Raw genomic sequence first — 57,671 nt, 5'->3', positions numbered from 1 at the left:
CTCTCCGTGCGATCCCATTGAATCACATGTTTTCCATGTTCTATATTGATAGGGCGAGGACGTCCATCCAGACCTAATCTGCCCCAATCCCAAAGTTTAAAAGTAAAAATATAAGGAGTAGCACTGATTTCCAATACCATACTATTCGAACCGGAACAGTGTATCGTACCAGGTGGAATGAGCACATGATCATGCTTCTTTACCTCATATACACCCACATACTTCTCAACATCAAATACACCACTTTTCTGCGCTTGGCATAATTCATCTACCATGACTTCCGGATTTACTCCCTCTTTCAATCCCAAATAGACTTTTGCATCTTCTTTTGCATCTAAAATATAATAACTCTCCTCCTGAGTATAATGCATCCCGAATTTCTCTTGGATATACTCTACCAACGGATGAACCTGAAGACTTAGATTGCCTCCCTCCATCGTATCCAGAAAGTCAAAACGGATAGGAAATTCATCACCAAAACGTCCATATACATTGGGGCCTAATAATTGTACGGGATGAGTAAACACTAAATCAATAGAAGGTATTTCAAAACACACATCGCCAAACCCCAAAAGAAGACTATTTTCCTCAAGAACACAATCAAAACACCAAGCATAGTTTATTGCCTCTTTATCAAGGTCACATATTTCTTTCATCCATTGTCCGCCCCATGGGCCCTGGTCAAAATAGGGTACGACACGAAATGGACGCGATGCAGCAATATCCAACCCTTTAAAAATAGCTGCAGCAGACGCCATTTTAGGTTCTCCAGTTTTATTAGTATCTATAAAAACATCTATTTGTTTCATGATCTGCTTTTTCCAACGATCACAGATACGCCAATCAACAAAAAATGCCTGTTTATACTGAAGAGAAGCACGTTCTGCCTGATTCTTAAATCCTATGTTTGTAACTTCATTACGACGAAAACGAAGTTGGATTTCCCAACGTGCCATATCAAGATAGGCCAAGATAGCAGGTTCCTGCCAAATATAAGAAGCTCCTACACCATAAATTATGATATATTCTGCAGAAGAAGAGGTTATCAATTTACGCATATGCTCTACTTTGGCATTATCGAAATAAACCTCCATTGTATATCGCGTCATATAGCCAAATATCTCATCATCAGTCACATCATCTTTGATTGTATTATACAAAGCGTCCTGACCTTTCATCGCTGCTACAGATTCAAGAATGCAAGCCTCGGGAAAACCTTCATACAATGCCTTTAATACTTCATCATCATGCACTCCTTGATAACATTCTACTACCAAAATTTTTTTCTGTTGTAACAGAGAACGTAACTCAGCGGTTACGTTCTCCCAGCCTGTTACACAACTATGTTCTTCTCCCGGTACTTGCACTACCGGAAACTTGTCATAATTCGATTTTTTATTATTTAGTAAATACTTGTTCATAGTTTTATTGAATAAAAGAAAAACCTATTTAAAAAAATAATATCCGGCAGCTATCAATGCCGCATCATCACCTAATATAGAAGCCATAATCTCCACTTTCCCATCGGGACACCAAGCTAATGCATTCACTTTTCTACGTATATAAGGTAATATTACATCCTTGCTCTTCATTATACCTCCACCCAAAATTACAACCTGTGGATCATAAGCATGAATATAATTCACGATTGCAGCACTCCATACATCCATACAGTTCTCGATCACCAATTTAGCATCTACTATACCAGCAGCAGCCTGCGCAAACAGTTCCTTAAAATTATAGTTAGCTATATCATTTCGAAAATTCTGGCTGAGAAACTCATTTTCTTGAATTATCTGTGGTAAGAAGAAAGAAGATGCATGAGCTTCTACACATCCCACATTACCACAACTGCATTTTCTTCCCTGGTAATTGACAATCAAATGACCACCTAAAGAACCGGCTCGATAATGTTGCCCATAAAGTAATTTCCCCTCAAGAATCACCCCGGTACCAATTCCTGTACCAATAGTCATCATTACAACATTCTTCTTACCATAAGCTACTCCAAACTGCCATTCACCTACCGTAGCGGCACGAGCATCATTATCAATAGCAAACGGTACATTCCAATGTTCACAGCACCAACACTGTAAATCAATAGAAGGGGCATCATCATATTTAGCATTGGTTGACACTATCCGTTTAGAACGTACATTTACAATACCCGGAAATGCAAGAAACACTCCACCTAACTCATTAGAAGAAATATTATTCTCCAATAACAAATTATCAATAGCATTCGCTATGAAATCCAAACGGGGCATTAAACCATATTTCGATCCTGCATCAAGTTTTTTGACATCTACTACCTTACCGTCTTCCACCAATCCCACTTTTATGATAGTACCACCTAAGTCTATTCCTATATAATGCATATTATCTCTCCACTTAGATTAATTCTGGCTTTCCATTCACTTCTTTCAGACGGCGAGCAAATCCCTCACGAGCTATTATACCATAATTATGCCCAGCATCTGAGGGCCAACTGGCCGCGAAAGTCAATATACTATTACCTACATTAGCCACACGATGAGCAATTCCCCCTGGGATATAATGTAAACTTCCCGGATACATGCGCTCAGCCCAAACATCACGTGCTTCATTCATCAGGATAAGCATACCTTCACCTTCCACACCCCAATAAAATTCAGCACGATCAATATTAGAATGAAAATGTCCTTTCGTCATGAAATATTCATCTCCTACTTTTCCAGGCATCAGATAGGTTATTCCCATAAACAGACCACCAGGCGTTCCCTCTTTCACGGGAAATATACTAGAAACATGGTAAGCGATTAAATTTGGATCCATAACCTCAAATGCCGCCTTATCCTCAAACACATCTCGCAAATCACCCATCCTACGAGTTATTCTTTCTACATTTTCACCTATGAGTTCCTTACCCGTAAAAATTAATTTAGGTAAAAATATTAGTGCATCTTCCATACTGTATGATAATTAATAAGTTAATATTCTATTTTATAACCACATCTGATTTAGAATGACTAAAAAAATTCAAGAAACGCCCTTTCTATATTTTATTTCTTACAGACACTTCTTATTTGTTTTGTATGTATGAACATATATATGATTGTGCAAATATATAAATTACATTTTTATTTCAAAATAAAATTTGGATATTTTTTAAAAAAAAGCTACTTTTGCTATATATTTACTTAATTAACGATTATGGAAATAGATCATACTAGCAGTAAACCACTTCATATTCAAGCAGAAGAGGTATTAAGAAAGTTAATAGACAAAGAAGAGTACAAAAATGGGAAACTACTTCCAAATGAAGTAGAATTGTCTGAACAATTAAACATATCTAGAAACACACTACGACAAGCTATTAATAAATTAGTATTCGAAGGCCTTTTAACCAGAAAAAAAGGATATGGTACAAAAGTGGCTAAAAAAGGAATAGTAGGAGGAGTAAAAAATTGGCTAAGTTTCTCTCAGGAAATGAAGATGTTAGGCATAGAGGTCCGCAATTTTGAACTCCATGTTAGTTTAAAAAAACCCTCTAAAGAAATTGCTAGTTTTTTTGAGATACCTTATGAAAATAATATAAAACGATGTGTAGTGTTAGAAAGGGTTAGAGGAAATAAAGAATTCCCTTTTGTCTACTTCATTTCTTATTTTAACCCAATAATTCCTTTAACAGGTGAAGAGAACTTCACAAAACCACTTTATGAGTTATTGGAAACAAATTACCATATTATAGTAAAAACAAGTAAAGAAGAAATATCCGCCCGCTTAGCAGGTGAAATCATAGCTGATAAATTAGAAATTAAAGCTAATGATCCAATCCTAATTCGCAAAAGATTTGTATATGATATTAACAACATACCTGTAGAGTATAACATTGGTTATTACAGAGCAGAAAGTTTCACATATACAATAGAAGCAGAAAGATAGAGTATGTTCATACATATTATATAAAAGCATATAATATAAAAAAAGAAAAATAAAGAACTATAAACAAATAACAGTTCTGTTATAGTTCTTCGTATTTTATATCCTGCCCGTCTATCCACTCTTTGAAATCAAGCGGATTAAGGCAATCCTCTATGCGGACATCCCCTACGCGGGTGCGCTCCAAAGCCGTAAGATGAGCGCCGCTATTCAACGCCTCACCGATGTCACGCGCCAAAGCACGGATGTACGTACCCTTGCTGCACACTACCCGAACCTTGATTTCCGGCAGATTACATTCCAGCAGTTCAATCTCGTCAATCACCAGCAACTTGGGCTTCAGCTCCACCTCCTCGCCTTTGCGGGCAAGGTCATAGGCGCGTTTACCGTTCACCATGCAGGCCGAGAAAGCGGGAGGCACTTGCTGTATCTCGCCGATGAACCTCTTCAAAGTCTCCTCTACCAGCTCCCTCGTGATATGCTCCGTAGGATAGGTAGCGTCTATCTCATGTTCCAAATCATAGGAAGGAGTGGTAGCGCCCAGCCGGATGGTGGCGATATACTCCTTGGTATGATACTGAAATTCTTCAATCCGTTTTGTAGCCTTGCCCGTACACACTATCATCACTCCCGTAGCGAGAGGATCGAGTGTACCCGCATGGCCTACTTTCAGTTTCTTTACCTTCATCCGCCGGCAGATGTGATAGCGCGCATGGCCTACGACCTTGAACGATGTCCATCCCAACGGTTTATTGAAATACAGAACTTCTCCTTCTTTAAAATTCATCTGCTTCATCCCTGCATTTGTGAAACTACCAGCGTAACGATACCGGCTATTGCACAATAAATAACAAAGTAGATCAACTTACCTTTCTTCACTATATTAATCATCCATTTACATGCAAGACAACCTGAGATAAAAGCCGCCAAAAAACCTATAAGCAACGAGAATCCCGGAATATCTCCCGCAACGGACTCTCCTTTTATCATCTTGACACCGTCCAGCAACGCTTCACCCAAAATAGGCGGTATCACCATGAGGAAAGAAAACTGCGCCAGCTTGGCCTTGTTATCTCCCAAAAGCAAGCCGGTGGCAATGGTACTGCCCGAACGTGAAAGCCCCGGCAACACAGCACAAGCCTGCGCCAAACCTATGATGAACGCATCTTTCATGGAAATCCTGTCTTTCTGTTTCGGCTTGTAATAATAGGAAAAGCTCAGTAACAAAGCGGTCAGCAACAGACAACATCCCACAATAAACAACCCCGAACCAAAAATCATCTCTACTTCCTCCTTAAAGAATACTCCCACAATACCAACGGGTATCATAGATATCAAGATATTGATGATATAACGGGTTTCTTCATTCATTTTCCATTTAAACAATCCGCGGAAAATCCATTCAATCTCTTTCCAAAGCACTACCAATGTACTGAATACGGTAGCTACATGAACTACTATGGTGAAAGCCAGATTATCTTCCCCCTGAATTCCAAATAATGCCGATCCGATAGCCAAATGTCCGCTGCTGCTAACCGGCAAATATTCTGTCAATCCTTGAATAAGCCCAAGAATAAGCGCTTCAAACCAATCCACTTCTTCAAATAAAATTAAAAGTTAAAAACAACCGCTATTCCTTCTCCGTTTTCGGTTTACGCAATACGGCATATATCATAAATACAAATCCCAAAAGGCAAACCAATGGAGCCACCTTAATACGTCTTACACTAAAAATGTCCGGTTCAAAGTGTGTCGGTGTAGATACAGGGCCGGTCATTAGAATAAAACCAAGTATTACCACCGCCATACCGACAGCAAGCAGAATAAAATTGGTCTTGTCAAAAGCGAACTTCTGTTTACTCATCTATTTATTTACTATTTAATGATTTACTATTTCTTACCTCTTATATATAATACAATGTACTCGCCTTCATCCTCAGATACTTGTTGATAGAGAGCAATGCACACAACCAGGTAATGAGCACTCCGAACACCAGTACGGCAACGGAAACCAGCAACATCACCTCAGGCGTAATCACCCTGATTAACTCCGGTTCATAAGAAACCAGCCAATAGGCGGCTCCCCACAGAACGGCATCGGCAATGACAGCCGACAATACTCCTATCCAGAAATTACGCCGCAGGAACGGACGCCTGATAAAGCTCCAACTCGCCCCTACCAGCTTCATTGTATGGATAAGGAAGCGTTTGGAGTAGATAGTCAGACGGATTGTATTGTTAATCAGCGCAAAGGAAATGAAAGTCAGAATGACAGCCAAACCCAACAGCATCAGACTGATATTGCGGATATTATCATTCACCGCATCTATCAGGTCTTTCTGGTAAAGTACTTCCTGAATATTCGTGTTCCTCTTGATTTTCTTCTCTATCTTGGCAATGCTGTCCGAATTGGCATAATCGGAATGCAACTTAATCTCGATGGACGCCGTAAAAGGATTATAGCCGAGGAACTCCTGCGGGTCTGTCCCCATCGCCTCGGTTTGTTCGCGAAGCGCCTGTTTCTTGGAGATATATTCCGTCTCCTTCACAAACGGCTCTTTATCCAGTTTCTTCTGCAGTTTCAGGATATCACTCTCTTTCATATCATCACTGATAAGAATAGAGAAGTTGATATTCTCCTTTACGTATACGGAAAGGTTGTGAGCCCCCAATACAAAGAACACCACCAAGCCCAACAACAGCAATACCAATGTAGTACTTATGCTGGATGTGATGAACTGCATATCAAAATAGGATACCGAATTACGTTTAGCTTTCATTAAATCACCTTTTTTTACGAAACACATAAATCATGGAACTGCTGCGCTCTTTCCTTACCAATGCATGGAACCATGCCAATGTACCGGTAATCATGCCCCGTATGAACGGACATGAACGGCGCATATTTTTCTCTGTCAGCATGGATACGTAGAACGCGTCAAACGGCATGGGATGACGCTCCGCCAAAATAAAGCCATGCCTGGAACCCAGCCGCTGGATAGTGCCGGGAGTAAAATGCCACAAATGCCGGGGCACATCGTAGGCAGCCCAATAAGCTCCGTATTTCCTGGCGTCGTACGAAGAGCAGTTGGGTACGGCTGCAATCAGCACCCCTTTTTCCGTCAGCAACGAGTTCAGCGTTTCCCAAGTCTCATTCAACGGTTCAAGGTGCTCCATTACGTGCCACAGCGTAATGACATCAAAACTATCCGGTTCAAAATCCTTCAAAGCCGTATCGGGCTTTACCTCCAAGCCGAAATGCTCCTTGGCAAAAGCGCGTGCATGGGCGTTCTTTTCAATGGCTTCCACCTGCCAGCCGCAACGCTTCATTGTATCGGCAAAATAACCGGTTCCCGTGCCGATGTCCAGCAGACGTCCTGTTTTACGATGCGCTTCATGCGCCACCAAGCGCGCCTTGCGCTTCAACATATAGCTGCGCACCCAATGGTATACGGAGTTCATCACCCCTTTCTTCGTATCTGAATGGGATATATAATCGGGAGTTTCATAATAGCGTCCGATTTCCGCTTCTGCGGGAAAATCCTGGGTCAATATAAAACCACAGTCCCTGCAACGGCACAAGTGGAATACTTCACCCGAGGCATAATGGTCTATGCAGGTCAGGGTACGCTCCAAATGCGTTCCGCCACATACCGGACAAGCTTTTATAGTGAGTTTATTCATCGAACGTTTACCAATAAGGAAGTGCAGTCTGAACCGAACAGACCGCACTTATCCTAAATTTGGTGCAAAATAACAAATAAAAAGTGATTTACAAGGCTTTCATTAAGGAGATTTAATAAAAGTAATGCTGCGTCGAAAGTGACAAGGAAGGAATTCACCGCAATTAAGAGTCGCGCATTAAGACTACAACCAAGAAACAGGCAGACATTAATCCGTTAAACGGTAGTCATTATTGCGTCAGACAATTGTCGCCCTTTCGTTAGACAGTTGTTTAACGCAAAGTCAACGGCTGTCTAACGAAAGGATAACAACTGTCTGACGAATTAAAATTCGCAAACAAAGAAGATAACAGAGAGCGGGGAGATGCCTGTTATTCCTGCAGAATAAACTAATCACAGCCTTTGTGTTCGGTCTTGAGCGGACAAGTGTCCGATAACGAACAGACGCATAAGCATAATAATAATTGATAATCAACGATTTATATCTTTGGCACAGGATTTGACTTTTATCAGGCGAAGGCGTTCGAAAAAAGATGAACCGAAAAGGCAACTTTTTATATCGGAAACAACGTCTAAAAATAAAACGGAAATAGTAACAATAAAAAAATAAAGATTATGAAAACTACAAATTTATTCAAAGCAATCGCATTCGTAGCAATGATTATCGTAAGCGTAATGAACTCGGAAGTAAAGGCTCAGGACAACTTCATCACCAATGAAGAAGTAAAGAATGACTTGGTAGTAGCAAAAACAATCTTCAAGCAAGACGGCACATACCTCTACAACCACATGCGTTATGAATTTACATACGACAACGAAAACCGCCTGACCGGCAAGACCGCTTCCAAATGGGACAGCCTGCAAAGCCGATGGACACCTTACTTCAAGATGTCTTACCAATACGAAAACAATGAAATCATCATGTCATACGCACGTTGGAACAAGGCTCACAAGGCTTATGACAAGGATATGAAGAAAAGCGTATATGAAATGAACGAAGAGAACATGCCGGTAGCTTACAAAAGCTATGAAAAGAACAGTGAAAAATCCAACTGGACACTGGTAAGCTACAACCGTATAGACCATACGGCAAACTTGCTGGCAATGGCGGAATAACAGAAAAATTAAAGTTAACAATACATTAATAAGGGGAGCATAGACCGCGAGGTTCGTGCTCCCCTGCCTTTTTTATATCAAACTAAACTTCTTCACCTTTCAGCGTCGCCGAACTGCTTTCTGTAATCTTAACCGTCACAAAATCGCCCGTCCGGTGCGTTCCCCGGTCGAAAACAACTACCCGGTTCTGTTCGGTGCGTCCGAAGAGCTGGTCGCGCGAGCGTTTGGAAACACCTTCTACCAGCACCTCATAAGTTTTTCCTACGCAACGGGCGTTGGCCTCTGCAGAAAGACGGTTTTGCAAAGCGATAATCTCATTCAGACGACGAATCTTCACTTCCTCAGGCACATCATCCGGCAAATGCTTGCTGGCATACGTACCCGGACGTTCGGAATACTTAAACATAAAGGCGGCGTCATAACCGCACTCCTCCATCAGGGAGAGGGAAAGCCGGTGGTCTTCTTCCGTTTCCGAATGGAAGCCGGAGAAAATATCCGTAGACAAGCCGCAATCCGGAATGATGCGGCGAATGGCGTCAACACGTTCCAGGTACCACTCACGGGTATATTTACGGTTCATCAACTTCAGGATACGGCTGCTTCCGCTCTGCACGGGCAAGTGTATATGCTTGCATACATTGGGAACTTCCGCGATGACTTGCAGGGTCTCGTCGCTCATATCTTTGGGATGAGAGGTGGTAAAACGGATACGGACGCCCGGAGCCGACTCGGCCACGGTACGCAGCAACGCGGGGAAAGTTATCACTTCCCCATCCGCCTTTTCAAAACGGTAAGAGTTGACATTCTGTCCCAGCAAGGTCACTTCCTTATAACCCTTAGCCACCAAATCGGCAACTTCATTCAGGATGCTTTCCACATCCCGGCTGCGTTCCCGTCCGCGGGTGTAGGGAACGATGCAATAGGTACAAAAGTTATTGCAGCCGCGCATAATGGAAACAAAACCCGAAATATGATTTCCGCAAATGCGCGAAGGTATCACATCACGATAAGTTTCCGTTGTGGAAAGCTCCACGTTGATGGCTTTCTCGCCTGCCTCTACGGCAGCTATCAGGTCGGGCAAAGTAAGGTAAGCATCCGGACCTACCACCAGGTCGACATGATGGTTCGTAATCAGGTCGTCTTTGACACGCTCCGCCATGCATCCCAATACGCCGACAATCAGATTCTTTTTCTTCTTCTTGAGCGAATGAAAAAACTCCAGGCGGTTTAAAATCTTTTGTTCGGCATTATCACGGATAGAGCAGGTATTCATGAATACCGCATCCGCCTCTTCCAGCGTTTCGGCCACCGAATATCCCGCCATCTGCATCACAGAGGCTATCACTTCACTATCGGCCACATTCATCTGGCAGCCATAGGTTTCGATGAACAACTTTTTGTTCTCATCGGCAGTTGCAGATTTAAAGTCTGCTCCCGTCACATTTTCCATAATCAGTTTGTTTAAAATCAAGTTATATTAGTTACATTTTGTCATTCAGAGCGTAGCGAAAAACCTGCTCCCTTTATGTAGTCAGAGGGAAGTGATTCTTCGCCATGCTCTGAATGACAGCGTGCAAAGATACTTCTTCCCTTCCAATAAAGTGATGAAACCATGGAAAAATAACACATAATCCCCTCTATTTGATGCGTTTCTACTAATTTATGTTAAGCAAGTAAACATTTTCCGAGTGTTAATTTGGCATTGTTGGAATAAATTTCCAATTTTGTGGAATGAAAGAAACATTAGATTTTTTCATAGTTAAGGTTTAGGTTAAAAAAACAAGGGGAGCTGTGAAGCTGCCCTTTTTTAATGCCAATTTGTTGGCTACAATCAGATTAAATAATTACCTTTGGCGGTGAAAAAACAAAGAAAGGCTTATGGAAGACATCTTCAAATTTCTGTTAATTGCAGGCATTATTGTTATAAGTTTTGTCAGACAAGCAAAGAAAGAAGCAAAAAAGAAAGCTGGCAACAGCCCCGCCATGCCTGTGTTCGATGAAGAGAATCCCCTTCCTGAAAGCTGGAGCGACGGAACTTACGGCGGTTACATCCCGGAAGACCCCAAACCCGAAGCCGCCGTAATACGCAAGAAAACAGAAAAAAAACATAAGCCCGTCAAGAAACAGCCTTTCATTCAGCAAGATACCGACAATACACTTCCCGAACCTGCCGACGCCTCATCCGAATTTGAAATACACTCGGCAGAGGAAGCGCGCAAGGCTATCATCTGGGGAGAGATATTACAACGAAAATATTAACGCGATTGAAAGTTGAGTTGATTCCTTACACGAAAAATAACTATACATTATGGCATTTAATTACATTTCAGCAGCAGAAGCTGCGAGCCTGATTAAACATGGCTACAATATCGGCCTGAGCGGATTTACTCCCGCAGGAACAGCCAAGGCCGTTACGGCCGAACTGGCAAAAATAGCAGAAGCGGAACATGCCAAAGGAAACCCTTTCCAGATAGGCATTTTTACAGGAGCCTCTACCGGTGACTCCTGCGACGGTATCCTTTCACGCGTCAAAGCTATCCGCTACCGTGCTCCTTACACAACCAATCCCGATTTCCGTAAAGCGGTAAACAACGGCGAGATTGCCTACAACGACATCCATTTGTCGCAAATGGCGCAAGAAGTGCGCTACGGCTTTATGGGAAAAGTAGATGTCGCCATCATCGAAGCCTGCGAAGTGACACCCGACGGTAAAATCTACCTGACCGCCGCCGGCGGTATCGCTCCTACCATCTGCCGCCTCGCCGACCGGATTATCATAGAGCTGAATGCCGCACACAGTAAAAACGCCATGGGACTGCACGATGTCTACGAACCGCTTGACCCGCCTTACCGCCGCGAAATACCTATCTTCAAGCCGAGCGACCGTATCGGACAGCCTTATATCCAGGTTGACCCGAAGAAGATTGTAGGTGTCGTAGAAACCAACTGGCCGGACGAAGCACGCTCATTTGCCGCCGCCGACCCGCTGACTGACAAAATCGGACAGAACGTAGCCGACTTCCTTGCCGCAGATATGAAGCGCGGTATTATTCCCTCCACCTTCCTGCCGTTGCAGTCGGGCGTAGGAAATATCGCCAACGCGGTGTTAGGCGCTTTAGGACGCGACAAGACCATTCCGGCATTCGAGATGTACACAGAGGTTATCCAGAATTCCGTTATCGGACTGATTCGCGAAGGTCGCGTGAAGTTTGGCAGCGCTTGTTCACTGACCGTAACCAACGACTGCCTGAACGGTATATACGAGGATATGGATTTCTTCCGCGACAAGCTGGTTCTCCGTCCGTCGGAAATATCCAACAGTCCCGAGGTAGTACGCCGTTTAGGTATTATCTCTATCAACACAGCCATTGAAGCCGACCTCTACGGAAACGTAAACTCCACCCATATCGGCGGTACGAAGATGATGAACGGTATCGGCGGTTCGGGCGATTTTACGCGCAACGCCTATATCTCTATCTTTACTTGCCCGTCTGTCGCCAAAGAAGGCAAAATCAGCGCTATCGTCCCGATGGTTTCTCATGTAGACCACAGCGAGCATGATGTCAACATCATCGTTACCGAACAAGGTGTTGCCGACCTGCGCGGCAAGAGCCCGAAAGAACGTGCTCAGGCAATCATTGAGAACTGTGTTCATCCGGATTATAAGAATATCCTGTGGGATTATCTGAAACTGACCGATGGTAAGGCACAGACTCCTCATGCCATGCGTGCCGCCCTGGCTATGCACGCCGAACTGGCAAAAAGCGGGGATATGAAGAATATCGACTGGGCACAGTACAAATAAAGGCTAAATACGCCTTTGATAAAAGGCTGACAACGCTCTGATCAACCTATCATTCTGTCATTCGGAGGAGCTTGCGACGAAGAATCTTCTCTCTTAGCTATATAAAGGGAAGAGATTATTCACTCCGTTCCGAATAGCAGAATGATAGGTTAATCAGAGCGTTATTTTAACAGCTCTTTATCAATCCATACCAACCGGTACCGGTCATTCATCGGATAAGTATATCACAGACAGTATCTTGGAATTTACGTGCCTCCCTGCCGGAAAGCACATTCTGATTCATTATGGCAAAAGCGATCTGATGCCCGTTATCTGCCTTTAAATAACCTGCCAGGCAATTTATAGCCGTAAAAGAACCGGTTTTAGCATGCACTTTCTTATAAGAAGGCGTCCCTTTCTTCATACGGTTTTTCAGTGTTCCGTCCACTCCGCCGATAGGCAATGCCTTATATAATTTCTGAAACACATCCGTACGTGAATAAGCGAATTTCAAGAAGGCAACTAAAAGTTCCGACGAGATATAGTTATAGTTGGAAAGTCCGCAACCGTCCGCCAGATTATAACGGTCGGGAACATAGCCCAGCTTTTTTATCAACCGGCGGATAGCCGAAAGTCCGTCTTCGGCAGAGATATGCCTCCCGCCCGTAAACTGCGCACCTAAACGGCATAACATAGCTTCTGCATTCAAGTTATCACTCTCTTTCATTATTTGATTGACTACTGCCTGTACAGAAGTATTATAAGATGCCATTCGCACTGAAACGCTGTCTTTTTGAAACTCGCTGAAAGAATAATCCGGCAGGCAACGGATACCTTTTGCCCGTAAACGCTCCAGGAACGTATGCATAAAGAAGTCCTGCGAAGAATAGATATTCACCGTACCGGTACGCTTCCCGTCCACATTACCCGATACCGTTATGTCATTGCCATTCTCCAGCCAATCGCGGGATACACGAAAACGTCCGGCAGAGGGGGCGCGGGTTTTTGTTGTATTGGTCAACGTATAGTAAGACGAAGCGGGAGTGCATTCCAAACGTGCCGTATCACCCTGCACACCGGGAAAAGCAGTTATCGTAACCACTCCTTTATCGAGCATCAGCGGCGACAGGTATGGCTGAAAAGAATAGGGCGTATCATCCCACAGCCAACCGCTTCCCCAATACAAAGAGTCTTTCATGGAAACATCGCCATATATCTTGCCTTGAACCACAGAGAAAGGCAAACGAGACACCTTACCGACCAAAGAATCCAACGCTTCATCATCAAATTCCGGGTCGAAACCTCCGACAACGTATATATCTCCTTTCAGCGTATCACGCTCAATCACGCCCTTGTACCAAACCTCCGTACAAAAAGGCTCGTCCGCCTCAGGGCGCGCAAGCGCCGTAATCGTAGTCAGCAACTTCATTGTAGAGGCCGGACGGGAAAGCTTATCCGCCTGATAACTATACAGAGCCTTATCAGCAGTCAAGTCATACACTGAAATAGATACATTAGAACCTGCGGGTAACCGATACTTTATCAATGTATCCAACCGCGAAGAAAGAGAGTTTGTTTCAGGTGATACTCCCTGTGCAGACAATATACTGGGAATTAACGTCAAAACCAATACAATCGGGAATAAGATATATTTTCTCATCTTCTTACAAGCTATCATTCAGGTTCGTCAGTTGTCCGGCTGTTTTTGGCAACCGGTTTCTCAAATCTTCCTTTACATTGATTACAAACATACTCCCAATGGTTGGTGCCCGGAGCGGCACTGGCCAACAAAGAGGCAATAACCGCGGCAACAGCCCTCATCCGATGCCCTTTCCTCAATACGAACTTAATATCGGGGGAACCGCAGAAAGGACAGTATTTCAATTGTTCAGGAATCATCTGGTTTTGTTCCAACAGGCTGATTGCCGCTTCATAGTCTTTTTCACCCACCAATATATCCACTCCTGTCAGATCACCTACTTGCAATCCGGCCAGTAGTGTGGACATATTCTCATTCCGCAACATGGAATCAATTCCTTCATTCTGTAACGCTCCCTGAACAATGTGGGCTTGAGTTGCAGAATCGCAAGTCATCAACTTTACGATTTTCATAATATAATGTATTCCATTTAAGTGAGTATTACAAAATATCCGTCATCCGGTTAAAGAGCTTCCTTAAAGATTTCGCCTACCGTAGGATGCGGGAATACTATTTTTTTCCATTCCGCAGCAGTCAGCTTGAGTTCGACAGCCATACCTGCCAACGTGATAATCTCCGAAGCCGGATTACCCAGCACATGTGCTCCCAAAACAGTATCATCTTCTGCCAGCAGTAACTTGCACATACCGTTAACCCCTTCATTCTCCGCGACAAAACGACCGGAATAAGCCATAGGCAGCTTTACCGTACGATAGGGAATACCCTTTTTCTGCAAGGCTTCTTCCGTATCCCCCACACCCGCAATTTCAGGATTGGTATATACCACGCCGGGGATAGCCCTGTAACTCATACAGTCTTTCTTGCCCAAAACGGCATGTACCGCCACTTCCGCCTCGCGTACAGCAGTATGTGCCAGCAAAGAGAATCCGGTTAAATCCCCGCATGCATACACACCCGTAACCGAAGTCCGCATCTGCCCGTCAACCCGTATGTTTCCACGTTCTGTTTTCTCCGGATTCAAATTTTCCAATCCTAAACCTTTCGTTACCGGCCGACGGCCGACGCTCATCAATAACTTCTCCGCAACTGAAAAACCTGTACCTTCGGCATTTTCATAATTTACCCGTACCTGAGTTTCGCCGTTTTCTCCCGCACTTCCGTCCAATGACACCACCTTCGTATTCAGCATGAATTTAATACCGCGCTTGGCATACTCCGCACGAAGCATGGCGGACAGTTCCTTATCCATTCCGCCCAATATTTCATCCAGCATCTCGATAACAGTGACCTCCACCCCCAGACTATTAAAGAATGAGGCAAACTCCATGCCGATGACTCCACCGCCGATGACAACCAGCGATCTCGGAAACTCTTTATTGTCCAACGCATCACGATGCGTCCAGTAAGGCACCGTATCTATTCCGGGAATAGGCGGAATAAAAGTTTCCGAGCCTGTGCAAAGCAATAAATTATCACATTCATACGTTTCGTCACCGCACAGAATATGATTCTTATCTACGATTGAGGCCTCGCCATTTACAATAGTCACATTATTGGCGGTCAGCTTTCCTTTGACACCCAACACCAGTTTACGTACCACTTTCTGTTTACGTGCTATGATTTTGGGCAAGTCGAACGAAACTTCCGATACATTGACCGCATATTTGGACGCGTGACGTGCGCTGTCATACGTTTTTGCCGAATACAATAAAGTCTTGGTAGGAATACACCCTTCATTCAGGCACACCCCGCCAAGGATTCGTTTCTCAAAAAGCACAACACTCAGGCCGGCCTTTCCGGCTGTTTCCGCAGCCGTATATCCCGCCGGACCTCCACCGATAATGGCAATTTGATATTTCATAGTTCTTGCATTTATAGATTTCTGCATGCAAGATACAACAAGAAATTCAGAAAAAAAGCATGATACCTCACATAATTATAATTTATCGTGATATACGCTGCTCGAGCAGACGGATAAACTCTTCCTCTTTAACAGGAAGAAGCGCCACGCACTTACCCTCTCCATACCTTATCAGTACATAGCGCATAACGGCAAATCTGCCTATCCGCATGGAGGAAGCGCGTTCTACCGACGTAATATCCTTCAGCGGGATTTCTTTTCCTCGTGAAAAGCGTCCGAAGAACAATGACAGCTTATTATCGGTAGTAACGGTATAGGTAGTATGAATCAGCTTCTCGATACTGACAACCAGCAGGAGCATAAAAAGAACAGCAACAAGAATATTCTTTTCCCAAAGGCCGTAAACAGCGATTGTGCCTGCCAGAATGACAAACAAATACTGTCCGGCAGCGATACGCGCATGAAAAATTCGATTCATTTTATCCGGTTTTTGCCGCTAAGGTAGGTATTTTTATGAATTAATGCCCGCAAGGGAGACAAGGAACGTACTTATTTTGTAGTTTTGCGGTGTTAAATACACGAAACTATGGTAAGAAAGTTCGATTTCCTCGTTATCGGCTCCGGAATTGCCGGTATGAGCTTTGCGCTTAAAGTGGCGCATAAAGGAACAGTAGCCCTCATCTGCAAGGCCGGTCTGGAAGAAGCAAACACTTATTTCGCACAAGGCGGCATCGCTTCCGTCACCAATCTGGCGGTAGACAATTTCGATAAGCATATTGAAGACACCATGATTGCCGGAGACTGGATAAGCGACCGTGAAGCTGTGGAAAAAGTGGTACGCAACGCTCCCGAGCAAATCAACGAGCTTATCAAATGGGGAGTGAACTTCGACAAGAAAGATAACGGAGAATTCGACCTGCATAAAGAAGGCGGACACTCGGAGTTCCGCATCCTGCATCACAAGGACAATACCGGCGCGGAGATACAAGACAGCCTGATTGAAGCCGTAAAACAACATCCTAACATCACCGTATTCACAAATTTCTTTGCGGTGGAAATCATCACCCAACACCATTTGGGCATTATCGTAACCCGCTATACTCCGGGCATCAAATGCTATGGCGCTTACGTTCTGAACGAGAATACCGGAGAAGTGGATACATTCCTTTCAAAAATGACTATCATGGCAACCGGCGGCTGCGAAGCCGTATACCGTAACACTACCAACCCGTTGGTTGCCACAGGTGACGGCATTGCCATGGTCTATCGCGCCAAAGGCGCCGTAAAAGACATGGAATTCATCCAATTCCATCCCACCGCCCTCTATCATCCGGGCGACCGCCCTTGTTTCCTGATAACGGAAGCCATGCGCGGATATGGCGGCGTGCTCCGTACCATGGACGGAAAGGAATTCATGCAGAAGTATGACCCTCGCCTGTCACTCGCCCCGCGCGACATCGTGGCGCGTGCCATCGACAATGAAATGAAGCAGCGCGGTGACGAGCATGTCTATCTGGACGTTACCCATAAAGACCCTGAAGAAACTAAGAAGCACTTCCCGAATATTTATAAGAAATGCCTCAACATCGGTATCGATATTACCAAAGACTACATCCCCGTAGCCCCTGCCGCACACTACCTCTGCGGCGGTATCAAAGTAGACCTGGACGGGCAATCCAGCATCCGCCGCCTGTATGCCATCGGCGAATGTTCGTGTACCGGCCTGCATGGCGGAAACCGTTTGGCTTCCAACTCGCTGATTGAAGCGGTGGTCTATGCCGACGCAGCCGCCAAGCATGCACTGAGCGTATTGGAACGCTATGATTTCAATGAGGATATTCCCGAATGGAACGATGAAGGAACTATCTCCAACGAAGAACGGGTATTGATTACGCAAAGTATGAAAGAGGTGAACCAGATTATGGAATCTTATGTGGGCATCGTCCGCAGCAATACCCGCCTGACCCGCGCGTGGAATCGCTTGGATATTCTCTATGAGGAGACGGAAAAACTGTTCAAGAGCAGCAAGGCAACCCGTGAGCTTTGCGAACTGCGCAATATGATTAACGTAGGTTATCTGATTACCCGTCAGGCCATGGAACGCAAGGAAAGCCGCGGCCTGCACTATACGATAGACTATCCGCACGCTCAAAACAATACATCACAGAGGGAATAAAAAAGGCACGGATTATACGAATTCAACGGACAAAGCATTCCGCGAGCTTTCGTGTAATCCGTGCCTGATTTTAATATTCAGACAAGTATGCCGAATATTAATAATTTTCTTTCTTTACCTCGAAGTAAGCCTGCGGGTGCAAACAAGCAGGACACAATTCAGGAGCTTCCTTACCTGTGTAGATGAAACCGCAGTTACGGCATTGCCATACTACTTCACCTTCTTTAGCGAAAACAGTAGCATTCTCAATGTTCTGTACGAAAGCGCGGTAACGTTCTTCGTGTCCTTTTTCAGCAATGGCAATGTTACGGTACATAGCAGCGATTGCGGGGAAACCTTCTTGCTCGGCAACATCGGCAAAGTGAGGATAGTCCAAAGACCACTCTTCGTGCTCGCCTGCAGCGGCAGCCTGCAAATTCTCCAATGTAGTACCGATAACGCCTGCAGGATAAGAAGCGGTAATTTCTACCATTCCGCCTTCCAGAAACTTAAACATACGTTTCGCATGCTCTTTCTCCTGATCGGCTGTTTCAGTAAAGATGGCTGAGATTTGTTCGTAACCTTCCTTTTTTGCCACGCTTGCAAAATAAGTGTAACGCATTCTTGCTTGTGATTCACCGGCGAATGAAGTCAACAGATTCTTTTCTGTCTGAGTTCCTTTGATACTCTTGCTCATAAATTCTTTTTTTATTAGTTAATGTAATTACGTATAGATTATTCGTATTTCCTTATGTCAACCGGACAAAAATACGAATTTAGTTTAATAAAACCACACTTTGCCTCATTGGATTTGTCTATCACTTCATAGGTAAAATCTATTTCGTTCCATAAATCCAATGAGGCTATTTTTTAATCTCTAATTAATAACAAGCAGTCTGATGTTAATAACAAGAAACAACCTGTTTATGTTCAAATATTCACAAAAAACAATCGGCTGTCTCCCCCAAAGGATACATAAAAACAAAAAGAATGGAATAGTTATAGCTATTTGCATTATTTTACCTAATTTTGCACTCTCTTTTTAATAACTGAAATTCATTTTGACACAACTTCAGGTAAAATAAAGTTTCTAAAATAAAATGAAAGCGTTCGAATTCAAGCCAAAACTGTACACGGCTTTAAAAAATTACTCAAAAGAACTTTTCATGGCAGACCTGATGGCCGGTATCATTGTGGGTATCGTTGCCTTACCGCTTGCCATTGCGTTCGGTATTGCATCAGGCGTATCGCCCGAAAAAGGTATTATTACGGCCATCATTGCCGGTTTTATCATCTCACTGTTAGGAGGAAGTAAGGTTCAGATTGGCGGCCCTACCGGTGCGTTCATCGTTATTATTTACGGCATTATCCAGCAATATGGAGAAGCGGGGCTGATTGTCGCCACGTTAATGGCGGGCGTCATCCTTATTCTTCTGGGAATATTCAAGCTGGGGGCAGTCATTAAATTTATCCCCTATCCCATTATCGTAGGTTTTACAAGCGGTATCGCCGTTACTATCTTTACCACTCAGATTGCGGATATATTCGGATTGAGCTTCGGCGGGGAAAAAGTCCCGGGAGACTTCGTGGGAAAGTGGATAATCTACTTCCGTCATTTCGACACTGTCAACTGGTGGAATACGGCTGTCAGCATTGCCAGTATTTTTATCATTGCCATTACTCCGAAATTCTCGAAGAAGATTCCCGGCTCGCTCATTGCCATTATCGTAGTGACCGTAGCCGTTTATCTGATGAAGATGTACGGCGGCATCAACTGCATCGACACCATTGGCGACCGTTTCAGCATTAAAGCCGAACTTCCCGACGCTGTGATGCCCGCACTGAACTGGGAAGCGATTAAGAACCTATTCCCCGTTGCCATTACGATTGCTGTATTGGGAGCCATAGAATCCTTGCTTTCGGCTACCGTAGCCGACGGTGTTATCGGTGACAAACACGACTCCAATACCGAATTGATAGCTCAGGGTGTTGCCAACATGGCTACTCCGCTTTTCGGAGGTATTCCCGCCACAGGCGCTATTGCCCGTACAATGGCTAATATCAATAATGGCGGTAAGTCGCCCGTAGCCGGCATAGTGCATGCGGTAGTGCTGCTTTTGATTCTGTTGCTGCTTATGCCGCTGGCTCAATACATTCCGATGGGATGCCTAGCAGGCGTACTGGTAGTCGTATCTTATAATATGAGTGGTTGGCGTGTATTCAGGGCATTGATGAAGAACCCCAAATCGGATGTCACCGTATTATTGATAACTTTCTTCCTGACGGTTATCTTCGATTTGACAATCGCTATCGAAGTAGGTTTAGTCATTGCCTGCGTACTCTTCATGCGCCGTGTCATGGAGACAACCGAAATATCGGTTATCAAAGACGAGATAGATCCGAACGCCGAATCGGATATTACCACAAGCGAAGAGCATCTGATTATACCGAAAGGCGTGGAGGTGTACGAAATCAACGGTCCCTACTTTTTCGGTATCGCCACAAAATTCGAGGAGGTGATGGCGCAACTCGGTGACCGTCCCAAGGTACGTATTATACGTATGCGTAAAGTTCCTTTCATAGACTCTACGGGTATCCATAATCTGGAAAGCCTTTGTAAGATGTCTCAAAAAGAGAAAATTACGATTGTATTGTCCGGCGTTAACGAAAAAGTACATAATGTCCTGGAGAAATCCGGTTTTTATGAATTGCTTGGAAAAGATAATATTTGTCCCAACATCAATGTAGCGCTGGAAAAAGCAAAACAATTGCTATAAAAGTCTGTTCACCACTATCCATTATGGCAAGAAAAGGAAGAAAAGGAAGAAAACAAAAGCAATCCAAAGGATTACTCTATTTGATTATATTAATATGCATCGTTTGCATCTGCTATGAGCCCATAGCGGGAGCCTTGCATATTAATCTTCCTGCTGCCGTAACGGAACTCAGTGAAAAAACACCGGTAAAAGCAACCTCCACCGAAGCAATATCCGTAAAGAACGTACTCTACCCCGCTCCTCTAAAAAACACACCGGAGCAGATATTGTACCGTAAAGGATATACAGTGTCTTATAACAAAGAAACAAAAATACCGAACTGGGTAGCCTGGGAACTTACTCCCGAAAAACTGATAGAACGTGAAAGCCGTACCGACAAATTCATGCCCGATCCCGACCTGCCCGAAAGCCAGACCGTAACCACCGATGACTATAAACGCAGCGGCATGGACAGAGGACATATGTGTCCTGCAGGCGATAATCGCTGGCATTGGAAAGCCATGCAGGAAAGTTTCTACATGACCAATATCTGTCCTCAAAATCACAATCTGAACCGAGGCGACTGGAAAGAGTTGGAAGAAGCCTGTCGCTTATGGGCGAAGAAAGAAGGAAAAATCTATATTGTTTGCGGACCTGTCCTTTATCGGCAAAAGCATCGTACTATCGGTAAGAAGCATAAAATCACCGTGCCTGAAGCCTTTTTCAAAGTAATACTCTGCACAAACAGCAATCCGCCTAAAGCTATCGGGTTTATTTATAAAAATACATCAGGAAATCATCCCTTAGATGCTTATGTTAATAGTGTGGATGAAGTAGAACGTATTACCGGCATGGATTTCTTCCCTGCCCTGCCCGATAATATTGAAAAACGGGCAGAAGCAACCTATAATTTGAATTTATGGGGAAAGCGATAAAACGAAACACTTTTTAACCTTACATATTTATACAAACATATTGTCACACATCCACTTGCTTTTCACACTTTATATCACTTATTTTTTTATCTTTTCGATATACACTCTATAATCATCTGTCCTTTTTCTATTTTTTAATAACATAAGCCCTTTATAAACTTACAATTCGATACATAATTATTTGCTATTTTATTAATGATGCTGTTAGTTTATTTAATACCTTTGCAACGGTTTATATAATAGATTTTATTTTCAGCTAAAAAAATGAAATACAATACTGTACACAGTCTATCTTTTGTTTGGAGAAACGTAAAAAAGCGTGATGAGATTTCACGTTAAGAAGAAGACTATTCCAAAAATTCTACAACAGCATATTTATCAATTTTAATTTTAATCAATAATAATTTAAAGACAAGGATGAGAAAATCAATTCTTTGGTTTGTCTTTCTTACATTATTGACTATTCAATCTGCTTTTGCACAAGGATTCTTTGTAAAAGGTAAGGTCATTTCCCAAGAGGATAATGAACCGTTGATTGGTGTGTCGATTTTGCAAGAGGGAAGCACAAATGGTGTAGTAACCGACGTTGACGGTAACTACAGTCTTGAGATTAAAGGTACGGCAAGAGCCACTTTACTGTTCTCGTACATCGGTATGCAATCGCAAAAACATGAAGTCAGTGCCAAGACCGGTACGCTGAATGTTCGTCTTGCTCCGGATGCCGCGTTAATAGACGAGGTAGTGGTAGTAGCGTATGGAGTCCGCAAAAAGGGGACGATTGCCGGCTCTGTATCAACCGTAAAATCGGAAAAAATGGAAAATGTACCGGCAGCCGGGTTCGACCAGGCATTGCAGGGACAGACGCCGGGTTTGTCAGTTATCTCCAATTCCGGAGAGCCCAGTAAAGCGGCGGTATTCCAGATTCGCGGTACCAACTCTATCAATTCGGGTACATCCCCGTTGTTTATTCTGGACGGTGTGCCTATTTCCAGTTCGGATTTTAACACAATCAGCCCGGGAGATATCGAATCTATCTCCGTGTTGAAGGATGCTTCTTCAACATCTATCTACGGTGCGCGTGCCGCAAACGGTGTGGTTGTAATCACTACCAAACGCGGTCTGGCAATGGATAAGGCTAAAGTAACGCTGCGTGCTCAGTACGGTTTCTCACAGTTGGCGTCTAACGACAACTGGACAATGATGAACACTCCCGAACGTATTCAGTTTGAGAAAGAAATCGGTCTGGATACCGGACAGGATTATGAAATCCTTTCACGTACCAATGTAAACTGGCTGAACGAAGTATTTAACGACCGCGCTCCGCTGCAGAACTACGAACTCTCTGTAAACCGCGCTACCGAACGCTTGAACTATTACGTTTCCGGAGGTTTCTACGACCAGGACGGTATTGCCCAAAGCTCTTCCTTCCGTCGTTACAATATGCGCGCCAACGCAGAAGTAAAAGCCAGCAACTGGTTGAAAATCGGAACCAACACCATGGCCGCTTACGAAGAAGTTCAGCAGGCGGAAGAGGGAGAAATGGCGCTCTATACTCCTATTTCCGGTTCCCGTTTTATGTTGCCTTATTGGAACCCGTACAATGCGGACGGTTCTTTAGCTTCCGAAAACAACGGAACTTGGGCGGGAACAGGTCAGAACCCTATTGAGTGGATGAACAACAATCCGGTTAATTATAAGAAGTATAAAGTACTGTCTACCGTATTTGCAGACATTACTCCGATTAAGAACCTGACCATTCATACGCAATTCGGTGCAGACTACTCTCACTCTACGGCTTTCATGCGGTCATATCCCAGCTATATTATTAATGACGGAAACGGTTCTGCCGGACGTAACTCCTCAGACGCTCTTACATTGAGTGAAACTACTACCGTCAATTACCGTTGGGCATTGAACGATGACCACTCGCTCAACTTCCTGTTGGGACAAGAAGCGGTGGACTATCAGTCAACAGGCTTCCAGGTAATTACCCGCGGGCAAGCCAATGACAAATTAACGAATGTAACTTCCGGTACACGCGCTTCTTCATGGGCGGATTCCAATGACTCTTATTCATACCTGTCATTCTTCTTCCGTGGTGAATACAATTATAAAGATTTGTATTACGCAGAAGTTGCCACCCGTACCGATGCTTCCTCACGTTTCGGTAAAGACCACCGTTGGGGTGTGTTCTGGTCGTTAGGTTTCATGTGGAATGTTAAGAACGAGGCTTTCCTGAAAGACATCGAATGGCTTACCAGCGCACAAGTCGCATTGAGTACCGGTACTTCCGGTAACTCGGAAATACCCAATTACGACCACTTGGCATTGGTTGCCGGCGGTCCTAACTACAATGACGAAGCCGGAATCTATCCGAAACAGAGCGGAAATGAAGATTTAGGCTGGGAACAGACCTGGGCAAACAATGTCGGTCTGCGTCTAGGCTTCTTCAACCGTGCCAACCTGAACATCGACTTCTACCATAAGAAGACAAGCAATATGTTGATGTACGTTCCAGAATCATACGCCGTAACCGGCGAAGGTTCCCGTTGGGAAAACATCGGCGCAATGATAAACCGTGGTGTCGAAATCTCAATAGACGGTGATGTAATCCGTACCAAAGACTTTGCCTGGAATTTGAATGTCAATGTATCTTATAATAAGAACAAGCTCGTAGAACTCTATAACGGTGTACAGGAATATGTGAACTCTACCACCGGATTGAAATACGTAGTAGGCCACCCGGTACACGAATTCTTCCTGAACCGCTATGCCGGAGTAAATCCTGCCAACGGTGATGCCTTGTGGTACACTAAAGACGGTGAAATAACCACCGAGTTCCGCGAAGAAGACAAAGTAATGACCGGAAAGACTTTCGACTCTCCTTGGGCCGGCGGTTTCGGAACAACTTTCAGTTGGAAAGGCTTGTCATTATCTGCCCAATTCAGCTGGATGGCCGACCGTTGGGTAATGAACAACGACCGTTTCTTCGAAGAAAGCAACGGATTGTACAGCGCATACAACCAGTCAAGACGCCTGCTGTACGACCGCTGGAAAAAGCCGGGTGACATTACAGACATTCCCCGTTACGGAGTGGTTGCCCAACTCGATGACCGTTTCCTCGAAAACGCTTCATTCCTTCGCTTGAAGAACCTGACGCTGGCTTACGCACTTCCTCAGCCGTTGCTGAAGAAAACCAACTTCTTCACATCCGCACGTGTCTACCTGCAAGGTCAGAATCTGTTGACCTTTACCGGTTTCAAAGGACTCGACCCGGAAGTTGCAAGCAATATTTACAGAGCACAATATCCGGCATCACGCCAGTTCACATTGGGTATTGAAGTTTCATTCTAATATTATAAGCAGAAAGAAAGATGATTAAAAAATTCAGATTATATATAATGTTGGCTGCCGTGATGTTGTCCGCTACTTCCTGTTTGGACAAACTGCCTGAAGACGAAGTGCCTTTCGACCAGGCCATTCAGACGGTAGACGATGTAAACCTGGCTGTTATCGGTATTTACGACGCTTACAAGAGCAAATACCTGTACTCCGGTAACCTTACATTGTTGCCCGATTTGCAGACCGACCTCGTTTATGGAATAAACGGCAATACGAATATCTACGGCGATATCTGGCGTTGGAAAGACATCCTGGCTACCAATACCGATATTGAAGCCGTATACGGTTCATTGTACGAAGTTATCAACCGTTGTAACTTCCTGCTCGACAGAGTAGACAATGTAAGAAAGAACACAACGGACGATACAGCCCTCGACAAATTGGATCAGTGTTGCGGTGAAGCCTATTTCGCTCGTGCACTGGCCTACTCGGAACTGATTAAACTGTTCTGCAAGGCATACGAAAGCGACGAAGATGCCACCAATCAGCTGGGTGTTATCCTTAGCCAACACTATCGCGGTGATGAGGAAATGAAACGCTCTTCATTAAAAGACTCTTATCAGTTTGTATTGGATGACCTCGACCGTGCAGCCGATTTGCTGGAACTTGAAGAAGATTTCAGCGGTGCATTATACGATACTCCGTACTTCAACGAATATACTGTCTACGCATTACGTGCCCGTGTAGCTCTTTACATGAAGAAGTGGGACGAAGCTATCAAATACTCTACCAAGGTTATTGAAAGCGGCTATTACACATTGTCAAGCTGTACACAGCAGATTTCTTCCGGCATCAGCTATTATAAATATATGTGGACAAACGACCACTCCACCGAGGCTATCTGGAAAGTTGGTTTCACTATCAACTCCTATGGCGGCCGTTTAGGAACTATTTTTGCGAACTACGATTACACCACTCTGCGTCCGGATTATGTTCCTGCAAAGTGGGCTATCAATCTATACGATGCAAATGACTTGCGTGCTTCCACTTTCTTCCAGTCTTTCACTACCGGATACAGCCACGGACTTACCTGGCCGTTATTGATTAAGTATTTCGGTAACGAAGAGTTCACCAATTACAAGATTCTTCACGTTACCATGCCGAAAGTACTCCGTTTGTCGGAACAATATCTGATACGTGCCGAGGCATACGTACAATCAGGAAAGACCGCTGAAGCAGGAAAAGACATTACCGCTATCCGTGCGGCACGTTATGCTACGTATGGTGGTTCTACCCCTATGGGTGACAAAGAAAACGCAATGAAAGTCATTGAGGAAGAACGCGTAAAAGAGCTCTATATGGAAGGTTTCCGCCTGCAAGACCTGAAGCGCTGGCACAAAGGCTTCAAACGTGAACTGCAAGACCAGTCACTTTCCAACGGCAGCAGTCTGAAAGTGGAAGCGGACGATCCTATGTTCGTATGGCCGATACCTCAGCACGAACTGGATGCTCCGGGTTCGGAAGTGGAACCTAATGAAAGTAACAAATAAGACTAAAAACATACGATAATGAAAAAACTATTATTTGGATGTATTACAGCCGTTGCTGCACTGATAGCCCTTGTCGGATGCGAACAGGACAAGGTGGTATACAGCGGGCCTAATTATCTTATGTTTTCCGACACGCTCTACCAATACGGTGTGCAAGAAAGCAATGAGATATTCAATGTCCCCGTTTCAGCCACTGTACCTGCCGATTACGATCGTACTTTCGCTGTCGAGATATTAGACAAGAAGAGCAACGCTGTCGAAGGAAAGCACTATAAACTCCTTTCAAATACAGTGACTATCAAAGCCGGTGAAATGGCAGCCAATGTGGAAGTACAAGGTAACTATGAAAGTATCGAGCCTACCGATTCATTAGGGTTTGCCCTGCACCTCATCATTCCCGAATCTAACGAGTGGGAAATGTACGGCACCGAAACTAAAGTTGTACTGCAGAAAGTTTGTCCGTTCGACATCAACAACTTTACAGGATATTGCACGGTTACTTCTACTTTCTTTGGCGGTAACGACATACCCAATCAAAATGTGGATATGCGTCTGATTACTTCCGACGTTGCGGAAGAAGAAAATACAATTATCCTACACGGCATCTACTACGATGGATATGATACAAAGATAAAGTTCAATACCAAAGACCCGCTTAAACCACTGATTGAAATGAAAGAGCAAGTGTGCGGTAGTACAGGAGAAGCTTTCGGAACTATCTACGGTAATGGCAATTTATTATTGAATCAGCCTACAAGCTATACTTCTTATTATAGAACTTGCGAGAATTACCTTTTACAATTCGTTACAGTAAGTGTCGATAACAAAGATGGTTCAGAATATGGTACAGTAGGTACTTTCATTAATGTAATCGAATGGATTAGTGAAGCAGAGGCCGAAAAATTAAAAGAACAAGGATATTAACATTTAAAATCATACAATTATGAAAGCATTAAATTTAAAAAGTATGAGTTGGATCATGGCATTAGCTATGATGTTTATTGTGTCATTCACAGGTTGTTCAGACGATGATGGAGAAAATACTCCAGGTGAAAAAATTGAATTTCCTACATTACAGGAAGCCACTTGTAATGCAGATGGAACTATAACTATTTCTTTCAAAGCAACTGTAGACTGGAAACTCACAAGTAATGCCGGATGGTGTAAATTTGTTGATGGTGAGTTTACGCAAAGCAGTATAACAGGTAAAGCCGGTGAGCAAACTATCACCGCTAAAATTTCCGGTGACGGACAAAATTATTCGGATGATAATGTGGCAGAAATCACATTAACACTGGGTGAAAAAGAGCAGGTAATTTACAAAATTACTCGCCCTAAAAAAGTATTCAATGGCTTAACCATCAAAGATGAGAATGGTAATGTTTATAATACAGAAAACCCAATCATCATTAAAGGTAGCGGCTATGAAAAAATAGATGTTGTCTATACTACAATCCTTACCGAATCTGAATTCGAAGTAGGTATTTCTACCTCTGAAAATCCGGATTGGATAAAAGTTGAAAATAAAGGAGAAGGTAAATTCAATTTGACTTTCAATAACGATAACACAGAAGGTATTGATCCTAAATATTCAATCTCTACCGAAAAAGGTCACAAGTTAGTATTTGGTGTACAAACTACCAATGAAGGACTTATTAATGTTTCAGTTCCTGTTGCTTATGAAGGATTAAAAGAAAATGTTCTTTTGTTTAAACCTGAATATATCAATGCGCTTACTGTAAATCCTGAGGGAACAGTATTCACTGAAACAAGTAGTGGAAGTATGGAGGGTACTGAAGGAGTTAAGTATGAAAATCAATTGAGTTCAACTATAACTGTTCGTGATGATAAGTTCCATGTATTAAAAATCACAGAAATAAAAACTCCTGCAATGGGTACTTATTTCTATACTTATGATGTAACTCAAGAACCTGATTGGGTAACAGTAGTAGAAGAAGGTACTAAGTTGACTTTAACAGTTGCTGCCCTTCCGGAAGGAGCTGAATTAAGAGGAGCGGCAATATTAGTAATTCCTGAAGTAATCTGGAACAAAATAAAAGATACTGATCTCCAAGCAACTCTATTCACTAGAGATAGTGATAATGGCGCACCGATGGATTATCTGAATGACGAATATACTGATTACATATGGACTCATTTTACTCAAGAACCCAAAAATGAAGAAATAGAAATTATTCTTAAAGGATTTTATACAAATCAAGAAATTATTGATTGGGCTACAGTAAAAGAAGAGGATTTAATTCCCTTTGACAACAGTGACCAAACAATTTCTACATCAGAATACCCCGGTCAAATAGCTTCTATAGCTTGGAATGCAAGTTTCCCAAAATCTCTTTTAGAAAATAATAAATCTGTTTGTATCCAAACAAATTCAATACCAGCAGGACATGATTTTGGAGTTATGTACAATCCATGGGAAGGAGAAATACAAATTACAAATAAGACTATTGATGGAAAAGAATATATGGTATTAACAGGATACCCAAGTAGTATGTCCTTTGAACAAATCATGGCTGGTATTGGAAATTTTGACACTATGGACTTTGCCATAGAATTAAATATTGGAATGTATTAAACATCCGATCATTTTTTATCTTTCTATCTTTTGTTACAAAATTGAAAAGGCAAAAGGATATTAAATAATACTTAAACGAAATACGTATTAAGTAATACTGTAAAAAGACATAATAAATGAATTCAAAAAGAACTATAAATTGGAAACTATTTCTTGTACCGCTCTTCACCATGCTATTTGGCATGGTGATGGGTGGATGTTCTGATGATAAAGACGAATTGCAAGGCAGTCAGTATGGCTACGTACAATTCAAGATTTACAAGTCAGCATCCTATGTACAAGAGGAGGAAAACCAATCGAATACGACAACCCGTGCTACAACTCTGAGTAAATTGGGTGATGTACAAAAGGTTGAAATAGAGATGCAATACAATGGTAAGAGTATCACTCAAACTTTAGTATTGAATGCCTATAATGAAAGCAATGCTGAATATGGCATGCGAAGTGACAAATTACAGTTATTAGTAGGTGACTATAAAATCATTGGTTACAAACTACTGGATAAACTGGATAAGGTTGTTATAAGTATATCTGCCAGTGATAACGAAACATTCTCTGTTATCTCACAAGGACTTACCATAAAAGATTTGACAGCAGATGTACAAGCTCGTGGAAGCGTTACTTTTAAACTTATTAAAGACGGGCTTACCACACGTGCCAGCTTAGATGACGAAAAAGAATATCTATTTAGCAACATTGCTATCATAGATGTAACCGTAACCAATACTTTTACACGTGTCCCTACTACCATCAAAGGATTAAAAGTAAAGTATAAAGAAGAATCCATAGAACACCAAAATCCCGACAATGCCGATGATAAGTATATGGACATCGGTACGGCAAAATGTGACTCTGCGGTATGGTTACCGGTAGGTACTTACCAAGTTACCGAATACATTACTTATTCTAAAAAAGGTGCTATAGTTTCCACTCTTGGAGCAGCTACTAATGTTAAAGGTGATGAGTTTACTATTATAGATAATGAATTCACTGAGGGAGCTATTGTTCCTATTAAACTTTCTGAAACAGCTGAATATATTAAAGACTATTTAGCTCTGAAAGAAATTTGGGAAAATCTGGATGGTAAGAACTGGGGATATCACGGTATCGGCAGTCCTGAAGGTACTAATTGGAACTTCAACAAAGAACTGGATATGTGGGGTGATCAACCGGGCGTATCACTGGATGACGAAGGCCGTGTAACAGGACTTAGTATTGAAGGTTTTGGTGCAAAAGGTAAAGTACCTGATGCTATCGGACAATTGACTGAGCTGAGAGTTCTTGCCCTTGGTTCGCATAGCGAAACTGCAGGTGGCAGACTGTTTACCAACGAAAATATGCAAGAATCACAGAAACAAAAAGTACGCATGAACTACAAAGAAATGTTTCTGGATTATGACCCGCGTATAGAAATGTCTGAATTGTTACAAAACTCAGTTAACCGCAATCCTAAAATGAAAGCTATTAAAAAGGACAATCGCATTCATTTGAAAGATACGCAAATAGGAAACTATACTAACCAGATTACACATATATCAAAAGCTGTAATGCGTCTTACAAAATTACAGCAATTCTATATGGGTAATTCCCCGCTCCTTGCTGAGAATATCTGTACAAACTGGATAGATCCAAATTCTGAATATGCTAAAAAGTATGCAGCAGACGAATTGGATTGGGAAAAGATGACAGAATTAACAGATATCGAATTGTATAACTGCCCCAAGTTAACAACACTACCGGATTTTTTATATGAGATTCCGGAAATGCAAGTACTGAATATAGCTTGTTGTAGAGGTATTGACGGCTTAAATGGAACAAAAGATGGCACTGGTAATCAATTAACTGAAGACTGGAAAAGATTAGCTACTCCTGATAAGTGTAAATCTGCAAAGAAAATCCAAATTCTTTATATGAGCTATAATAACTTGGTAAACTTTCCAACCGGATGTTTACATAATATGGAGAAGTTAGGATTATTGGATTGTATGTCTAATAAAATAGAAACATTACAACCTTTTGGAAAAGATGTTAAATTGACTCAGCTAAATCTGAATTACAATAAAATCACAGAAATTCCAAAAGACTTTTGTGGTTTTACTGACCAAGTAGAAAGTTTAAGTTTCGCTCATAATAAGCTGAAATATATTCCTAATATCTTTAACGCTGGTTCGGTATATGTAATGGGATCAGTAGATTTCTCTTATAATGAAATTGGTAGTGAGAGTGGTGAAAACATAGCTCCTGAAGATAAGAATTCTTATATAGGAATCAACGCCTCTACTGTAACATTGTCGTTCAATAAAATAAGCAAGTTCCCTACAGAGTTGTTCAAAGCAAACTCACCGATTACTACGATTACGCTGAACAATAACTTATTAGAGAAAATCCCTCAATATTCATTATCAAGTAAAGATGGAAATGGTAAGGAATTTAAGAACACATATCTGTTAGGCACTATCGACCTACGTTTTAATAAGCTGACAGAATTGTCCGATGACTTCCGGGCGACAACTTTGCCTTACTTAACCAATATGGACGTAAGTTTCAACCGTTTCTCCGAGTTCCCAACTCAGCCATTGAACAGTAGTGTGCTGCAAGCTTTCGGTATTCGCCATCAGCGTAATGCTGCCGGTGAACGTTGTCTGCGTGATTGGCCGACCGGAATCACAAAATGTCCGAGCCTTCTCCAATTACAGATCGGTTCAAACGATATCCGTAAAGTAAATGAGGAAATGACACCTAAACTTTGGATTCTGGATATCAAAGACAATCCGAATATCTCTATCGACCTCACCAGTATATGTCCTTACATTGAAGCAGGCATGTATATGCTGATTTATGACAAAACACAGGACATTCGCGGTTGTGACGCTTTGGATATTAAACGATAAACAATAAGAAAGATTCGATTAATGAAATATTTAAGTAAAATAACATTAGGACTGATTCTTTGCACGGGGTTTATGACTTCGTGTAAAGATGATGATGAAACAGGAATTTCCGGTGGCATTTCGGTAGACAGAGAGGAAATTACAATCGCTGCCGAAGGAGGAACAGAAAAGATTGCTGTTTCGTCTAATAACAGCTGGGTGGCAAGCTCATCCCAGCCCTGGATATCTATATCTCCTGCTAATGGTTTGGGTTCGGCAGACTGTAGCCTGGCTATTGACTCTACCTTATTGGAAGTATCCCGCGAAGCACAGATACGTTTCTCTGTAGAGGGACAAGAACCTAAATTGATTAAAGTAACTCAATTTGGTTATGGCAAACAAATCTTGTTAAAAGAACCTACAATAGAAATAGAAAATTCCGCCAGATATGACGACCGTTATTTTGATGTAACGATTTCTGCCAACGTCGCTTTCAAAATAGAAAGTGACATAGAGTATTCTTTTGCCGAATCAATGACAGATGAAGAGAAAGAGGAAATGGAATCCGATAGAAAAGATTGGATTACCCTACCTAAAGAATCTGATTTAAAGATTGATTTAGACAGAGGATATCGTCCACGTACCGTTAAAGTACGCTTCAAATGGAAAACGAATATTGCTCCTTACACACGCGTTGCAAAAATCCGTTTAGTTCCTCAAGATGCTGATGAACAGTTGGTAGACAACGAAGGTAATCCTACCGGTGAAGTTATCTTAACCGTAAATCAGAAACCTGCTTTGAGAATTACAGATGACCGCGCAGGTGACTCAATCGCTATCCTTGCCATCAATGAAAAAGTTCAGAGTATGGTAGGATTCGATACCAGTGAAAGCATGTTGAACTGGAGCTACGTAAAACTTTGGGAGGCTACCGATGAACTTCCTAACGGAGATAAGAACGCTATCGGCCGTGTACGTTCTGTACAGTTCATGTTAATCGACCTAAAGGACGGTGAAACATTACCTAAAGAAGTTCGTTATCTGAAGTATCTGGAATCATTCTCTATTCAAAGTAATGCAAACTGGCAAATCCGTAACATTTCTTTAGGTGAAGAAATCTGTGGATTAAAACATCTGAAAGAACTATCTGTATATGCTTTAGGTCTGAATGAATTACCTGAAGACTTCATCAAATTAGGTGGTAAAGTTGACGAAAGTTATGCAGGTTTAGAGGCGTTGAATTTGGCAAGTAATGGTTTCAATAAATTATCGGATGTTACCGATATAGTAAATCAAGAAAACTTCCCTAAATTAACCGCATTAAGCTTAACCGGATGTCGCCGTGTAGATATAATAAAAGAATTAAGCCAAATCAGCGGAACTAATGAATACAATGGTAAGAAAGTCGGTTTACATATTAACCTCAATAATATAGCAGACAAGAATGCATTTATGAAGTTATTGACTTGGGATAGCCTGAGAGAACTGTCACTTTCTTATAATTATATTGAGGGAGAGTTACCTGATGATGATGAAGTGAGCAATGCTTTAACCATTCAACATTACCAAGATGAAGATTTCTTCACAGAAGATCAACTTAAAGCTGAGCCTTCAATCTACCTTACTAAAATATCTACAGATACCTGTGGTTGGTTAAAACCAAGTACAGAAATTAAGGAAGTGACTTATAGCAATGGTGAAACAGTGGTCTTTGAAAATGTAACAAGACAAGATGTTCCACGTGTTCTTCCAAAAGCTCGCGCATTCTCTTTCAATTTAAATTATCTGACAGGAGCATTACCAAAATGGATATTATTCCATCCTTACTTTGTAGAATGGAGTCCGGAAACTTTCATTTTCGCTCAAGAAGATGAAGCAAAAGACTCAAAATCTCAACCTGTAGGATTCAATAATATAGATAACGTAAAATTTGATTATAAATATTATTACGGTACTACAGGTGAAAAGGACGAAGAAGGTGTAGCATATCCATTATACTATAAGAGATATGTAGCCAACTAAAAGCTCCGAAATGAGTATATCATTAACAAGAACAATTTTTAAAAAGAAACAATGAAGAAAAAATTCTTATACGTAGCACTGTTTGCTTTGACACTGGCATCTTGTTCGGATCAGGAAATCATTGAACAACCGTCCACCCCGACCGGGGGGACGGAAGTTCAACTTCCGGCGGATGTCACTTCAGGTGAGTTGCTGATTAAGTTCAAACCTGAAATGACCGACATCCTCGACCAAACAATGACACGTGCCACAAGAAGCGGCGGAGCAATGACCCGCTCAGGAATCCCATCTACCGACGAAGTTCTGGAAATTCTGGGTGGATACCACTTTGAGCGCATCTTCCCTGTAGACCAACAAAACGAAGAACGTACCCGTGCCGCAGGATTACACCTGTGGTATTTGGTGAAATTCGATGAAAATACGGATTTACAGGAAGCAGCCAACCGTCTTTCCAAATTGGGAGAAATTTCTAAAGTACAGGGTAACAGCCGTATCAGACGCACTTACTCCGGTAATTACCGTACTTATACCAGTGAAGCTGTACTGCAAAAAACAGCAGCTACACGTACACTTAGTACAGCGCCCAATGACCCGGGATTTGTAACCCAATGGAATCTCAATAACGTAGGAGACATTGATTTTGGTAATTCAAATGCCAAATCGGTAACAGGATGTGACGTTAACTGTCTGGAAGCATGGAAAAAATGTACAGGTGATCCTTCCATTATCGTTGCCGTATTGGACGAAGGCGTAATGTATACACATCCCGACCTTGCTGCCAACATGTGGGTTAATGAGAAAGAACAGCTTCGTGCCGGAAAAGATGCTGACGGAAACGGATATAAAGACGACAGATACGGTTATAACTTCGTGAAAAACAGCGGGCTGATATCTTGGACTGATGCCAACGATACCGGTCACGGAACTCACGTAGCCGGTATAATCGCCGCTGTCAATAACAATGGCGAAGGTGTTTCCGGCATAGCCGGTGGAGACGGTACACCGAACTCCGGTGTCAAGCTCATGTCTTGCCAGGTATTCGACGGTGAAGGTGGCGTAACATTGGACGGTGAAGCCAAAGCCATAAAATATGCTGCCGACAATGGTGCCGTTATCTTGCAATGCAGTTGGGGTTACAACTCCGGCGATGCCAATCTGGTAGACGGTTATACACCCGGTCCGGCCACTCAGAAAGAATGGGAAGAAACCTATCCGTTGGAAAAAGACGCAATAGATTACTTCCTCAACAATGCCGGCTCTCCTAACGGAGTAATTGACGGTGGTATCGCTGTTTTTGCCTCAGGTAATGAATATGCGGGTATACCGGGTTATCCGGGCGGATATACCAAATGCGTTACTGTAGCTGCCGTAGCTGCTGATTTCACTCCGGCTTCTTATACCAATTATGGTGAGAACGTAGATATCTGTGCCCCCGGCGGTGACACTGAATATCACAATACACCTGCGATGGACGATCCCGAAGAATGGACAGAAATCAATAGGACAAAATCCGGTTCTATCCTTTCTACCTGGATAAAGAACGGTAATGCCACTTACGGCTATATGGACGGTACTTCCATGGCTTGTCCTCACATATCAGGCGTAGCCGCATTAGGCCTGTCGTACGCCGTAAAGCAACGTCGTCATTTCAAAGCACCTGAGTTTATAGAACTGATGAAGGAATCCGTAAAAGATGTGGACGGCTGGTATCAGAATGTAAAAACAAAGAAATATTACCGCAATCATCTTTCTCCGTCAGGCGGTTCTATCGATGAAATGAATTTGCTGAGCTATATAGGTAAAATGGGTACAGGTTTGACAGATGCCGCCTTACTGCTGAACAATATCGAAGGAAGCGGTTCGGACATGAAAGTACCTAATGTTTATGTAGCCGAAGGCAATAAATCCACTATCAACCTTGCCTACTATTTTGTAAACGGTGAAAACCTGACGTATACCTGTACATCGAGTGATGCAGCCATTGCAACAGTAGCCGTTAACGGTACATTCATGGAAGTATCCGGAGTAAAGACCGGTACTGCCCATATCGCAGTGAAAGTAAGCAACGGAAGCGAACAGACTATTGCCGTTACTGTTCGTAAGAATGCTAATGATAACGGATGGATGTAATTTAGATTACCAATGAAACCAATTACTTGGATACAGTTACTGATATTCTGTGCGGGAATCGGACAATCCCGGGCTTTGACAGCCCAGGATTTCCCTTTCCGTTCACAGGAAAAAATCGATTCGCTGATAAACCCGCCTTTAATGAAGCAGGCGGAACAAATCCTGCGTTTCGATAAAACTGTATTGAATATTGGAACTCTGACTGAGGACGATGTTCCGCAAACGTACCGTTTTACATGCAAGAACATAAGTAAAAAAACACTTACCATTACACGTGTAAGAACCACTTGCGGATGTGCAGTAGCAGATGTACGTACCGGAGATATATTACCGGGTGAGACACGGACAATCTCTCTGACTTATCACCCGAAAAATCACCCCGGAACGATAGATACGAATGCTTTCGTTTATCTGTCTTCCTCGGATAAAACTCCGGTGGCACGCCTGACGCTGGTAGGAAACGTCGTTCCCGGAGCAGACGAGTGGGCACGTTATCCGTATGCGATGGGAAAACTGAGATTGAAACAAAACCAAATGAAATTTAGTGAAGTGGGTGGCGGCAGTCAGTCCTCGGAACGGATTTTATGTGGAAACAGCGGAGACAAGCCGCTACGCCTGTCAGCTCTCATCATCCCCAAATTCGCGACTTTCCGTACGGAACCGGAGGTTATTCAGCCGGGCGGTGAAGCCGATATTGTAGTAACAATCAACGCATCACTGATTCCTGCAGAAAAAGGTAAATCGTTTACCTTTCCGATTATCCTTGAAGGAATAGATGCGCGCCCGTCAGACCGGACATTGAATATAAAAGTAAACTGTATTAAGTAACGATAAAAACAAGAAATTCGATATGAAGAATATTTTCAAACTGATGGCTTTATTCGCCTTCCTGTTCTGTCTTACATCCTGTGATGACGACGAACCGGTAATCCCGACTTTGGAAGTTACCCCTGCCAACCTGAACGGTACGTGGGAACTCTCCGAATGGAACGGAGCCCCTTTGGCAGAAGGTACATACTGCTATATAACTTTCAACCGTAAAGAACAAACTTTTGAGATGTATCAGAAGTTCGACAGTATGTATGCCCGTTACATCACCGGAAATTTCAGCATCGAAGTAGACCCTTATCTGGGCTCTATCATCAGCGGTGACTATGATTTCGGTAATGGTGACTGGAACAATAAATATATCGTAACCGACTTATTGGAAAGCGGTTCAATGATTTGGACAGCCAAAGATGACGAAAATGATGTGAACAAATACATTCGTTGCGATAAAGTTCCCGAAGAAATCATTGCGGAAGCAAAGATTGACGAGGACGAAAACTAAAACTCAAATTTTCATTTTTTTTTCATAAAATTACTCTACAAAATTCATAAGGGGGACGTCTGCGAAGGATATCCCCCTTAACTGTTTTTTATAAGGCATAAATCCGATAAGTTTTATCAATAAGAAACGCTTACCGCTATTCCCGCCTCTTTCACTAATGCCGCAATACGATCCAATTCCTCGTGTGTAGCTTTTTGCAGGTCATGGTCGGGAGTTTCCCTGTCAATAGTATAAATCATTACCTGGCGGGGAGAAATCTCTTTTACGGCCTCTAACCAGAGTAAAACATACTTATCGGACGTATTATCCATATCCTTGCCCTGAAAACCGCCTTTCAGGAACATGGTTTGAATAATGCAATTGCCTTTAAAAGCTTTTATCCCCTCGATTATTTCACGCACGGAATAGTGTCCTGCCGGGCGGTCAAGCTCATGGATATAAGCTTCATCCACCGTATCTAATTTCAGAATATTATTATCTATCCTGTTCAAAGCTTCGAACACAGTGGGACGATGAATAAAAGTAGAATTGGTAAGTACGCTCACCTTCGCTTTCGGAAAATATTTATCACGCAGAGCAAGCGTATCCTCTATAATTTCAGGAAAATGCGGATGTGCGGTCGGTTCTCCGTTCCCGGCAAAGGTCAGTACATCGGGAACGGGTCCGTTCTTTTGCATATCCTGCAACCGGGCTTCCAATGCAATACGTACTTCCTCACGCGTAGGCAACGGCTTTTTAGGACGATGATCAGAGTTAAATCCACATTCACAGTAAATACAGTCGAAACTACACACCTTACCGTCTTCCGGTAGCAGATTGATTCCCAAAGATACTCCCAAACGGCGGGAATGGACAGGACCGAATATGGGAGACGGATAAATAACAGTCATCTTATCTATGATTTATATTAATGCGGCAAATATAGAAAATAAACATATAAGTACTTCTAAAAACAGTGCGGTTAAGTAAATATTGAAAATTTTATATCAGATAGTATAAGCTAATTATGCGTATTTACTTATTATTTAAAACTTAATGCGGAACTGCATTTGCAAGTCTGTTTTTTTATTCCCCTCTATCAAATCGTTACCGGAACCGATAGTCTTGCGATTTCGGTAAACAGTTTGCCCGAACTTAACGAGAAACATAAAAGTTTTGTTCATATCATAGCGTACATGAGCCGAATAACGAAAACCTTTGCCATAATAAGAAGGAGTATAAAATGTATAAAGCAACCCTTTTTCGGAAGCGTAGATACGGGAATCATAATCATCCGTATAAAAATAAGTACCTTGTGCAGATACAGCCAAAGGAAAACCGGAAAACGTATAAGCACAAGATTGTGTACATTGCCATCCTTGTTTTCCCTCAAAACTATAACCTTTTCCGTCCTGCTGCCGAAAATGATTATAATCAATTGTAATACGATGCATAAAAGCTCCCGGCATATAAATAAGCCTACATCGGAGTTTATGATGATAAACAGGTAATGTAACCTTTCCTCCTGTTTCCGACACATCCCTCTCCTTTTGTTTGTAACGATAATTAAGATATACGCTCAAATTTCTGCGAGGAGAATAAACCGCCTGAAACATCCCGTCCATTCCTTTTGAGGATTTACTGATACGATATTTCCACCAGGGAAAAGAAAACAAGTCCAACGAAGCGAAAAACGTCCAATGCGCCAAAGGAGTTGCTTCCGCAGCCAGATACCAGCCATTCTCATTCTGAGGCATACTGCCTTCTCCGAATGAACGACCGAAGAAAGACAAATAATCATGTGAATAATAACGGTGAATCAACAATAGTTGATAACCTGTTAATAGTTTATATTTCAATCGGTTCAGCAAAGCATAACCTTGCTTTCCCACCGCCCCCTCTCCTACCCATACCAATTTTCCCGAACGGTATTTATAATCCACACTTAAATTATAAAAATCGTTTCCATGCAAATTATATTTTGCATACTTCTTCAAGTCCGGTTCATAAGGATGATTGAAAAAGTAATAAATACCGGTTATGCCCACCTTCAACTTATTCTTCTCATAAGTCAGATTACCGCCTGTCAATTGCAGGGTAAAAGCATTCATCTTATCCGCTTCTTTCTCCGTACGATGCAGCCCTGTTTTATAAATAGAAGCGATTTCCCCGTCTTTTACCACTCCATCCATAGAACGATGTGAATAGAAAGCGGAAAACTCCAAAAAACGAAGAATTTCCACTGTTGCCGCCGTCCCTCGAAAATAATTGTATTCATCCGTAGAACCGTGCTTCCGGATTCCCCCCGTACGATATTCCGACGCAGACATAGAAAAAGTCTTTCCTAACCCGAAATCAGTACCGAGTACCAACCCCTGGCCGAAACTCAACTTATAATTACCCAACGCCAACGATTTCATTCTACCCAAATTTTTGAACAGACAATAAAAAGAATAGTAATCATACCCTTTTTTATCCTGCAGAGCAAAGAACGGCTCTCCCGCATCCTTCTCCCCCACTATTCCCGCTTGCAAATAATCCCCGTAACGAAAACCATAACGCAACGCATGATAAACGGCAGGTCCCAAATAGTTTTTCTCATATCCTTTACGGGTATAGAAAGGAACATCCATACGTGTCAGCACTTCCTGTTTACCGTATTTCAATATCGTCTTTAAAGAAGGGTAACGGGAAGCGTCTTCAACCACTTTTACGCAAACAAAAGGCAATAGCAATTCAATAGTTTGCTTATCCATTGTTTTCACCATCTGCAGTTCATAAATAGTCTGCATCTGTCCGTGTATATACACATATGCCAGAATATTTTCTATTTGAAGTTCCGTCAGGAAAGGAAATTCTTCCAATTGCCGTTTAGTGGCAACATTGATATTAACCGGTTCTTGCAAGCGGTTGGAAAGTTCTTCCAACTCATCTTCCCAATTTTTCTCTTCTTTATCCATAGAAAGCTGTTCCAGATTTTCTTCCCACAGAGAGACAGTTGCGTTTTGAGCTACAAGCATAGGAGTTATTAACAGCATACTCATAAAAACTCCTACCTTGATTATTGTCATTGATAATAGGATATTCCAAATTTACGGACAGCGAAGTTACCTTAAATTAGTTAATTGAACAAGGAAAAACGGAAGCAATGCAACAACATTACACAGAATGGTGTACTTTTGCGACATGAACATACGGTTTAATATAGTAATACTCATTGTGTTTCTCTCATTGGGAAGCCTGACCTGCCATGCCCAGCGACAACCCGAAACCGATATGTCCGGAAGTATCTACCTCACCCCCATGTGCATTTATAACGGTGATACGATTCCATACGTAAAACTTCCTACCGTCTATATCTTCAAACCGCTTAAGTTCAAAAACAAGCGTGAAATGGCAAAGTACTATAAACTCATCCGTGATGTAAAAAAAGTATTGCCCATTTCCAAAGAAATCAACCGTGCCATCATTGAAACCTACGAATATCTGCAAACCATCCCTACTGAAAAAGAACGGCAAAAACATTTGAAAGCTGTGGAGAAAGGATTGAAAGAACAATATACCCCCCGCATGAAAAAACTGTCTTTTGCTCAGGGAAAGCTGTTGATAAAGTTGGTAGACCGGCAAACCAATTCAACTTCTTATGAACTGGTCAAAGCGTTTATGGGACCTTTCAAAGCCGGGTTCTATCAAACCTTTGCCGCACTGTTCGGAGCCAGCCTGAAAAAACAATATGACCCTACGGGAGATGATGCTCTCACCGAAAGGGTTATCCTGATGGTAGAGAACGGACAACTGTAAACCCTGTTCATATCATGTTGATAACATTGTTAGCAACGTAAACAAGTAAGAGTATAAACTAATAAAAATCAATTAGATAATTCTGTTAATAATCAAAGCATATATCTGTTGATTACAATATACTTTTAGGCACCCTCTTGATTCTTATTTCAGTTTATTGAATAAATCCCAAATAACGATACCTGCCGTAACCGATACATTCAGAGAATGCTTCGTGCCATATTGCGGAATTTCAATACAACCGTGAGAATGGTCGATAACTTCCTGTTGAACACCTTTCACCTCATTTCCCATTACTATGGCATATTTCCCGGTTCTGTCCAAAGTCAACTCATTCAGCATAATACTACCTTCCGCCTGTTCCACGGAATAAACCGTATATCCTCCATTCCTGAGATTATCAACAGCTTCAACAGCGTTATCAACATATTTCCAGTCAACGGTAAATTCGGCTCCCAAAGCCGTTTTATGCATTTCAGGATGGGGTGGAACAGCCGTTATACCGCACAGATAGATACATTCAATACGAAAAGCATCCGAAGTGCGGAATACGGAACCTATATTATGCAAACTGCGAATATTATCCAATACAACTACCAACGGCAACTTCTCCGCTTCCTTAAACTCCTCTGTACTAATACGATTGAGTTCGGTTATTTTCAGTTTTCTATTCATGCTCATATGCTTTATGTCAATCTGTGTAATATGTAATAACTCACACTGCGCAAAGATACTTCTTTCCGTTCACATCCCTGTTAATAACCGTTGAAAAGGTGTCAATAGTGTATGGAAAGATTTTTAGAAATAATACTTGCATTATTCAAAGTAACGCATATCAGATAGGCATAACGAACAAACCAAAAAAGTTAAGCTGAATTTTCAAAGGCTGTATAAACACATTTTTAAGTCCTATTTCACTGATTAATCTCTCTAAAGTTATTAACTTTGCAGTTTATCAACAAGATGTTAATGAAGTGAAGTTATGAGAGAGTAGGGGGCTTATTATCAATAGATATAACTTTGATTTCTTACGTTAATAACCTTAGGATAAAATTTTATCTGATACTAATAACTTCATGGGCAAGAAAAATCATATTAATTTGTCCACACTATTAACAGCCTATCATCACTATCAAAGGATTTTTAAAGAAAGAAGAGAAATAAAAATTATTATTATGAATAATCTGATAGAAGCTATCAAGCAGTTGAAGAAAGAGAAGAATGCGGTCATTCTGGGGCACTACTACCAGAAGGGTGAGATACAGGACATAGCCGACTACGTTGGAGACAGTCTGGCTTTGGCGCAGTGGGCGGCAAAAACGGAAGCCGACATTATTGTGATGTGCGGCGTCCACTTCATGGGTGAGACGGCAAAGGTGCTTTGTCCCGGCAAAAAGGTATTGGTGCCCGATATGGCGGCAGGTTGTTCGCTTGCCGACAGTTGTCCGGCGGATAAATTTGCACAGTTCGTCAAGGAGCATCCCGGATACACGGTTATATCTTATGTGAATACGACAGCTGCCGTAAAGGCTGTTACGGACGTAGTGGTAACGTCCACCAACGCCAAGCAAATCGTTGAAAGCTTCCCCAAAGATGAGAAAATAATATTCGGTCCCGATAGAAACTTAGGAAATTATATTAACTCTGTCACCGGTAGAGACATGTTGTTATGGGACGGCGCATGCCATGTACACGAACAATTCTCGGTTGAAAAGATTGTTGAATTAAAGCAGCAGCATCCCGGTGCAGTAGTACTGGCTCATCCCGAATGTAAGAGTACGGTTTTGAAACTGGCGGATGTAGTGGGTTCTACGGCAGCTTTATTGAAGTATGCGGTTGCTCATCCCGAAAAAGAATATATCGTTGCTACGGAATCCGGTATTCTGCACGAGATGCAAAAGAAGTGTCCGCAGACTAAGTTTATTCCGGCTCCGCCCAATGATAGCACTTGCGCTTGCAATGAATGTAACTTCATGCGGTTAAACACATTGGAAAAACTCTATAATTGCTTAAAAGACGAGTCTCCCGAAATCAAGGTAGATGCTGAAATAGCAGAAAAAGCAGTGAAACCAATCAAGAAGATGTTGGAAATTTCCGCAAAACTGGGGTTGTAGATTGAGATTATAATTAATTATATCCCTTATAATCAGGCATAATTATATTATATCAAAGATATCTGTCATTCAGAACGAAGCGAAGAATTCCTTCTTTATATTATATACATTGAGATATAAGAGAGAGTGGATTTTTCGCTTCGCTCTGAATGGCGAATACTGTTTACTTTGAAAGAAAATTGCAAAGTTTATTCGCAGCCAGTGCCCGATGGCTGATTTTATTCTTCAATTCATTACCCATTTCGGCATACGTTTGCGTATATCCTTCGGGAATAAAAACAGGATCGTATCCGAAACCGGAAGTACCGTGCCTGTGCTTCGTTATTTCGCCTTTTACGATACCTTCGAACAGATGTTCCTTTCCATTGATGATAAGGGCGAAAACGGTACGGAATTGTGCCTTACGGTTCTCTATGCCTTCCATGTCCTGCAATAATTTCTTCATATTGGCTTCCGAATTGTGCGCGTCACCGGCATAACGTGCGGAATATACTCCCGGAGCTCCGTTCAGCGCTTCCACCTCCAAACCGGTATCATCGGCAAAACAATCCAGCTGATAATTTTCAAAGATATATCTTGCTTTCAGCAAGGCGTTTCCTTCAAGTGTATCTGCAGTTTCAGGAATATCTGCGTAACAATTGATGTCTTTCATGCTAAGAAGCTCTATTTTATTTCCTAAAATGGCAGTTACTTCTTCCAACTTATGAGCATTGTTGGTTGCAAATACAAATTTCTTTTTCATTTTCCTTTCAATTTATCGAAACCTTCTCCATACACACCGATAACGGAACTTTGAGAGATAAAAGCATTCGGATCGATGTCCTTAACCAGGCGGAATATCTCGACAGACTGACGTTTGTATGCCAATACAACCAATACTTTCACATTACGTTTGCTGTACCAGCCTATACCGTCGAGCACTGTCACACCCCGGTGGGTCTCTTTGGTGATACGGTCGGCAATCTTTTCATAATCTTTGGAAAAGATAAAGAATTGCACCGACTGTCGTGCGCCGTTAACGATGTAATCCAATACGATACCAATGACAAACAGCGTTACAAAACCAAAAATAACCCGTCTCCAGTCATTGAATATAAAATAGCAGGAGCTGATGATAATCACGTCGCAAGCCATAATCATACGGCCTAAGGTAACATCACGGTATTTGTGGATGATGGCGGCGATAATATCCGTACCGCCCGTACTTCCGTTGCAGTTGAATACTACACCCAGGCCGACACCGCACATGGCGGCACCTATCAGACAAGCCATGAAGTCCTGTCCGGGTCCGAGAATTTGCGGTGGCACTCCATCCGGTCCGTTTACCAACATTTGAAAGAACCATAGGAAAAAAGTCAGTCCGAAGATGGCGAATGTGGTCTTGATACTGAATTTCGGTCCTAAAATCTTAATGGCAAACGTCATTAAGACCGCATTGATGATGAAATACGACCATTGGATGGGAAATCCCGTGGCATAATAGATGATGGCTCCGATACCTGTGGTACCGCCGGTCGTAATCTGATAGGGGATAAGGAACGCGGCCCATCCCATAGCGTAAGAAATCAGTCCGAAAGTGATGAAAATATAGTCTTTCAACTCTCTCATCACTTCCGTTTTGGTTGGTTTTGTAATCTGCATATTTGTTATTTGATAACAATGTTTACAATTTTCTTGGGCACTACGATTACCTTGACGATATTCTTTCCGTCTATCCACTTGATGGAACGCTCATCTGCCAATACCGTTTCCTGAATAGCGTCCGATGCGGCATCGGCGGGAAATTCCATATTGAAACGCGCTTTTCCGTTGAATGAAATGGTATAGTTCACCGTATTTTCCACCAGGTATTCCTCATTGTATGCAGGCCATTGCGCATCGCATACCGAACCTGTGTTTCCTAATGTTTCCCACAATTCCTCGCATACGTGCGGAGCGAAAGGAGCCAACGTGACGGTGAGCCGGTTCAATATCTCTTTCTTGCTGCATTTCATCGCAAACAGTTCGTTTACGCAAATCATGAAGGCGCTGATGCTTGTATTATAAGAGAATTGTTCGATGTCTCCCGTAACCTTCTTGATGAGCTTGTGCAAAGATTTCAATTCCTCTTTGTTGGCGGGTTCATCGGTTACCAGATAATTATCGTTACGGTCGTAGAACAAAGACCAGAATTTCTTGATGAAACGGTGTACACCGTCGATACCGTTCGTATCCCAGGGTTTGGACTGTTCTACGGGTCCGAGGAACATTTCGTACATACGGAGTGTATCCGCACCGTATTTTTCCACAATCATATCGGGATTGACGACGTTGAACATGGATTTGCTCATCTTCTCGACAGCCCATCCGCAGATGTATTTTCCGTCTTCCAGAATAAACTCCGCCGTTTCATATTCGGGACGCCATGCCTTGAACGCTTCCGTATCGAGAATGTCGTTGGATACGATGTTGACATCCACATGGAGTGGGGTAGTGTCGTATTGGTCTTTCAGGTTCAGCGATACGAATGTATTGGTATCCTTGATGCGATATACAAAGTTGCTTCTTCCCTGAATCATACCCTGGTTTACTAATTTCTGGAACGGTTCTTCGACAGCGGAAATACCGAGGTCGTACAGGAATTTGTTCCAGAAACGGGAGTAAATCAAGTGACCGGTAGCGTGTTCCGTACCGCCTACGTAAAGGTCGACGTTACGCCAGTATTCATCCACTTTCTTGTCTACCAGGGCAGTATGGTTACGCGGGTCCATATAACGCAGATAGTATGCGCTCGAACCTGCGAATCCCGGCATTGTATTCAGTTCCAGCGGGAAGACAGTTATGTTATCAATCTTGTTGTTGTCCACTACACATTTGTTTGCTGTGTCCCAGGCCCATTTGGTGGCGTGCCCCAATGGCGGTTCACCTGTTTCGGTAGGCAGGAATTTCGCTACTTCGGGAAGTTCCAGAGGCAGACAGCTTTCATCAATCATATAAGGCATACCATCCTTGTAGTAAACGGGGAACGGTTCACCCCAGTAACGCTGGCGTGAGAAAATAGCGTCGCGCAGGCGGAAGTTCACCTTTACACGTCCCAGATTATGCTCTTTCACGTATTTTTTAGTAGTAGCGATAGCTTCCTTGATAGTCAGCCCGTTCAAATTCAATGAAGAATTACCGTTCGCCTCTACATCGCAGCCCGATTCTTCATTCTTCATTCTTAATTCTTCATTTATAATCGGTGAGTTACATACGATACCTTCCTTGGCATCGAAACTTTCTTCGCTCACATCGCAGCCTTCTACCAACGGAACGATGGGTAATCTGAAATGTTTGGCAAAAGCGTAGTCGCGGCTGTCGTGTGCAGGCACTGCCATGATGGCGCCTGTTCCGTATCCTGCCAATACATAATCGCTAATCCAGATGGGTACTGCTTCGCCCGTAAAAGGATTGACGGCGTAGCTTCCAGAGAATACGCCTGTTACGCTGCGGTCGGAGATACGTTCGCGTTCGGTACGTTTCTTGGTACGTTCCAGATAAGCGTCTACATCGTCTTTTTGTTCCGGGGTGGTTACTTGGGCTACCAATTCGCTTTCGGGAGCCAGCACCATAAAGGTAACTCCGAACATGGTATCTGCACGGGTGGTGAAAATGGTAAATTCCAAATCACTGTCTTTTACCTTGAATTGGATTTCGGCGCCTTCGCTGCGGCCTATCCAATTCTTTTGTGTTTCTTTCAGGGATTCGGTCCAGTCGATGGTATCCAGTCCGTCCAGCAGGCGTTGCGCATAGGCGGACACGCGGAGACACCACTGACGCATCTTTTTCTGAACTACGGGGAAACCGCCGCGTTCGGATACGCCGTCTACCACTTCGTCATTGGCAAGCACGGTACCGAGTTGCGGACACCAGTTTACCATTGTCTCACCCAGATAGGCGATACGGTAGTTCATCAGGACTTCCTGCTGTTCTTTTTCGCTCATGGCGTTCCATTCGTCGGCAGTGAAGCGCAGTTCTTCGCTGCATGCGGCGTTCAGTCCTTCGTTTCCATATTTGGCGAATGCTTCTGTCAGTTCTTCAATGGGACGCGCCTGCTTTTCTTCGTTGCAGTAATAGCTGTTGAACATCTTCTGGAAAGCCCATTGTGTCCAATGATAGTATTCCGGATCGCAAGTACGTATTTCACGGTTCCAGTCGAAAGAGAAACCTATTTTGTCCAATTGCTCGCGATAGCGGTTGATATTGTTGACGGTAGTGATTGCGGGATGTTGCCCCGTTTGTATGGCGTATTGCTCTGCGGGCAGGCCGTAAGCGTCATATCCCATGGGATTCAGGACATTGAAACCTTGCAGACGTTTGTAACGGGCATAAATGTCCGAAGCGATGTATCCCAACGGATGTCCCACATGCAGACCTGCGCCGCTGGGGTAGGGGAACATGTTCAGTACATAATATTTTTGCTTTGTTTCGTCTTCCGTCACTTGGTAGGTTTTATTTTCTACCCATCGTTTCTGCCATTTCTTTTCAATCTCTCTGAAATTGTATTCCATAATGGTTTTTATTATATTATTGTTGAAAACTTGTTGATATACTTACTAAAACTTGTTGATAGTTTGCTTAATTCGGTTTATATCCTGTTAATTAAACGGTGCAAAGTTAAGTCTTTATTTTCAGATTTGTAGCGAAGTAGTGTAAAAAAACAGCATGAAATACTTGACAATACGCTTTTTATTCACTATATTTGTAAAGTGCTTTTAAAACTAATTTTTTGTTTGTAATACAAATAATGGCTGAATTAATTCAATAGGATTTTACAAAAAAGATTTTTTAGGATATTTCAAGGGATGTAATCTGTGAAGATTGCATCCCTTTTTGTTTATTTTTATTGTAAAAACCCTGATAGGGGAGAAATAGGTCGTTAATAAATTCAGAGAGAATTTTACAATAATTTTTTCAGAATTATAGCAAATTTCCGAAGACGTTTATTAAAGGTGTTATTTCATTGTATTGAAAATAGAAATAGCGTATCTTTGCCGGCAACTTATCCGTGTCGTATATGAATGCGAAGAAAAATTACATTTATCATATTATTGCCATTCTTGTAGTGGGGATATGGGGGCTGACGTTCATCTCTACGAAGGTATTGATAGGATACGGACTTTCTCCACAAGAAATATTTTTGCTTCGTTTTCTGATGGCTTATCTGGGTATTTGGTTTATCTCTCTGCGCAAACTGTTTGCCGATAATTGGAAAGATGAACTTTGGTTGTTGTCGGGTGGCGTTACGGGTGGTTCGTTCTACTTTCTGACGGAAAATACGGCATTGGAAATTACACTGGCTACCAATGTGGCTTTCATTGTTTGCACGGCTCCGTTGCTCACCACTATTCTGTCTTTGCTGATTTATAAAAGGGAGAAAGCCACCGCCGCGCTGATAGGCGGTTCTTTGCTTGCATTAGTAGGGGTGGCGTTAGTAGTGTATAACGGCCATTTTGTGTTGAAGATTTCACCCCTTGGCGATTTCCTGACTTTGCTTGCCGCTTTTTCCTGGGCATTTTACAGTTTGATAATGAAAAAAATGTCAGGTCGTTACCGTACGGCTTTCATAACCCGCAAGATTTTCTTTTATGGGGTACTGACTATACTTCCCGTATTCCTTGTTCGTCCCTGGCAATTTTCTCTTTCCGGATTTTTGCAACCGGCGGTTTGGATGAATCTCCTTTTTTTAGGGGTGCTGGCTTCTTTAATTTGTTTTGTGGTATGGAATATGATTTTGAAAAAATTGGGTACGGTACGGGCTTCCAACTACATTTATTTAAATCCGCTTTTTACATCGATAGGGTCTGCCGTACTGCTTGACGAACGGTTTACTGTAATCTCGCTCATGGGTGCGATGTTGATATTAGGTGGAGTGTATTGCGCGGGAAGAAGATAGAAAGAGGTATTAACACTAAGAATGTAATAAATTTCATATCTTTGTTGCTGAAAAACCTATAAAAATGAAAAGAATCATATTCTTCGTATCGATATTGTTACATTTCTGTGCTGGACAGGCTCAAAACACCGCTTTTCCCTCTTTGGAAGATTTGGATAGAGTAGTGGCTGAACAGCAGAAATATGTTGATATTCGCGAGGGACGTATTTCTGACGTAAAATCAAAATTACGCAAAACCGCATCGGAAGAAGAACGCTATCAGTTGAAGAACTTTCTTTTCAATGAATATTCTTCTTATGTGGTTGATTCCGCACTTCATTATGCACAGGAAAAACTGGTATCTGCCTATAAGATGAATCGCCAGGATTACATTGACGATTCAAGATTGAATATGGCTTATGTGCTGATACAGGGTGGTATGTATAAAGAAGCATCGGATATTTTACAAAATATTAACCGGGCTACGCTGGCAGAATATCTGGAGAGGTATTATTTCCTCATTTACAATACACTGTATGAAGCTATGGTAAAGTATACCATTATCGAGTCTCAAAGCAAGGAATATCGGGCAAAAGCCATGCTTTATAAAGATTCGATTATGCAGAAAAATGATTCTACCGATGTTTATATACGTGCTGACAGATTGTTGGAACAGGGAGATTATAGCAAAGGATTGCAGATATTACTCGATTTTTACCGCCAACTGGATCCTGATAACCGTGATGTAGCCTATGTGGCCTACTCCATATCCGATTTTTACAGAAGACAAGGAAACAGGGAAGAAGAAAAGAAATACTTGATTGTCTCTGCAATGGCTGATATGAAATGGGCAGTAAAAGAATATATTTCGCTGCGCCGATTGGCCACTATCCTCTATGAAGAAGGCGATATCAACCGGGCATATATTTATATGCGTCGTTCGTTGGATGATGCTACATTCTGTAATGCCCGCCTGCGTACTATTGAAGTGACACAAACATTGCCTATTATCGATAATGCCTATCAAGTCAAAACGAAGAAAGAAAAGAAACAGATGATGATTGCATTGGCATGTATCAGCATATTGTCTGTGTTTCTTATCGGTTTGGTAATTTATGTACGGCGGCAAATAAAAAAACTATCGGCGGCAAGAAGCGAGCTGAACAAGGCCAATGAACGGTTAAGACAGTTGAATGTGGAGCTTAATTCTGTAAACGAACAACTTCAATCTGCCAATAAAGAGCTCCATGAAACCAATCACGCATTGTCGGATATGAACCAGTCGCTTTCGGAAGCTAACAATATTAAGGAGCTTTACATTACCAAGTTTATGACGGAATGTTCTTCTTACATCGACAAGATGGATAATTACCGCAGAATGCTCAATAAAAAAGCGGCGTCCGGTAAACTTGAGGATTTATTTAAAACATTGAAATCTTCCGTCATTATCGAAGAGGAACTCGAAGCGTTTTATAATACCTTTGATGAAACTTTCCTGCACCTGTTCCCATCTTTTGTAAAAGCATTCAATTCATTGTTACCTGCAAACGACTCCATTGTGCCTAAGCAAGAGGGTCGTCTGACTACGGAACTGCGTATCTTTGCTCTGATTCGTTTGGGAATTACCGATAGTGAACGCATTGCATCTTTTTTACGCTATTCTAAAGCTACCATCTATTCTTATCGCTCGCGGTTAAGGCTGAAATCGCTGAATCCGGAGCATTTTGAAGAAAATATTATGCAGATTACATCCTTTTAAGTATTGTACGGCATTTATATTTTTATGTCTTGATCTTGCTGTTAAATATTTGATTTTCAGGTATTTGATAGTAAGCTATCTTTGTATTTTAATCTTATATATTTATTTGTATTAGATTAATTTATGATTTTTGCATCAGCCTTTGAATTATAACAAGGACTGATTATAATATCATTTAATAACCAATAAATGTAATTACTATGAATTTAAAGAAAACACTGCTTGTAGGTTCTTTATTTTGCGGGGTATATGTATTTCCGTTATATGCGGAGACTCCATATTCCGAAAGTGAGACTATCGAGCAGCAAAAAGGTATCCGTGTCAGTGGTACTGTCATCGACAAAGAAAAAAACACTTTACCGGGTGTAAATATTATGGTAAAAGGTTCTTCAGGGGGGACTATTACCGATATTGACGGTCATTTTTATATTGAAGTACCTGATAAAAGCAGTATTCTTGTCATCACCTATGTAGGATTTAAAACTCAGGAAATTCCGGTTGGTAATAATATCAATTTTAATATTACTTTATTGGAAGATGTAGAAGCATTGGATGAAGTGGTAGTTGTGGGATACGGTAATCAGAAGAAACTCTCGGTTATCGGTTCCGTACAAACTTTAGAGCCTGCGAAATTACAGGTAGGTTCATCCCGTTCCATGAGTAATAATCTGGCGGGACAACTGGCAGGTGTCATTGCCGTACAGCCTTCGGGAGAGCCCGGGTATGATAACTCAAATTTTTGGATTCGTGGTATATCTTCATTCAGCGGAAATACGTCTCCGTTGGTTTTGGTAGATGGCGTAGAGCGTAGTTTGAATGATATCGATCCGGCGGAAATAGAATCGTTCTCAGTATTGAAAGATGCATCGGCCAGCGCCATGTATGGTGTGCGAGGTGCCAACGGTGTTATTTTGATTAATACCAAACGCGGTTCGGTATCTGCTCCTTCCGTAAATTTACGTGTGGAGCAATCTATTCAGGCTCCTACAAAGCTTCCTCAGTTCATAGGAGCTGCCGAATATATGAGTTTGCTGAATACGCTTCAGTCCGACCCGAACAAAAGGCTGTTTACGAAAGACCAGATTTTGAAGACTTATTATGGATATGATAAAGATTTATATCCTGATGTAGACTGGATAGATGCGATAACCAAGGATTACGCTAATTCTACGCGTGCAAATCTGACGGTATCCGGCGGTACGGAAATACTTCGCTATTCATTGACAGCTTCTCTTTACCATGAAAACGGAATTATGGGGTCTGATAAAACACTGCCTTACGATACGCAAAGCAAACTGAACCGTTATAATATTCGTGCCAATGTGGATTTGGATTTGACGAAAACAACGCTTTTACGTTTCAATGTGGGAGGTTATTTACAGAATCTTCGTAAATCGAGAAGTAGTACGGATGAACTGTTTCAAGCTGCTTTCGAGACTCCGCCGTTTGTACATCCTGCCGTTTATTCGGACGGTACCATTCCTCGTGTCAGCAATACCCGTAAAAACCCGTGGGCTATGAATACGCAGAACGGTTATTACCGCGGTGGAAAAAGTAAGCTGGAATCTCTTTTTTCTTTGGAACAGAACTTAAAGATGATTACTCCGGGGCTGAAAATGAAAGTGACGTTTGCATTCGATACATATAATGAGAATTTTGTTACTCGCGGTAAGGAACCTGATTATTACAGTGTGGCCAAGTCGCGTAATGATGAAGGAGAATTGGTGCACAGTATTTTGAGTTATGGTAGTGAGTTTTTAGACCATTCAAGTAACGCCAATTACGGAAACCAAAGTACTTATCTGGAAGCTGCCGTTACATATAACCGTACTTTTGACAAACATGCGCTCGATGCGCTTTTCTTATACAACCAGCGTAGCTATGACTGGGGTGATGTACAACCTAATCGTACACAAGGTATCGCCGGTCGTCTTTCTTATACTTTCGACCGCCGTTATATCAGTGAATTTAATTTCGGTTACAACGGTTCGGAGAACTTTGCAAAAGGCAAGCGCTTCGGTTTCTTCCCTTCCGTAGCCATCGGTTGGTTGATTTCAGAAGAAAGCTTCATGAGGAATTTGCAGGAAGACATTACAAAATTGAAGTTGAGAGCTTCTGTCGGTTCGGTAGGTAATGATAATATCGGCGGTCGTCGTTTTGCATATATCACTACCATTAACAGTAATTCCAGCGGTTATCATTTCGGATATACCGATAGCAACTATTACACAGGTATTCAGGAAGGTGAAGTAGGGGTTTCCGATCTGACTTGGGAAAAAGCTCTTAAAATGAATATCGGTCTTGAATTGGGGTTGTGGAACGAGTTGGATGTACAACTGGATTTCTTTAAAGAAAAACGTACCAGTATTTTTATGCAACGTTCTACCATCCCTACCCAAGCAGGTTTCGTGTCTAATCCGTATGCCAACTATGGTAAAGTGAATAATCAGGGATATGATCTTTCGGTAACTTACAACAAACGGTTCAATGATGATTGGGCAATGAGCCTGAGAGGTACTGTCACTTATGCTAAAAATGAGATATTGGAGAAAGACGAGCCGGAATCGGTCAAAGGAACTTACCGTTCCATTACGGGACGCTCCATTAATACCCTGTGGGGATTGCAGGCAGAACGCCTTTTTACGGAAGATGATTTTATAAACGGGGAACTGAAACCCGGTATACCGAAACCTGAATTAGGAACGGAGGTACGTCCGGGAGATATCAAATATGTCGATATGAATGATGATGGGGTCATTACGGAAGCGGATGAAGGATATATAGGCGGAACAAAAGATCCGCGTATGGTATACGGTTTCGGTGGTAACCTGAATTACAAGCAATGGGATTTCAGCTTCTTCTTCCAGGGCTCTGCAGATGCGTATCGCGTTATCGGTGGTTCCGATTATTTTATTCCGGGGAGCGGACAAGGCGTATTGGGTAATGTATACGATAATTATACCGATTGCTGGACAGAAAAGAATCCTTCGCAGGATGTGTTCTGGCCTCGTCTATCAGAGAGTACGAATACCAATAATAACCGTGCTTCTACCTGGTGGAAGAAAGATATGAGTTTCCTGCGACTGAAATCAATAGAATTGGGTTACAGTATTCCTCAGTCTGTTACGCGTAAAATTCATGCCAAGAGCATCCGCTTCTTTGTGAGCGGTAACAATCTGTTCTATCTTTCCAAATTCAAACTTTGGGATCCTGAACTGGATACCGTCGACGGTTTGAAATATCCGTCCATGCGCTCTTTGATGGTGGGATTTGACTTGAATTTTTAATGATAACCAACTATACAATCATATTATGAAACTATTTAAATATATTATAACCGGAGTTTTGGGTATGCAACTCTTGACTTCATGCGTCGATTATCTGGATAAAGAATCAGATACGGAACTGACACTCCCTATGGTATTCGAAGATAAAACCCGTACAGAGGGTTGGCTTGCCAATGTATATTCTCATGTTCCCGATCCTTATTGGGGATACGCGCGGAAATTAGGATGGGATATTCTCAGTGATGATATGACGGCCTCTGAACGGTGGCGGCAATGGGATTGGAAAGTAATTCCGATGCTATTGGGCGAATGGACACCTTCTACGGATTGGGACGGTAACTATTGGTCACGGTTGCCCCAGCTGATACGCGAGGCTAATATTTTTATAGAAAACGTACATCCGCTGCCCGATCAGGGAATCAGTGCTACTGAAGTGACGTATATGAAAGCGGAGATGCGGTTTATGATCGCTTATTATTATTATCTGCTGTCAAATACGTATGGTCCGGTTCCTTTCAAACCGAACTATATAGCGCCGACAGACTTTAATTTGGCGGATTTAATGGAAGGACAACGCCCCTATTATGAAGTGGTGGATTGGGTGGATAAAGAGTTGAAGGAAGTGGCCGAAATTCTTCCTGCCAAATATACCGAAGCACGTAAATACGGCCGTGCTACTTCTATCATGTGTCTTGCAGTACGTGCCCGTATGTTACTTTTTGCCGCCAGTCCGTTGGTAAATGGAAATCCTGATTATGCAAATCATAAGAATAAGGACGGCGAGAATCTTTTCAGTACTACTGCCGACAAGACTAAATGGGCGTATGCGGCGCAGGCTTGTAAAGAATTGATTGATGCCGCTGAAGCTGCCGGACATAAATTGTATACGGAGAAGAATGATGATGGTACAATAGACCCGTTTATGTCTTATCAAAATCTTTTCCTGACAAGATATGATGAAGGGAATACTGAAATTCTGTTTGCACGTCCCGGTGGTTCGGAATATGGGGAATATGAAAAACATGCTACTCCGGCTGCCAGTGGCGGTAGCGGAGGCTTAGGCGTTACGCAGTCGTTGGTGGATGCATTCTTTATGGAAAACGGTCTGCCTATCAATGATGATAATTCCGAATATGTGGAAACAGGTTATTCTGTTTCTGATGAAACTCGTGATAATACAGTGTGGGATACGGAAGTGAACGGAGGAGCGATAAGCAAGAAAAATACTTATAATATGTATTGTCATCGTGAGCCTCGTTTCTATATTACGGTGAGCTATAATAACTCTTATTTCACACAGGAAAAGCGTGAATTTAATTTTTTCAATGGAAGCGCCGACAATCCGCATACCCATGATGCTCCGCAAAACGGTTATTTGATACGTAAAAAAATCTCTCCGGACTTAAATGTAAAACAGGGTACTTATAAGTATCGTCCGGGTATTGTCTATCGCTTGGGCGAGGCTTATCTGAATTATGCGGAAGCATTGAACGAATCCGATCCGGGTAATGGAGACATTTTGGTCTATCTGAATAAAATCCGTGAACGTGCGGGCATTCGTCAGTATACCACGGGTGCTACGGATGATAATTTTATTCATGTTGATTTGAACGACCAGGCGGAAATGCGCAAGTTGATTCGTGCCGAACGTCGTGTGGAATTGAGCTGTGAAGGAATCCGTTATGATGATCTTCGCCGTTGGAAAGAAGCGGAAAATGTATTGAACGGTGATTTCTACGGAATGAATTTCAGCGGAAAAGATAATTCTTCTTTCTATGTACGTACGCCTTATCTGAAACGGGTATACAAGAAAGCCTATTATTGGTTCCCTATCCATCAGTCGGAAATAGATAAGAATGATAAACTTGTTCAAAGCCCTTATTGGAATTAACGGTTAAAAATGCAATTGATTATTATGAAGAATGCGATAAAAAATATTCTAATGACATTACCCTTTGTAATTATGAGCTGTCAAGATGAAACGGAGCGGATAACTTTGGATTCCCCACAAGACACGATGGGACTGAAAGTTTCTTCGAGTGATGTGGTATTGAATCAGGATTTGGGTAATGAAGAAGCAATATCCTTTACATGGGGAAGTGCTGCCAATCGAGGAGAAGGAACGAAACTCACATATTATTTTAAGATGGATATGGCCGATAATAACTTTGAGACTTCCATCGCAAAAGTAGAAATTCCGGAAGGTGTACAAAGTATCAGTTATACGCACAAGGAAATGAACGCTTTATTGAGCGGGTGGAAGGTAACAGCGGGAGAAACCGCCATGTTAGAGGCAGAAATCATAGCTGAAGTTTCAGGAGGCAGTGTATATATGAAACCGGAAATATCCAAGGTGCAGTTTTCGGTGACAGGTTATTATATTGCGGCAAGAGATCTTTTCATTGTAGGTAGCGCCGTTGAAGGGATGGATGCAACTAAATCGCTTAAAATGAATGAGGTGCTTTCCGAACAAAAATATGAATGGGGCGGACATTTGAAGCAAGGTGACTTTAAGTTCATAAAGAGCCGGACAAGTCTGACACCTTCTTATACAAGAGGCGCCGATAACAATACATTGGTTTATAATGAAACGGATGATGGTACGGAAACATTGTTCCACATAGATACGGAAGGGTATTATTTCATTACTGTCGATGTGGAGAAATTAACTATTGCAAGTGAATATCCGGAAAATAAATATGAAAAAGTTTGGGCGATAGGTGATGCTACTCCGGCAGGTTGGACTATTATGAATGCGGTTGGATTGACGAAAATTAATAATATACAGTTTGTTTATGAAGGGGATTTATATGGAGGACATTTAAAGTTTCCGTTGGAATTACGTGAGGATTGGAATATACCTTATCTGATGCCGAAGACGCATGATACAGAGCCTGGCGGTGATAATACTATGGAGTATGTAGAGAAAGAAAAAGTAGAAACTCATGATTATCAATGGAAAATTACGGAATCTCAGGCAGGCAGTTATAAAATAATTTTGGATACTTATCTGATGGAAATAACATTTGAAAAGAAACCGAAAATAGAAATACCTGATAATCTCCCTATTAAAGCTGTTTGGATGACGGGTGACGCTACTGTAACCAAATGGAATACACCATTTAAA

At 42.2% G+C, this 57,671-nt stretch carries 43 protein-coding genes (2 of these 43 cut by a window edge); 23 read left to right on the top strand and 20 right to left on the bottom strand.

What is annotated here, in order from left to right:
* The 3 genes in view from BUB52_RS10050 to BUB52_RS10040 are tightly spaced (at most 24 nt apart) and all read right to left on the bottom strand, a layout consistent with a single transcriptional unit that may run on beyond the window.
* A protein-coding gene (locus BUB52_RS10050; protein ID WP_009122013.1) for a class I mannose-6-phosphate isomerase crosses the window boundary here: on the bottom strand, positions 1 to 1,421 show its 5' portion. The gene continues 343 nt to the left of window position 1, outside the view; only the first 1,421 of its 1,764 coding nucleotides appear in the window; the start codon lies at positions 1,419 to 1,421; its stop codon lies beyond the left edge, outside the window.
* Positions 1,422 to 1,445: 24 nt separating this feature from the next.
* Positions 1,446 to 2,378, bottom strand: coding sequence for an ROK family protein (locus tag BUB52_RS10045; protein ID WP_009122012.1), 933 nt, complete (start codon positions 2,376 to 2,378; stop codon positions 1,446 to 1,448).
* Positions 2,379 to 2,391: 13 nt separating this feature from the next.
* Positions 2,392 to 2,949 carry a glucose-6-phosphate isomerase family protein gene (locus BUB52_RS10040; RefSeq protein WP_009122011.1) on the bottom strand — a complete coding sequence of 186 codons (558 nt, stop codon included), beginning with the start codon at positions 2,947 to 2,949 and terminating at the stop codon, positions 2,392 to 2,394.
* A 243-nt stretch (positions 2,950 to 3,192) separates the two neighbouring features.
* Between BUB52_RS10040 and BUB52_RS10035 the strand changes: the two genes are divergently transcribed.
* Complete coding sequence (locus BUB52_RS10035) at positions 3,193 to 3,924, top strand: GntR family transcriptional regulator (RefSeq protein ID WP_009122010.1); 732 nt, start codon at positions 3,193 to 3,195, stop codon at positions 3,922 to 3,924.
* A gap of 79 nt (positions 3,925 to 4,003) precedes the next feature.
* On the opposite strand, the gene truB is transcribed toward BUB52_RS10035, so the two are convergent.
* From truB to BUB52_RS10010, 5 genes are read right to left on the bottom strand one after another with little or no spacing between them, the layout of a single operon-like run.
* Positions 4,004 to 4,708 (bottom strand): tRNA pseudouridine(55) synthase TruB, encoded by a 705-nt coding sequence (gene truB / locus BUB52_RS10030; RefSeq protein ID WP_039950842.1) that lies wholly within the window; start codon positions 4,706 to 4,708, stop codon positions 4,004 to 4,006.
* A gap of 5 nt (positions 4,709 to 4,713) precedes the next feature.
* On the bottom strand, positions 4,714 to 5,517 hold the full coding sequence (locus tag BUB52_RS10025; protein ID WP_009122008.1) for an undecaprenyl-diphosphate phosphatase: 804 nt from the start codon (positions 5,515 to 5,517) through the stop codon (positions 4,714 to 4,716).
* Positions 5,518 to 5,551: 34 nt separating this feature from the next.
* Positions 5,552 to 5,785: a DUF3098 domain-containing protein gene (locus tag BUB52_RS10020; RefSeq protein ID WP_009122007.1), complete on the bottom strand. Its 234-nt coding sequence runs from the start codon at positions 5,783 to 5,785 to the stop codon at positions 5,552 to 5,554.
* Between the two features lie 40 nt (positions 5,786 to 5,825).
* Entirely contained in the window at positions 5,826 to 6,701 is an 876-nt protein-coding gene (locus BUB52_RS10015) for a cell division protein FtsX (RefSeq protein WP_009122006.1), read from the bottom strand.
* 4 nt (positions 6,702 to 6,705) lie between these two features.
* Positions 6,706 to 7,605, bottom strand: a complete 900-nt coding sequence (locus tag BUB52_RS10010; RefSeq protein WP_009122005.1) for a class I SAM-dependent methyltransferase — start codon at positions 7,603 to 7,605, stop codon at positions 6,706 to 6,708.
* A 614-nt stretch (positions 7,606 to 8,219) separates the two neighbouring features.
* On the opposite strand from BUB52_RS10010, the gene BUB52_RS10005 reads away from it, so the two are divergent.
* The gene (locus tag BUB52_RS10005; RefSeq protein WP_009122003.1) at positions 8,220 to 8,720 is read left to right on the top strand and encodes a DUF3836 domain-containing protein; all 501 of its coding nucleotides are present in this window, start codon (positions 8,220 to 8,222) and stop codon (positions 8,718 to 8,720) included.
* An 82-nt stretch (positions 8,721 to 8,802) separates the two neighbouring features.
* Here BUB52_RS10005 and miaB read toward each other — a convergent pair whose 3' ends face one another.
* Positions 8,803 to 10,170: a tRNA (N6-isopentenyl adenosine(37)-C2)-methylthiotransferase MiaB gene (miaB, locus tag BUB52_RS10000; RefSeq protein WP_009122002.1), complete on the bottom strand. Its 1,368-nt coding sequence runs from the start codon at positions 10,168 to 10,170 to the stop codon at positions 8,803 to 8,805.
* A 428-nt stretch (positions 10,171 to 10,598) separates the two neighbouring features.
* On the opposite strand from miaB, the gene BUB52_RS09995 reads away from it, so the two are divergent.
* A complete protein-coding gene (locus BUB52_RS09995) occupies positions 10,599 to 10,979 on the top strand; it encodes a hypothetical protein (protein WP_009122001.1) in 381 nt (126 codons plus the stop codon).
* Between the two features lie 49 nt (positions 10,980 to 11,028).
* Positions 11,029 to 12,525 (top strand): butyryl-CoA:acetate CoA transferase, encoded by a 1,497-nt coding sequence (locus tag BUB52_RS09990; RefSeq protein ID WP_009122000.1) that lies wholly within the window; start codon positions 11,029 to 11,031, stop codon positions 12,523 to 12,525.
* Positions 12,526 to 12,733: 208 nt separating this feature from the next.
* On the opposite strand, the gene dacB is transcribed toward BUB52_RS09990, so the two are convergent.
* The 4 genes from dacB to BUB52_RS09970 form a co-directional block, all read right to left on the bottom strand.
* Positions 12,734 to 14,164, bottom strand: coding sequence for a D-alanyl-D-alanine carboxypeptidase/D-alanyl-D-alanine endopeptidase (gene dacB / locus BUB52_RS09985; RefSeq protein WP_039950840.1), 1,431 nt, complete (start codon positions 14,162 to 14,164; stop codon positions 12,734 to 12,736).
* Positions 14,165 to 14,178: 14 nt separating this feature from the next.
* The gene (locus tag BUB52_RS09980) at positions 14,179 to 14,616 is read right to left on the bottom strand and encodes a putative signal transducing protein (RefSeq protein ID WP_009121998.1); all 438 of its coding nucleotides are present in this window, start codon (positions 14,614 to 14,616) and stop codon (positions 14,179 to 14,181) included.
* A gap of 50 nt (positions 14,617 to 14,666) precedes the next feature.
* Positions 14,667 to 16,025: a dihydrolipoyl dehydrogenase gene (gene lpdA, locus BUB52_RS09975; RefSeq protein ID WP_039950760.1), complete on the bottom strand. Its 1,359-nt coding sequence runs from the start codon at positions 16,023 to 16,025 to the stop codon at positions 14,667 to 14,669.
* A gap of 82 nt (positions 16,026 to 16,107) precedes the next feature.
* The gene (locus tag BUB52_RS09970; protein WP_009121996.1) at positions 16,108 to 16,503 is read right to left on the bottom strand and encodes a PH domain-containing protein; all 396 of its coding nucleotides are present in this window, start codon (positions 16,501 to 16,503) and stop codon (positions 16,108 to 16,110) included.
* A 108-nt stretch (positions 16,504 to 16,611) separates the two neighbouring features.
* Here BUB52_RS09970 and nadB point away from each other — a divergent pair, with 108 nt between their 5' ends.
* Positions 16,612 to 18,201 (top strand): L-aspartate oxidase, encoded by a 1,590-nt coding sequence (nadB, locus tag BUB52_RS09965; protein WP_009121995.1) that lies wholly within the window; start codon positions 16,612 to 16,614, stop codon positions 18,199 to 18,201.
* Positions 18,202 to 18,298: 97 nt separating this feature from the next.
* Here the strand turns inward: nadB and rbr are convergent, their stop codons facing one another.
* A complete protein-coding gene (gene rbr, locus BUB52_RS09960; RefSeq protein ID WP_009121994.1) occupies positions 18,299 to 18,877 on the bottom strand; it encodes a rubrerythrin in 579 nt (192 codons plus the stop codon).
* A gap of 403 nt (positions 18,878 to 19,280) precedes the next feature.
* Here rbr and BUB52_RS09955 point away from each other — a divergent pair, with 403 nt between their 5' ends.
* The 11 genes from BUB52_RS09955 to BUB52_RS09905 all read left to right on the top strand — a co-directional run bounded on the left by BUB52_RS09955 (position 19,281) and on the right by BUB52_RS09905 (position 37,711).
* Entirely contained in the window at positions 19,281 to 20,957 is a 1,677-nt protein-coding gene (locus tag BUB52_RS09955) for a SulP family inorganic anion transporter (protein ID WP_009121993.1), read from the top strand.
* 23 nt (positions 20,958 to 20,980) lie between these two features.
* Positions 20,981 to 21,871: a DNA/RNA non-specific endonuclease gene (locus BUB52_RS09950; protein ID WP_009121992.1), complete on the top strand. Its 891-nt coding sequence runs from the start codon at positions 20,981 to 20,983 to the stop codon at positions 21,869 to 21,871.
* 417 nt (positions 21,872 to 22,288) lie between these two features.
* Positions 22,289 to 25,225: a SusC/RagA family TonB-linked outer membrane protein gene (locus BUB52_RS09945; protein ID WP_009121991.1), complete on the top strand. Its 2,937-nt coding sequence runs from the start codon at positions 22,289 to 22,291 to the stop codon at positions 25,223 to 25,225.
* Positions 25,226 to 25,245: 20 nt separating this feature from the next.
* A complete protein-coding gene (locus tag BUB52_RS09940) occupies positions 25,246 to 26,763 on the top strand; it encodes a RagB/SusD family nutrient uptake outer membrane protein (protein ID WP_009121990.1) in 1,518 nt (505 codons plus the stop codon).
* 18 nt (positions 26,764 to 26,781) lie between these two features.
* Positions 26,782 to 27,687, top strand: coding sequence for a DUF4984 domain-containing protein (locus BUB52_RS09935; protein ID WP_009121989.1), 906 nt, complete (start codon positions 26,782 to 26,784; stop codon positions 27,685 to 27,687).
* A 19-nt stretch (positions 27,688 to 27,706) separates the two neighbouring features.
* Positions 27,707 to 29,359, top strand: coding sequence for a hypothetical protein (locus BUB52_RS09930; RefSeq protein WP_009121988.1), 1,653 nt, complete (start codon positions 27,707 to 27,709; stop codon positions 29,357 to 29,359).
* A gap of 116 nt (positions 29,360 to 29,475) precedes the next feature.
* Entirely contained in the window at positions 29,476 to 32,250 is a 2,775-nt protein-coding gene (locus tag BUB52_RS09925; protein ID WP_009121987.1) for a DUF4458 domain-containing protein, read from the top strand.
* A gap of 21 nt (positions 32,251 to 32,271) precedes the next feature.
* Positions 32,272 to 34,251, top strand: coding sequence for a BACON domain-containing protein (locus BUB52_RS09920; RefSeq protein WP_009121986.1), 1,980 nt, complete (start codon positions 32,272 to 32,274; stop codon positions 34,249 to 34,251).
* 51 nt (positions 34,252 to 34,302) lie between these two features.
* Positions 34,303 to 36,381 carry a S8 family serine peptidase gene (locus BUB52_RS09915; RefSeq protein ID WP_009121985.1) on the top strand — a complete coding sequence of 693 codons (2,079 nt, stop codon included), beginning with the start codon at positions 34,303 to 34,305 and terminating at the stop codon, positions 36,379 to 36,381.
* A gap of 12 nt (positions 36,382 to 36,393) precedes the next feature.
* Complete coding sequence (locus BUB52_RS09910; protein ID WP_009121984.1) at positions 36,394 to 37,209, top strand: DUF1573 domain-containing protein; 816 nt, start codon at positions 36,394 to 36,396, stop codon at positions 37,207 to 37,209.
* A gap of 22 nt (positions 37,210 to 37,231) precedes the next feature.
* Positions 37,232 to 37,711 carry a lipocalin family protein gene (locus tag BUB52_RS09905; protein ID WP_009121983.1) on the top strand — a complete coding sequence of 160 codons (480 nt, stop codon included), beginning with the start codon at positions 37,232 to 37,234 and terminating at the stop codon, positions 37,709 to 37,711.
* A gap of 116 nt (positions 37,712 to 37,827) precedes the next feature.
* Here the strand turns inward: BUB52_RS09905 and BUB52_RS09900 are convergent, their stop codons facing one another.
* Both BUB52_RS09900 and BUB52_RS09895 read right to left on the bottom strand, forming a co-directional pair.
* Positions 37,828 to 38,601 carry a radical SAM protein gene (locus tag BUB52_RS09900; protein ID WP_009121982.1) on the bottom strand — a complete coding sequence of 258 codons (774 nt, stop codon included), beginning with the start codon at positions 38,599 to 38,601 and terminating at the stop codon, positions 37,828 to 37,830.
* A 135-nt stretch (positions 38,602 to 38,736) separates the two neighbouring features.
* Entirely contained in the window at positions 38,737 to 40,761 is a 2,025-nt protein-coding gene (locus tag BUB52_RS09895; protein ID WP_009121981.1) for a helix-hairpin-helix domain-containing protein, read from the bottom strand.
* 97 nt (positions 40,762 to 40,858) lie between these two features.
* On the opposite strand from BUB52_RS09895, the gene BUB52_RS09890 reads away from it, so the two are divergent.
* Positions 40,859 to 41,491 carry a DUF4294 domain-containing protein gene (locus BUB52_RS09890; protein ID WP_009121980.1) on the top strand — a complete coding sequence of 211 codons (633 nt, stop codon included), beginning with the start codon at positions 40,859 to 40,861 and terminating at the stop codon, positions 41,489 to 41,491.
* Positions 41,492 to 41,635: 144 nt separating this feature from the next.
* On the opposite strand, the gene BUB52_RS09885 is transcribed toward BUB52_RS09890, so the two are convergent.
* Positions 41,636 to 42,166, bottom strand: a complete 531-nt coding sequence (locus tag BUB52_RS09885) for an RNA methyltransferase (protein ID WP_039950838.1) — start codon at positions 42,164 to 42,166, stop codon at positions 41,636 to 41,638.
* A 401-nt stretch (positions 42,167 to 42,567) separates the two neighbouring features.
* Here BUB52_RS09885 and nadA point away from each other — a divergent pair, with 401 nt between their 5' ends.
* Entirely contained in the window at positions 42,568 to 43,605 is a 1,038-nt protein-coding gene (gene nadA, locus BUB52_RS09880; RefSeq protein WP_009121978.1) for a quinolinate synthase NadA, read from the top strand.
* Positions 43,606 to 43,768: 163 nt separating this feature from the next.
* Here the strand turns inward: nadA and BUB52_RS09875 are convergent, their stop codons facing one another.
* Genes BUB52_RS09875 through leuS form a run of 3 tightly spaced genes read right to left on the bottom strand, consistent with a single transcriptional unit; the run spans position 43,769 to position 48,134 of the window.
* Positions 43,769 to 44,347 (bottom strand): non-canonical purine NTP diphosphatase, encoded by a 579-nt coding sequence (locus BUB52_RS09875; RefSeq protein ID WP_009121977.1) that lies wholly within the window; start codon positions 44,345 to 44,347, stop codon positions 43,769 to 43,771.
* Positions 44,344 to 45,246 carry a YitT family protein gene (locus tag BUB52_RS09870; RefSeq protein WP_009121976.1) on the bottom strand — a complete coding sequence of 301 codons (903 nt, stop codon included), beginning with the start codon at positions 45,244 to 45,246 and terminating at the stop codon, positions 44,344 to 44,346. The genes BUB52_RS09875 and BUB52_RS09870 overlap by 4 nt, the downstream gene beginning before the upstream one ends.
* A 5-nt stretch (positions 45,247 to 45,251) precedes the next feature.
* The gene (leuS, locus tag BUB52_RS09865) at positions 45,252 to 48,134 is read right to left on the bottom strand and encodes a leucine--tRNA ligase (protein WP_009121975.1); all 2,883 of its coding nucleotides are present in this window, start codon (positions 48,132 to 48,134) and stop codon (positions 45,252 to 45,254) included.
* A gap of 506 nt (positions 48,135 to 48,640) precedes the next feature.
* On the opposite strand from leuS, the gene BUB52_RS09860 reads away from it, so the two are divergent.
* The 5 genes from BUB52_RS09860 to BUB52_RS09840 form a co-directional block, all read left to right on the top strand.
* The gene (locus tag BUB52_RS09860) at positions 48,641 to 49,519 is read left to right on the top strand and encodes a DMT family transporter (RefSeq protein ID WP_009121974.1); all 879 of its coding nucleotides are present in this window, start codon (positions 48,641 to 48,643) and stop codon (positions 49,517 to 49,519) included.
* Between the two features lie 64 nt (positions 49,520 to 49,583).
* Positions 49,584 to 51,257 (top strand): DUF6377 domain-containing protein, encoded by a 1,674-nt coding sequence (locus BUB52_RS09855; RefSeq protein WP_009121973.1) that lies wholly within the window; start codon positions 49,584 to 49,586, stop codon positions 51,255 to 51,257.
* 200 nt (positions 51,258 to 51,457) lie between these two features.
* On the top strand, positions 51,458 to 54,544 hold the full coding sequence (locus BUB52_RS09850) for a SusC/RagA family TonB-linked outer membrane protein (RefSeq protein ID WP_009121972.1): 3,087 nt from the start codon (positions 51,458 to 51,460) through the stop codon (positions 54,542 to 54,544).
* A gap of 25 nt (positions 54,545 to 54,569) precedes the next feature.
* The gene (locus tag BUB52_RS09845; protein WP_009121971.1) at positions 54,570 to 56,435 is read left to right on the top strand and encodes a RagB/SusD family nutrient uptake outer membrane protein; all 1,866 of its coding nucleotides are present in this window, start codon (positions 54,570 to 54,572) and stop codon (positions 56,433 to 56,435) included.
* Positions 56,436 to 56,507: 72 nt separating this feature from the next.
* A protein-coding gene (locus tag BUB52_RS09840; RefSeq protein ID WP_050792281.1) for a SusE domain-containing protein crosses the window boundary here: on the top strand, positions 56,508 to 57,671 show its 5' portion. Its footprint extends 291 nt past the window's final position; only the first 1,164 of its 1,455 coding nucleotides appear in the window; it begins with the start codon at positions 56,508 to 56,510; the stop codon falls past the right edge of the window.

The organism is Bacteroides clarus YIT 12056, from assembly GCF_900129655.1.
In the GTDB taxonomy this organism is placed as follows: domain Bacteria; phylum Bacteroidota; class Bacteroidia; order Bacteroidales; family Bacteroidaceae; genus Bacteroides; species Bacteroides clarus.
The sequence above is the reverse complement of the archived record's forward strand: the minus strand, read 5'-3'. Positions and strand labels throughout refer to the sequence as shown.

Excerpts from the sequence above, each read along its gene's own strand:
- nadB (WP_009121995.1), top strand. The coding sequence starts at position 16,612 with ATGGTAAGAAAGTTCGATTTCCTCGTTATCGGCTCCGGAATTGCCGGT.
- BUB52_RS10015 (WP_009122006.1), bottom strand. The coding sequence starts at position 6,701 with ATGAAAGCTAAACGTAATTCGGTATCCTATTTTGATATGCAGTTCATC.
- BUB52_RS09895 (WP_009121981.1), bottom strand. The coding sequence starts at position 40,761 with ATGACAATAATCAAGGTAGGAGTTTTTATGAGTATGCTGTTAATAACT.
- BUB52_RS09950 (WP_009121992.1), top strand. The coding sequence starts at position 20,981 with ATGGCAAGAAAAGGAAGAAAAGGAAGAAAACAAAAGCAATCCAAAGGA.
- BUB52_RS09990 (WP_009122000.1), top strand. The coding sequence starts at position 11,029 with ATGGCATTTAATTACATTTCAGCAGCAGAAGCTGCGAGCCTGATTAAA.
- leuS (WP_009121975.1), bottom strand. The coding sequence starts at position 48,134 with ATGGAATACAATTTCAGAGAGATTGAAAAGAAATGGCAGAAACGATGG.
- BUB52_RS09945 (WP_009121991.1), top strand. The coding sequence starts at position 22,289 with ATGAGAAAATCAATTCTTTGGTTTGTCTTTCTTACATTATTGACTATT.
- BUB52_RS09890 (WP_009121980.1), top strand. The coding sequence starts at position 40,859 with ATGGTGTACTTTTGCGACATGAACATACGGTTTAATATAGTAATACTC.
- BUB52_RS09925 (WP_009121987.1), top strand. The coding sequence starts at position 29,476 with ATGAATTCAAAAAGAACTATAAATTGGAAACTATTTCTTGTACCGCTC.
- BUB52_RS09860 (WP_009121974.1), top strand. The coding sequence starts at position 48,641 with ATGAATGCGAAGAAAAATTACATTTATCATATTATTGCCATTCTTGTA.
- BUB52_RS10010 (WP_009122005.1), bottom strand. The coding sequence starts at position 7,605 with ATGAATAAACTCACTATAAAAGCTTGTCCGGTATGTGGCGGAACGCAT.
- BUB52_RS09955 (WP_009121993.1), top strand. The coding sequence starts at position 19,281 with ATGAAAGCGTTCGAATTCAAGCCAAAACTGTACACGGCTTTAAAAAAT.
- BUB52_RS10035 (WP_009122010.1), top strand. The coding sequence starts at position 3,193 with ATGGAAATAGATCATACTAGCAGTAAACCACTTCATATTCAAGCAGAA.
- BUB52_RS09995 (WP_009122001.1), top strand. The coding sequence starts at position 10,599 with ATGGAAGACATCTTCAAATTTCTGTTAATTGCAGGCATTATTGTTATA.
- lpdA (WP_039950760.1), bottom strand. The coding sequence starts at position 16,025 with ATGAAATATCAAATTGCCATTATCGGTGGAGGTCCGGCGGGATATACG.
- BUB52_RS09870 (WP_009121976.1), bottom strand. The coding sequence starts at position 45,246 with ATGCAGATTACAAAACCAACCAAAACGGAAGTGATGAGAGAGTTGAAA.
- BUB52_RS09980 (WP_009121998.1), bottom strand. The coding sequence starts at position 14,616 with ATGAAAATCGTAAAGTTGATGACTTGCGATTCTGCAACTCAAGCCCAC.
- BUB52_RS10040 (WP_009122011.1), bottom strand. The coding sequence starts at position 2,949 with ATGGAAGATGCACTAATATTTTTACCTAAATTAATTTTTACGGGTAAG.
- dacB (WP_039950840.1), bottom strand. The coding sequence starts at position 14,164 with ATGAGAAAATATATCTTATTCCCGATTGTATTGGTTTTGACGTTAATT.
- nadA (WP_009121978.1), top strand. The coding sequence starts at position 42,568 with ATGGGCAAGAAAAATCATATTAATTTGTCCACACTATTAACAGCCTAT.
- BUB52_RS09915 (WP_009121985.1), top strand. The coding sequence starts at position 34,303 with ATGAAGAAAAAATTCTTATACGTAGCACTGTTTGCTTTGACACTGGCA.
- BUB52_RS09885 (WP_039950838.1), bottom strand. The coding sequence starts at position 42,166 with ATGAATAGAAAACTGAAAATAACCGAACTCAATCGTATTAGTACAGAG.
- BUB52_RS09875 (WP_009121977.1), bottom strand. The coding sequence starts at position 44,347 with ATGAAAAAGAAATTTGTATTTGCAACCAACAATGCTCATAAGTTGGAA.
- miaB (WP_009122002.1), bottom strand. The coding sequence starts at position 10,170 with ATGGAAAATGTGACGGGAGCAGACTTTAAATCTGCAACTGCCGATGAG.
- BUB52_RS10005 (WP_009122003.1), top strand. The coding sequence starts at position 8,220 with ATGAAAACTACAAATTTATTCAAAGCAATCGCATTCGTAGCAATGATT.
- BUB52_RS09940 (WP_009121990.1), top strand. The coding sequence starts at position 25,246 with ATGATTAAAAAATTCAGATTATATATAATGTTGGCTGCCGTGATGTTG.
- truB (WP_039950842.1), bottom strand. The coding sequence starts at position 4,708 with ATGAATTTTAAAGAAGGAGAAGTTCTGTATTTCAATAAACCGTTGGGA.
- BUB52_RS10045 (WP_009122012.1), bottom strand. The coding sequence starts at position 2,378 with ATGCATTATATAGGAATAGACTTAGGTGGTACTATCATAAAAGTGGGA.
- BUB52_RS10020 (WP_009122007.1), bottom strand. The coding sequence starts at position 5,785 with ATGAGTAAACAGAAGTTCGCTTTTGACAAGACCAATTTTATTCTGCTT.
- BUB52_RS09935 (WP_009121989.1), top strand. The coding sequence starts at position 26,782 with ATGAAAAAACTATTATTTGGATGTATTACAGCCGTTGCTGCACTGATA.
- BUB52_RS09920 (WP_009121986.1), top strand. The coding sequence starts at position 32,272 with ATGAAATATTTAAGTAAAATAACATTAGGACTGATTCTTTGCACGGGG.
- BUB52_RS09910 (WP_009121984.1), top strand. The coding sequence starts at position 36,394 with ATGAAACCAATTACTTGGATACAGTTACTGATATTCTGTGCGGGAATC.
- rbr (WP_009121994.1), bottom strand. The coding sequence starts at position 18,877 with ATGAGCAAGAGTATCAAAGGAACTCAGACAGAAAAGAATCTGTTGACT.
- BUB52_RS09845 (WP_009121971.1), top strand. The coding sequence starts at position 54,570 with ATGAAACTATTTAAATATATTATAACCGGAGTTTTGGGTATGCAACTC.
- BUB52_RS09905 (WP_009121983.1), top strand. The coding sequence starts at position 37,232 with ATGAAGAATATTTTCAAACTGATGGCTTTATTCGCCTTCCTGTTCTGT.
- BUB52_RS09855 (WP_009121973.1), top strand. The coding sequence starts at position 49,584 with ATGAAAAGAATCATATTCTTCGTATCGATATTGTTACATTTCTGTGCT.
- BUB52_RS09970 (WP_009121996.1), bottom strand. The coding sequence starts at position 16,503 with ATGAATCGAATTTTTCATGCGCGTATCGCTGCCGGACAGTATTTGTTT.
- BUB52_RS09850 (WP_009121972.1), top strand. The coding sequence starts at position 51,458 with ATGAATTTAAAGAAAACACTGCTTGTAGGTTCTTTATTTTGCGGGGTA.
- BUB52_RS09900 (WP_009121982.1), bottom strand. The coding sequence starts at position 38,601 with ATGACTGTTATTTATCCGTCTCCCATATTCGGTCCTGTCCATTCCCGC.
- BUB52_RS09930 (WP_009121988.1), top strand. The coding sequence starts at position 27,707 with ATGAAAGCATTAAATTTAAAAAGTATGAGTTGGATCATGGCATTAGCT.